The 47,473-nt window shown below is 63.4% G+C and carries 37 protein-coding genes and 2 pseudogenes; 22 read left to right on the top strand and 17 right to left on the bottom strand.

Features of this window, described 5'->3' with window-relative positions:
* Positions 1-276 (top strand): transposase (locus CRO75_RS29625; protein WP_143504246.1); only part of this gene is annotated, 276 nt, incomplete at its 5' end.
* 193 nt (positions 277-469) lie between these two features.
* Here CRO75_RS29625 and CRO75_RS29630 read toward each other — a convergent pair.
* From CRO75_RS29630 to CRO75_RS29640, 3 genes are all read right to left on the bottom strand, one after another.
* Positions 470-934 (bottom strand): hypothetical protein, encoded by a 465-nt coding sequence (locus tag CRO75_RS29630; RefSeq protein WP_081502420.1) that lies wholly within the window; start codon positions 932-934, stop codon positions 470-472.
* 62 nt (positions 935-996) lie between these two features.
* The gene (locus tag CRO75_RS29635) at positions 997-1,215 is read right to left on the bottom strand and encodes a hypothetical protein (protein ID WP_097140047.1); all 219 of its coding nucleotides are present in this window, start codon (positions 1,213-1,215) and stop codon (positions 997-999) included.
* Between the two features lie 640 nt (positions 1,216-1,855).
* Positions 1,856-14,884 carry a non-ribosomal peptide synthetase gene (locus CRO75_RS29640; protein ID WP_097140048.1) on the bottom strand — a complete coding sequence of 4,343 codons (13,029 nt, stop codon included), beginning with the start codon at positions 14,882-14,884 and terminating at the stop codon, positions 1,856-1,858.
* 375 nt (positions 14,885-15,259) lie between these two features.
* Here CRO75_RS29640 and CRO75_RS29645 point away from each other — a divergent pair, with 375 nt between their 5' ends.
* A complete protein-coding gene (locus CRO75_RS29645; protein WP_007922891.1) occupies positions 15,260-15,808 on the top strand; it encodes an RNA polymerase factor sigma-70 in 549 nt (182 codons plus the stop codon).
* 56 nt (positions 15,809-15,864) lie between these two features.
* Here the strand turns inward: CRO75_RS29645 and CRO75_RS29650 are convergent, their stop codons facing one another.
* From CRO75_RS29650 to CRO75_RS29660, 3 genes are all read right to left on the bottom strand, one after another.
* Entirely contained in the window at positions 15,865-16,302 is a 438-nt protein-coding gene (locus CRO75_RS29650; RefSeq protein WP_097140050.1) for a pyoverdine biosynthesis protein, read from the bottom strand.
* 83 nt (positions 16,303-16,385) lie between these two features.
* Positions 16,386-17,177 carry a transporter substrate-binding domain-containing protein gene (locus CRO75_RS29655; RefSeq protein WP_097140053.1) on the bottom strand — a complete coding sequence of 264 codons (792 nt, stop codon included), beginning with the start codon at positions 17,175-17,177 and terminating at the stop codon, positions 16,386-16,388.
* Positions 17,178-17,284: 107 nt separating this feature from the next.
* Positions 17,285-17,908, bottom strand: a complete 624-nt coding sequence (locus CRO75_RS29660; RefSeq protein ID WP_097140055.1) for a TetR/AcrR family transcriptional regulator — start codon at positions 17,906-17,908, stop codon at positions 17,285-17,287.
* A 210-nt stretch (positions 17,909-18,118) separates the two neighbouring features.
* Here CRO75_RS29660 and CRO75_RS29665 point away from each other — a divergent pair, with 210 nt between their 5' ends.
* From CRO75_RS29665 to CRO75_RS29700, 8 genes are all read left to right on the top strand, one after another.
* Complete coding sequence (locus tag CRO75_RS29665; protein WP_097140056.1) at positions 18,119-19,909, top strand: acyclic terpene utilization AtuA family protein; 1,791 nt, start codon at positions 18,119-18,121, stop codon at positions 19,907-19,909.
* A 12-nt stretch (positions 19,910-19,921) separates the two neighbouring features.
* Entirely contained in the window at positions 19,922-20,806 is an 885-nt protein-coding gene (locus CRO75_RS29670) for an SDR family oxidoreductase (protein ID WP_097140058.1), read from the top strand.
* Positions 20,807-20,809: 3 nt separating this feature from the next.
* Complete coding sequence (gene atuC, locus CRO75_RS29675) at positions 20,810-22,426, top strand: geranyl-CoA carboxylase subunit beta (RefSeq protein WP_097140060.1); 1,617 nt, start codon at positions 20,810-20,812, stop codon at positions 22,424-22,426.
* A 210-nt stretch (positions 22,427-22,636) separates the two neighbouring features.
* Entirely contained in the window at positions 22,637-23,794 is a 1,158-nt protein-coding gene (atuD, locus tag CRO75_RS29680) for a citronellyl-CoA dehydrogenase (protein ID WP_097140062.1), read from the top strand.
* Positions 23,791-24,588 (top strand): enoyl-CoA hydratase-related protein, encoded by a 798-nt coding sequence (locus CRO75_RS29685; protein WP_097140064.1) that lies wholly within the window; start codon positions 23,791-23,793, stop codon positions 24,586-24,588. The genes atuD and CRO75_RS29685 overlap by 4 nt, the downstream gene beginning before the upstream one ends.
* Before the next feature lie 43 nt (positions 24,589-24,631).
* Positions 24,632-26,590, top strand: a complete 1,959-nt coding sequence (locus CRO75_RS29690) for an acetyl/propionyl/methylcrotonyl-CoA carboxylase subunit alpha (protein ID WP_097140067.1) — start codon at positions 24,632-24,634, stop codon at positions 26,588-26,590.
* Between the two features lie 69 nt (positions 26,591-26,659).
* Positions 26,660-27,202 (top strand): exonuclease domain-containing protein, encoded by a 543-nt coding sequence (locus CRO75_RS29695; RefSeq protein ID WP_009044917.1) that lies wholly within the window; start codon positions 26,660-26,662, stop codon positions 27,200-27,202.
* An 81-nt stretch (positions 27,203-27,283) separates the two neighbouring features.
* Positions 27,284-27,568 carry a pyrimidine/purine nucleoside phosphorylase gene (locus CRO75_RS29700; RefSeq protein WP_007930001.1) on the top strand — a complete coding sequence of 95 codons (285 nt, stop codon included), beginning with the start codon at positions 27,284-27,286 and terminating at the stop codon, positions 27,566-27,568.
* Between the two features lie 79 nt (positions 27,569-27,647).
* Here CRO75_RS29700 and CRO75_RS29705 read toward each other — a convergent pair whose 3' ends face one another.
* Positions 27,648-28,451, bottom strand: a complete 804-nt coding sequence (locus CRO75_RS29705; RefSeq protein WP_062825103.1) for an MOSC domain-containing protein — start codon at positions 28,449-28,451, stop codon at positions 27,648-27,650.
* Between the two features lie 99 nt (positions 28,452-28,550).
* Positions 28,551-29,486 carry a chemotaxis protein CheV gene (locus CRO75_RS29710; RefSeq protein ID WP_009044919.1) on the bottom strand — a complete coding sequence of 312 codons (936 nt, stop codon included), beginning with the start codon at positions 29,484-29,486 and terminating at the stop codon, positions 28,551-28,553.
* 539 nt (positions 29,487-30,025) lie between these two features.
* On the opposite strand from CRO75_RS29710, the gene CRO75_RS29715 reads away from it, so the two are divergent.
* The 3 genes from CRO75_RS29715 to CRO75_RS29725 all read left to right on the top strand — a co-directional run bounded on the left by CRO75_RS29715 (position 30,026) and on the right by CRO75_RS29725 (position 32,550).
* Complete coding sequence (locus CRO75_RS29715; RefSeq protein ID WP_097140069.1) at positions 30,026-30,493, top strand: hypothetical protein; 468 nt, start codon at positions 30,026-30,028, stop codon at positions 30,491-30,493.
* A gap of 504 nt (positions 30,494-30,997) precedes the next feature.
* On the top strand, positions 30,998-31,894 hold the full coding sequence (locus CRO75_RS29720; RefSeq protein WP_097140071.1) for a sensor histidine kinase: 897 nt from the start codon (positions 30,998-31,000) through the stop codon (positions 31,892-31,894).
* Positions 31,891-32,550, top strand: a complete 660-nt coding sequence (locus CRO75_RS29725) for a response regulator transcription factor (RefSeq protein ID WP_009044922.1) — start codon at positions 31,891-31,893, stop codon at positions 32,548-32,550. Before CRO75_RS29720 ends, CRO75_RS29725 begins: the two co-directional genes overlap by 4 nt.
* Here CRO75_RS29725 and yegS read toward each other — a convergent pair.
* The gene (gene yegS, locus CRO75_RS29730; RefSeq protein WP_097140072.1) at positions 32,547-33,449 is read right to left on the bottom strand and encodes a lipid kinase YegS; all 903 of its coding nucleotides are present in this window, start codon (positions 33,447-33,449) and stop codon (positions 32,547-32,549) included. The two genes, CRO75_RS29725 and yegS, sit on opposite strands and share 4 nt — an antisense overlap.
* Positions 33,450-33,673: 224 nt before the next feature.
* Between yegS and CRO75_RS29735 the strand changes: the two genes are divergently transcribed.
* On the top strand, positions 33,674-33,937 hold the full coding sequence (locus tag CRO75_RS29735; protein WP_009044924.1) for a hypothetical protein: 264 nt from the start codon (positions 33,674-33,676) through the stop codon (positions 33,935-33,937).
* A gap of 58 nt (positions 33,938-33,995) precedes the next feature.
* Here CRO75_RS29735 and glp read toward each other — a convergent pair whose 3' ends face one another.
* On the bottom strand, positions 33,996-35,183 hold the full coding sequence (gene glp / locus CRO75_RS29740; protein ID WP_177409810.1) for a gephyrin-like molybdotransferase Glp: 1,188 nt from the start codon (positions 35,181-35,183) through the stop codon (positions 33,996-33,998).
* A 22-nt stretch (positions 35,184-35,205) separates the two neighbouring features.
* Complete coding sequence (gene moaB, locus CRO75_RS29745; protein ID WP_007923271.1) at positions 35,206-35,745, bottom strand: molybdenum cofactor biosynthesis protein B; 540 nt, start codon at positions 35,743-35,745, stop codon at positions 35,206-35,208.
* 79 nt (positions 35,746-35,824) lie between these two features.
* Here moaB and CRO75_RS29750 point away from each other — a divergent pair.
* A pseudogene (locus CRO75_RS29750) lies at positions 35,825-36,220 on the top strand (hypothetical protein).
* A gap of 71 nt (positions 36,221-36,291) precedes the next feature.
* Positions 36,292-36,513, top strand: coding sequence for a YgdI/YgdR family lipoprotein (locus CRO75_RS29755; protein WP_097140076.1), 222 nt, complete (start codon positions 36,292-36,294; stop codon positions 36,511-36,513).
* A gap of 81 nt (positions 36,514-36,594) precedes the next feature.
* On the opposite strand, the gene CRO75_RS29760 is transcribed toward CRO75_RS29755, so the two are convergent.
* The 4 genes from CRO75_RS29760 to CRO75_RS29775 all read right to left on the bottom strand — a co-directional run bounded on the left by CRO75_RS29760 (position 36,595) and on the right by CRO75_RS29775 (position 38,728).
* Positions 36,595-37,485, bottom strand: coding sequence for a pseudouridine synthase (locus tag CRO75_RS29760; RefSeq protein WP_097140078.1), 891 nt, complete (start codon positions 37,483-37,485; stop codon positions 36,595-36,597).
* A gap of 88 nt (positions 37,486-37,573) precedes the next feature.
* Positions 37,574-37,894 (bottom strand): hypothetical protein, encoded by a 321-nt coding sequence (locus CRO75_RS29765; RefSeq protein WP_007923266.1) that lies wholly within the window; start codon positions 37,892-37,894, stop codon positions 37,574-37,576.
* A gap of 56 nt (positions 37,895-37,950) precedes the next feature.
* Positions 37,951-38,379, bottom strand: a complete 429-nt coding sequence (locus CRO75_RS29770; protein ID WP_009044928.1) for a S24 family peptidase — start codon at positions 38,377-38,379, stop codon at positions 37,951-37,953.
* 112 nt (positions 38,380-38,491) lie between these two features.
* Positions 38,492-38,728, bottom strand: a complete 237-nt coding sequence (locus CRO75_RS29775) for a glutaredoxin family protein (protein WP_009044929.1) — start codon at positions 38,726-38,728, stop codon at positions 38,492-38,494.
* A gap of 214 nt (positions 38,729-38,942) precedes the next feature.
* On the opposite strand from CRO75_RS29775, the gene CRO75_RS29780 reads away from it, so the two are divergent.
* On the top strand, positions 38,943-40,901 hold the full coding sequence (locus tag CRO75_RS29780; RefSeq protein WP_097140085.1) for a monovalent cation:proton antiporter family protein: 1,959 nt from the start codon (positions 38,943-38,945) through the stop codon (positions 40,899-40,901).
* Positions 40,902-40,950: 49 nt separating this feature from the next.
* Here CRO75_RS29780 and CRO75_RS29785 read toward each other — a convergent pair whose 3' ends face one another.
* Positions 40,951-42,159, bottom strand: a complete 1,209-nt coding sequence (locus CRO75_RS29785) for an ammonium transporter (RefSeq protein WP_097140087.1) — start codon at positions 42,157-42,159, stop codon at positions 40,951-40,953.
* 332 nt (positions 42,160-42,491) lie between these two features.
* Here CRO75_RS29785 and CRO75_RS29790 point away from each other — a divergent pair, with 332 nt between their 5' ends.
* The 5 genes from CRO75_RS29790 (at position 42,492) to CRO75_RS29810 (ending at position 46,461) form a co-directional block, all read left to right on the top strand.
* Positions 42,492-42,806, top strand: a complete 315-nt coding sequence (locus CRO75_RS29790) for a YqjD family protein (protein ID WP_007923257.1) — start codon at positions 42,492-42,494, stop codon at positions 42,804-42,806.
* Between the two features lies 1 nt (position 42,807).
* Positions 42,808-43,194 carry a phage holin family protein gene (locus tag CRO75_RS29795; RefSeq protein ID WP_097140080.1) on the top strand — a complete coding sequence of 129 codons (387 nt, stop codon included), beginning with the start codon at positions 42,808-42,810 and terminating at the stop codon, positions 43,192-43,194.
* Complete coding sequence (locus CRO75_RS29800) at positions 43,191-43,532, top strand: hypothetical protein (protein ID WP_007923255.1); 342 nt, start codon at positions 43,191-43,193, stop codon at positions 43,530-43,532. The genes CRO75_RS29795 and CRO75_RS29800 overlap by 4 nt, the downstream gene beginning before the upstream one ends.
* 138 nt (positions 43,533-43,670) lie before the next feature.
* Positions 43,671-44,834, top strand: a complete 1,164-nt coding sequence (locus CRO75_RS29805; RefSeq protein WP_097140082.1) for an EAL domain-containing protein — start codon at positions 43,671-43,673, stop codon at positions 44,832-44,834.
* A gap of 295 nt (positions 44,835-45,129) precedes the next feature.
* Positions 45,130-46,461, top strand: a complete 1,332-nt coding sequence (locus CRO75_RS29810; RefSeq protein WP_007923253.1) for a deoxyguanosinetriphosphate triphosphohydrolase — start codon at positions 45,130-45,132, stop codon at positions 46,459-46,461.
* A gap of 892 nt (positions 46,462-47,353) precedes the next feature.
* Here the strand turns inward: CRO75_RS29810 and CRO75_RS29815 are convergent.
* Positions 47,354-47,473 (bottom strand): annotated as a pseudogene (locus CRO75_RS29815) (IS5/IS1182 family transposase); the annotation flags it as partial.

Consider the following 47,473-nt stretch of genomic DNA (forward strand, 5'->3'; position numbering starts at 1 on the left):
GATGCTGAACACCTTCGGCGCTATTGCGACCGCTACCGGATGCAGCCGGTGATTCCCTTGCGCACCATGAAGCGCAAGCCAAAGCCCGGCCTGCCCAGGCTGTTCGATAGGCCCAAGTACCGGCAGCGCAACATCATTGAGCGCATGTTCGGTTGGCTGAAAGAGAATCGACGGATCGGTACGCGCTACGACAAGCTGGCGAAAAGTTTTGCGGCGATGGTCTCACTGGCTTGCACCATGCGGTGTTTGCGACATTACTTTTCGTACACTGCCTAAGGGCCGTGCCAGCCTGGAGGTTTTTCGCGAGCAAACTCGCACCTACAAAGGATGATGAAATCCATATAGGCTGCTGAACGCCTGAGCGATGTATATAACTCCCCTCCAGAAGTGGTCAATAGACTCAAAGTTCATATCAGAAAGTGCACGTTGATCAGAGTTCTTTCATCTTCAACGAGACTCACACTTTGAACTATATCGGGGTTGCCGCAATAATGATCATCTCATCCTGGGAGAAACTGTTGGTTACAACTTGCGGACAGCGGAAACAGGCATCTGGCCCCTGTTCATTCCACCAACGACAAGAGGCTCTTATCGAGCAACGGGGAAGTTTGTCTGTGACCGTTTTTAATTTCTCTACGGTGCGCGATACAAGCTGGCAGCCTCCTTCCTTGTAATGCTGGCATCGCATTTCCGCACAGGGTGCGGAAATGCGAAACACCTCTGCCGGACTGACAGGGACTGTTGATTCAGCCAGCTCTTTCGTCATGGGTATTGCTTGTGAAAGGTAAGCTACTTCAGGAGCTGCCACCGTGCCATTCACCACCCCGAATATTTTCGCGCCTTCCCATTCCGGCTGAGCACTTGGGCACAGAAGCGCCTTATTTCGACCGTTCTCAATCAATCGGCGGGATTTTTCCAACGATTTGGGTGGCATTTTATTCCCTCCACCAGCATTCCTTCTGTCCCTATTGGCTTGACGAAAAAATGCCGAAAAACCTAGACCTTGCCAATATTGGCAACTTCCTTGAGTTCGCCTACCGCGCCTTGGGGGAGTACTTGAATGTTGAAGTCAATCCTTCCGCCATAAATAAGAATTTTATCGCGCAACGCTTCTCCACGAGCATCGAGCGCTCTTTGCAAACCGGTAGCGATTGCAGTGCTTATATCGGCAACAGACAGATTCGCTGTTACGCGGTCAAACTTTTCATTGGACATTTTAATTCTCCAAAACATAGCCGTTGAAATAACTGGAGGCGTGCAAGCAGAACATCAATGGCGTTTTGGTGTCTCGGGGGCTTGGTAATGGCTCGCTTCAAACAGCTCCATGTCCACAAAAACTCCAAAATAACGATCTGCCATTATTGCTGGCGCGGCAATGACTTTGACAGTCAACCCACTGTAAGAGCATAGCCACTAAAGTTAGCGTCAAAAGTCAAATTTGGAAGATGGATTAACTCGAATCACTATAAGTGAAAGACTGAATCGCCCTGGTCGCGGAGATACTTCAAAATTTCATTGCGAGCCCATGAGCAGTTCTGCGAAGGACTCTAATCTCGCACGGTGAGGGATGAATAGTTCGACCCGAAGGGCCTCGTTTTTTTAGAACAGCGACATCTGCCGCGTCGATGTTGTCGGCGCATTCGAAGCGGGAGCGGTAGCCGGCTTCAAAGATGGGCAGCGGATAACCGTGGATGTGGCGGTAGCACTCGGGCCAGCCGGAAGTGAGCAGGGCCTCGATGGTAAGGCCCTGCCAGGCGAAGGTGCAGAGTTGGGCGCATGGCGCCCGATTGGGGTGTCCCGGATTATCAGGCCAGTTCAGCTTGCTCGCGATAGGGCCAGCGCCGACAACCCTGGATTACAACCCCTCCAGCTCCGCCATCAGGTCGCTCAGGCGATCGACCTTCTCCTCGTTGATTTCACTGCTCGCCAGGCCGTCGATGTACTGCGCCAGCTCCTCCACCGTGCTGCACTCGAACATCGCACGCAGCGGCACGTTGCGTTGTAGGGTCTTCTGCACCCGCGAGGCGATCTGCGTGGCCAGCAGTGAATGCCCGCCCAGCTCGAAGAAGTTGTCCTGGACCCCGACCCGCTCGACCTTGAGCACCTCGGCCCAGATAGCGGCCAGGGTCTGCTCCAGTTCGCTGCGCGGTGCCAGGTAGTCCTGGCTGTGCAGCTGGCCGATCTCCAGGGCCGGCAGGGCCTTGCGGTCGAGCTTGCCGTTGGCGTTGAGCGGCAGGCGCTCCAGCCACAGCCAGTGCAGCGGCACCATGTATTCCGGCAGCTCGGCGCGCAGGCGTTGCTTGATGCGCTCCAGGCGTTCAGCCGGATTCAGCGCCGAGTCGCTGGCAACCAAGTACCCCACCAGATGCTTGCCGTTGACCCCTTCCTGCACCCCGACCGCCGCTTCACGGACTTCCGGCTGTTCGTGCAGGCGGGCTTCGATTTCCCCCAGCTCGATGCGGTAGCCACGGATCTTCACCTGATGGTCGATGCGCCCGACGTACTCCAGCACGCCATCGGCGCGGCGCCGTGCCAGGTCGCCGGTGCGGTACAGGCGCTCGCCCGGGGCACCGAACGGATGCGGCACGAACACCTGCGCGGTGCGCAGCGGATCGCTGACATAACCACGGCCGACCCCGGTACCGGCGACGCACAGCTCGCCCACCGCGCCCAGCGGTACCAGCTCCAGCGCGTCATTCATCAGGTACAGGCGGTTGTTGTCGGTCGGCGTACCGATCGGCAGGTAGCTGCCACGGGTCGAAGCCCTATCGACGCGGTAGAAGGCCACGTCATCCGAACACTCGGCCGGACCGTAGGCGTTGACCAGGCCGATCTGCGGGTAACGCAGCAACCATTGGTGCGCCAGCTCCGGCGGCATCGCCTCGCCGGTCGGCAGCATCCAGCGCAGGCCATCGAGGTCGATGGAGTCCTGGGCGAGCATGCCCTGGATCAGCGACGGCACGCTTTCCAGCACGCTGATGCCCTGCGCCTGCACATGGGCCAGCAAGCCTTGCGGGTCATGGGCGATGGCGTTCGGCACGATGTCCACCCGCGCGCCGAACAGCGGCGCGGCGAGGAACTGCCAGACCGAAATGTCGAAGCTCTGCGACGCGGTCTGGGCGATCACATCGGTTTCGCTCAATTGCAGGTACGGCACCTTGCTCAGCTGGTTGTTGAGCATGCCGCGCTGCTCGACCATCACGCCCTTGGGCAGGCCGGTGGAGCCCGAGGTGTAGATCACATAGGCCAGGTTGTCCGGGCCGCTGTAGATCCCCGGGTTGTCCTGCGAATGATCAGCCGCTTGCACCTCTTCCCACACCAGCAAACGTGGTCGGTTGGCGCAAGCGAATTCGTCGAGCAAGGCTCGCGCCTGTTCCTGGCAGGCCGCGGTGCACACCAGCAACGGCGTGCGGCTCAGCTCGATGATCCGCCCCAGGCGCTGGCCCGGCAGGCCCGGGTCCAGCGGCAGGTAGCCGGCGCCGGCCTTGAAGCTGCCGATGATCATGCCCAGCAGGTCCAGGCTGCGCTCGGCCAGCAAGGCCACCGGCTGGTCCAGGCCCACGCCGTTGGCGATCAGGGCGTGGCCCAGGCGGTTACTGCGCTGGTTCAGTTCGGCATAGCTGTATTGCAAGTCCTGGCAACTGGCGGCGATGCGTTGCGGATGCACCGCCACCTGGGCCTCGAACAGTTCGACGTAGCTGCGCTGCAGCGGGTACTCATGCTCGCTCTGATTGCAGCCGGCGAGCAGGAAGTCCTGCTCTGCTGCGCCCAGCAGCGGCAGCTCGGCCATGTCGCCATGGAAGCCCTGCACCAGCGCCAGCAGCAGGCGCTTGAACTCGCCGAGCATGCGCTCGATGGTCGCTTGCTCGAAGTAGCGCTGGTCGTAGGACAGGTGCAGCCCCAGGTCATCCCCCGGGTAGCACACCGCGGTCAGCGGGAAGTTGGTGTGGGTGCGGCCGGAATCCGAGGTGGCGTTCAGGCTTTGCGCGCGGTCCAGCACCGAGACTTCCACCGGTGCGTTCTCGAACACGAACAGGCTGTCGAACAGCGGCTGGCCCTTGGGCAGCTCGCTGTTTTCCTGGATCGCCACCAGCGGCAGGTATTCGTACTCGCGCAGCTCCATGTTGCGTTCCAGCAGGCTGCCGAGCCATTGACGCACGCTCAGGCGCTGGCCGTCTTCCGGTAGCTGCACCCGCAGCGCGATGCTGTTGATGAACAGGCCGACGGTGCGCTGCATCTCGGGCATTTGCACCGGACGCCCGGCCACGGTGACGCCGAACAGCACGTCTCTCTCGCCGCTCAGGCGTCGCAGGACCAGGGCCCAGGCCGCCTGGGCGAAGGTGTTGACGGTCAGCTGATGCTGCTGCGCCAACTCACGCAATTGCGCGCCGTCGCGGGCATCGAGACGGGTGTAGCAGTCACCGACGATCATGCCGCCGCTGTCGCCGGCGTGTTCGCGCAGGAACGGCCGGTCGCTCGGAATCGGCGTGGTGCGCTCGAAGCCTTGCAGGTTGTTTTTCCACCACTGGCGCGCCTCGGCCAGGCTCTGGCGTTGCAGCCAGCCGATGTAGTCGCGGTAGCGTGGCGGCACGCTGAGCTGGGCTTCGCGACCTTCGCCCAGGGCGGTGTAGATCTCGAAGAAGTCGTTCATCAACAGCGAACGGCACCAGGCATCGATCAGGATGTGGTGGTTGCTCATCATGAACCAGTAGCGCGCGGCCCCCACGCGGATCAGCCGCAGGTGGAACGGTGCCTGGCTGAGCAGATCGAAACCGGCCTCGCGCTCGCTTTTCAGCAGCGCCTGCAACTTCGGTTCCTGCTCGTCTTGCGCGACAGCGCTCCAGTCCAGGAACTCGATCGGCGTACTGCCCGGCTTGTGGATAACCTGCAGCATGTCTTCGCCGACGTTCCAGCAGAAGGACGCGCGCAAGGCTTCGTGACGGGCCACCACGGCCTGCCAGGCCTGGGCGAAACGCGCCGGGTCCAGCTCGCTGTCGATGCGGTAGCGGTCCTGCATGTAGTACAGGCCGGTGCCCGGCTCCAGCAGGGTGTGCAGCAGCATGCCCTCCTGCATCGGAGTCAGCGGGTAGACGTCCTCGATGGCGCTGGCCGGCACCGGCAGCGCGTCCAGTTGTGCCTGGGTCAGGCGCGCCAGGGGGAAGTCCGACGGCGTCAGGCCACCGGCATCGTCCTCCAGGCAATGGCCGATCAGGCTGTGCAGTTCGCCGAGGTAGGCCTGGGCCAGCGCGTCGATGTTCTGCACATAGAAACGCTCGCCGCTGAAGGTCCAGCGCAGCACCAGCTCGCCGGCGTAGACCTGGCTGTCGATGCTCAGCTCGTTGGGCAGCGGCGCGTCCGGCGAATGGGCGGCGCCCACCGGCTCGTCCAGCGGACGGAACAGCGCGTCGCTGGCAAAGCTCTGGTCGAACTGGCCCAGGTAGTTGAAGGTGACCGGCGCCTGCGGCAAGGCCGCCATGCCCTGCTGGATCGCCGCATCGGCCAGGTAGCGCAGCACGCCATAACCCAGGCCTTTATGCGGCACGGCGCGCAGCTGTTCCTTGATCGCCTTGATCGAGACGCCCTGCCCGGCCGCTGCTTCGATGGCCAGCGGGGTCAGGCGCAGCGGGTAAGCGCTGGTGAACCAGCCGACCGTGCGGGTCAGGTCGATCTCGTCGAACAGGGTTTCGCGGCCATGGCCTTCGAGCTGGATCAGCGACGAAGCCTCGCCGGTCCAGCGGCACAGCACGCGGGCCAGGGCCGTCAGCAGCAGGTCGTTGACCTGGGTGCGGTAGGCGCTCGGCACCTGTTGCAGCAGCTGCCGGGTGCGTTCGGCATCCAGCTTCACGCTGACGGTTTGCGCATGCTTGTTCTGCCGCCCGCCCTGGGCGTGCTGCACCGGCAGCGTCGCCGCCGGGCCAGCCAGTTGGTCCTGCCACCAGCTCAACTCTTCGCGCAGCGACTCGCTGCCGGCATAGGCCTGCAGGCGTGACGCCCAATCGCGCAAGGCGCTGGTTTTCGCCGGCAGGCGCGGCGTCTGCTGAGCTTCAAGCTGGCGGTAGAGGTTTTGCAGATCCTCCAGCAGCACCCGCCAGGACACGCCGTCGACCACCAGGTGGTGGATGGCGATAAACAGGCGTTGCTGCGCATCCGGACCGTCCACCAACAGCGCGCGCAACAGCGGTCCGTTGGCCAGGTCCAGGCTGCGCTGCACCTCGGCGAACAGCGCCGGGCATTGCTCCATGGAAGCCACGCGCAGCTGCATCAGCAGTGGCGCCTCGGACAGCGGCTGGTGCTCGGCCCGCCATTGGCCGTCGACCTGGGTGAAGCGCAGGCGCAGGGCGTCATGCTGGGCCAACACCGCGTGCAACGCTTGCTCCAGCAACTGCCCGTCGAGCACCTGGGTCGGCGCCAGCAGCAGCGCCTGGTTCCAGTGCTGACGCTCGGGGATCGCGCTGTCGAAGAACCAGTGCTGGATCGGCGTCAGGCCCGACTCGCCGCTGAGCAGGCCTTGCTCGGCGACGATCCGCTCGCTGCGGCTGGCCACCGCAGCCAGGGCCTGCACAGTCTGATGCTGGAACAGGTCCCGCGGGCTGAAATGAATGCCCAGCTGACGGGCGCGGCTGACCACCTGGATCGACAGGATCGAGTCGCCGCCCAGTTCAAAGAAGTTGTCGTGCAGGCCGACCTGCCGCAGGTTCAGCACGTCGCACCAGACCTGGGCCAGGGTTTGCTCCAGCTCGTTGCTCGGCGCCACGTACTGCTGGCGGTTGAGTTCCAGGTCCGGCGCCGGCAAGGCGCGGCGGTCGAGCTTGCCGTTGGCGGTCAGCGGCATGCTCGCCAGCAGGATCAGGTGGGTGGGCACCATGTAGTCCGGCAGGTGGATTTTCAGCTGCGCCTTGATCGCTTCGCGCAGGGCCGCCTGTTGCTCGTCGCCCTGCTCGGCAACGTCGCTGACTAGATAGCCGGCCAGCTGTTTGCCGCCCGGCATGTCCAGGGCCAGCACCACCGCTTCGCGTACCGCGTCATGTTCCAGCAGGCGGTTTTCGATTTCCCCCAGCTCGATACGGAAGCCACGAATCTTCACCTGATGGTCGACCCGGCCGATGTATTCCACCTGGCCGTTGGCGCACTGGCGCACCAGATCGCCGGTGCGATACAGGCGCCCGCCAGTGGTGCTAAACGGGTCGGCCACGAAGCGCTCGGCGCTCATACCCGGACGCTGGTGGTAACCCTGGGCCAGGCCGGCCCCGCCGATATACAGCTCACCGGTGGCGCCTTGCGGCAGCAGAGCCAGATCGGCGTCGAGGATGTAGGCCACTCGCTCACCCACCAGCGTGCCGATCGGTACGCTGCCAGCGCCCTCTTCCAGTTGTTCCGGCGCCAGGCTGGCCAGCGGCATGACCACGGTTTCGGTCGGGCCGTAGGCGTTGAAGAACAGGCTCGGCTTGAACGCCGCGCGGATGCGGCTCAGGTGTTCGCCGGTCAGCGCCTCGCCACCGGTGATGCACATACGCACCGGCAGGGTCTGGCCCTGGGTCGCCAGCCACTGCGCCAGCTGGCTGCCGTAGCTCGGGGTAAAGCCGAGGATGTTGATGCGGTGCTCACGGATCAGCTGGCAGATCTCTTGCGCGTCCCACTGCCCTTGCGCCCGCAGCACCACCTGGGCGCCGCTGAGCAGCGGCACCAGCAGGCGCTCGGTGGCGGCGTCGAAGTTGATGGAATAGAAGTGCAGCTCGCAGTCGTCCGCACGCATGCCAAAGCGCTCGATCACCGCGCGGCAGTGCATGGCGATCTCGCCATGGGACACCACCACGCCCTTGGGCTTGCCGGTGGAGCCCGAGGTGTAGATCAGGTACGCCTGGTGCTGCGGCAGGCTGATAAAGGGCAGCTCGCTGGCCGGGTAGTTGGCCAGTTGCGCGCTGTCCTCTTCCAGGCACCAGCGCGCCACGCTGGCTGGCAACTCACCCAAAGCCTGGAACATCGCCGCATCGCTGAGCAGCAGGCCGATGCCGCTGTCTTCGATCATGTAGTGCAGGCGGTCCAGCGGGTATTCCGGGTCCAGCGGCACGTAGGCGCCGCCGGCCTTGAGGATCGCCAGCAGGCCGACGACCATTTCCAGCGAGCGCTCCAGGGCCAGGCCGACCCGCACCTGCGGGCCGACGCCACGCTCACGGAGCATCCAGGCCAGGCGGTTGGCGCGGCTGTCGAGTTCGGCGTAGCTCAGGGTCTGCCCGGCGAATGTCAGGGCCGGCGCGTCCGGGTGCAGCAGCGCCTGCTCGCTGAACAAGTGGTGGATGCACTGGTCCAGGCGATGTTCGCCGGGCTCGACGCCCAGGCTGTCCAGCAGTTGCTGTTGCTCGACGCGGTCCAGCAGCGGCAATTCGCTCAGGCGCTGCTCGGGGCTCTCGATCAAGGCCGCGATCAAGGCCTCCAGCAGGTTGCGCCAGTGCGCCGCCATGCGCGCGATGCGCGGTTCGTCGAACAGGTCGGTGCTGTAGGTCAGGCAGCAACCCAGGCGATGGTCCAGGTCGGTGACTTCCAGGTTGAGGTCGAACTTGGTGGCCCGCGCATCGTTGGCCAGGTATTCCACGGTCATGCCGGCCATGCTGCGGCTCTGCTGGAATTCCCAGCGCTGGACATTGCACATCACCTGGAACAGCGGGTTATAGGCGGCGCTGCGCGGCGGTTGCAGGGCTTCCACCAGGTGGTCGAACGGCAGGTCCTGATGGGACTGGCCTTCGATCACGGTATGCCGCACCTGCTCGAACAGATCAAAGACGCTCATCTGCCCGTCGAGCTGGCAACGCAGCACCTGGGTGTTGAGGAAAGCGCCGATCAGCCCCTCGCTTTCCGGGCGGATGCGGTTGGCCACCGGCGCGCCGATGCGCAGGTCGGTCTGGCCGCTGTAGCGATAGAGCAGCACGGCCAGGGTCGCGGTCATGGTCATGAACAGGGTCAGGCCATGTTCGGCGTTGAAGCGCCGCACCCGTGCCGCCAGTTCGTCGCTCAGGTCGAAGCGGTACAACTCACCGCGGTGGCTCTGCACCGGCGGCCGCGGCCGGTCGCCCGGCAGTTCCAACAGCGGATGTTCGTTGCCCAGTTGCGCGGTCCAGTAATCCAGCTGGCGCTGACGCTCGCCGGACTCCAGCCACTGGCGCTGCCAGACGCTGTAATCCAGGTACTGCACCGGCAGCGGTTCCAGCGGCGAGTCGCGGTCATCGATAAAGGCTTCGTACAACGCGCTCAGCTCACGGGCGAAGATGTCCATCGCCCAGCCTTCGGTGACGATGTGGTGCAGGGTCAGCACGAAGTAGTGCTCATGCTCCGCCGCCTTGACCAGGCAGGCGCGCAGCAGCGGGCCGGTTTCCAGGTCGAACGGCCGGTGCGCCTCGCTGTCGGCCAGCTGTTGCAGGCGCTGTTCGCAGGCTGCTGCATCCAGGCTGGAGAAATCCTTCCAGGCCATGCGCACGCCGGTTTCCCCGTGCACCCGTTGCTGGGCCACGCCGTCGACGCTGGGGAACGTGGTGCGCAGGGTTTCATGCCGCAGGATCAGCGCCTGCAGCGCCGCCTCGAAACGCCCGACATCCAGCACGCCCGTAAAGCGCGCCATGCCGCCGACGTTGTAGGCCGGGCTGTCCGGCTCCATCTGCCAGAGGAACCACATGCGCTGCTGGGAATAGGACAGCGGTACAGGCGCGCTGCGGTCGACCTTGGCGATCGGCGGCTGCTGGTTGCGCTGGCCGGCTTCCTGGATCAGCCGCACCTGCTCGGCGAAGTCACCCAGCTCGCTGGCTTCGAACAAGGCCCGCAGCGGCAACTCGACGTCGCAGGCCTGGCGGGTTCGGGAAATGATCTGCGTGGCCAGCAGCGAGTGGCCGCCCAGGGCAAAGAAATCATCGCGCAAGCCAATGCGCTGCTGCCCCAGCACCTCGCGCCAGATCGCCGCGATCTGCTGTTGCAACTCGGTGACGGGTTCGACGTGTTCACGCACCTGCCATTGCGGTTCCGGCAAGGCGCGGCGGTCGAGCTTGCCGCTCGGGCTCAGGGGCATGGCCGAAAGAAGCATCAGTTGCGCCGGCACCATGTACTCCGGCAGCTCACTGGCCAGGGCGGTTTTCAGGCGCGCGGTCTGCGCTTCTTCCTCTTCCCCATCGGAGGTAGCGGTGTAATAACCGATCAGCTGCGCACCGGCCGCAGTCTCGCGCACCAGTACCGCGGCCTGGGCCACGCCCTCCTGGGCCAGCAGGCGCGCTTCGATTTCCTGGGGCTCGACGCGAAAGCCGCGCAGCTTGACCTGCTGGTCGAGACGCCCGAGGTATTCCAGCGCGCCATCGGCCGCCCAGCGCACCCGGTCGCCGGTGCGGTACAGGCGCGCGCCCTCGCTGCTCAGCGGGTCGACGACAAAACGTTCGGCGCTCAGCCCCGGCCGCCCGAGATAACCGCGGGCCAGGCCGATCCCGGCAATGCACAGTTCGCCCGGCACACCGGCCGGCACCGGGTTGAGGTCGGCGTCCAGCACCCGGCAGATCACGTTGCCCAGCGGACGGCCAATGGGCGAACGCTCGCCATCGCTGCTACGGCAATGCCAGTGGGTAACGTTGATCGCGGTTTCGGTCGGGCCGTAACGGTTATGCAGCTGGGTGTTCGGCAGTTGCTCCAGTACCCGGTCGCGTAATTCGGCCGGCAAGGCTTCGCCACCGGAGAACACCCGGCGCAGGCTGCTGCATCCGGCGCTCAACGGCTCATCGACGAACAGCTGCAACAGCGGCGGCACGAAGTGCAGCGTGGTCACGCCGTATTGCTGCACCAGCTGGGCGATGCGATGCGGGTCACGGTGTTCGCCCGGCGCGGCCAGCAGCAGGCGGCAGCCGGTGATCAGCGGCCAGAAGCACTCCCACACCGACACGTCGAAACTGATCGGCGCCTTTTGCATCAGCACATCGCTGGCGTCCAGGCGGTAAGTGTTCTGCATCCACTGCAAGCGTTCACTCAGGGCCGCGTGGGTGTTGCCCACGCCCTTGGGCTGGCCGGTGGAGCCGGAGGTGTAGATCACATAGGCCAGGTTGTCGCCGTGCAGGTGCAGGCCCGGCGCATGGCTCGGCCAGCTGTCGAGCTTGAGGCTGTCCATGGCGATGGCGCTGACGCCAGCGGCCTGGGGCAGGCGCTCGAGCAGGTGGGTCTGGGTCAGCAGCAGCTCGACGCCACTGTCGGCCAGCATGTAGGCCAGGCGCTCGGCCGGGTAGTCTGGGTCTAGCGGCACATAGGCGCCGCCGGCCTTGACGATCGCCAGCAGGCCGATCAACAGCTGCGGCGAGCGCTCGGCGGCGATGGCCACGCAGACATCCGGGCCGACTCCTTTGTCGCGCAGGTAATGGGCCAGGCGGTTGGCTTGGGCATGCAGCTCGGCAAAGCTCAGCTCGCCGCCCTGCCACACCAGTGCGGTGCGTTCCGGGGTCTGCTGCAGTTGTGCCTCGAGCAGCTCGGGCAGCCATTGGCTGGCCGCCGCGCACGGGGCTTCGCTCCACTGTTGCTGCTGCGCCTGCTCGCAGGGGTTGAGCAGCGGCAGGTCGGCGATGGCGGTCTGCGGACGCGCGCAGGCTTCGCGCAGCAGGCTGACGTAATGCTCGGCCAGGCGCTCGACGGTCGCGGCCTCGAACAGTTCGCTGGCGTAGTCGAACGACAGGCTCAGGCGGCCGTTACGGTCTTCTTCACTGTGCAGTTGCAGGTCGAACTTGGCCTCGCGGCTGTGCCACGGCAACTCCTCGGCCAGCAGCCCGGGCAGCCGGCGCAGGGCGCCGAGGTCGCGCTGCTGGTGGTTGAACATGACCTGGAACAGACCCTGTTCGCGGGCCTGGGGGAAGGCTTCGAGCAGTTGCTCGAACGGCAGGTCCTGATGGGCCTGGGCCTCCAGCGCGGCCTGGCGGGTCTGCGCCAACAGATCAACGAACGGCAGGCGCCCATCCACCTCGGCGCGCAGCACCAGGGTGTTGATGAAGAAGCCGATCAGGCCCTGGGTTTCCAGGCGCGGACGGTTGGCGTTGGGCACGCCGATGCGGATGTCGCGCTGGCCGCTGTAGCGATGCAGCAGGCTCTGGAAGGCCGTGAGCAACAGCATGAACGGCGTGGATTCATGGGCCTGGGCGGTCTGGCGAATGGCGTCGCTCAGGCTCGCGCCCAGGCGCAGGCTGTGCCGCGCGGCGCTGTGTTGCCGTTGCGCCGAACGTGGGTGATCGGTGGCCAGTCCCAGGCTCGGGTGCTCGTCGCCCAACTGCTGCTTCCAGTAGGCCAATTGCCGTTCGCCTTCGCCCTGGGCCAGCCACTGGCGCTGCCAGCTGCCGTAGTCGGCGTACTGCAACGGCAACGGCGCCAGGCTCGCCGCCTGGCCTTGCACGGCGGCGGCATAGAGGCGCGAGAACTCGTCGATCAGCACATTCAGCGACCAGCCGTCGGCGATGATGTGGTGCAGGGTCACCAGCAGTTGGTGCTCTTCGTCGTCGAGGCGCACCAGGGTCACCCGGAGCAGCGGACCTTGTTCCAGGTCGAACCGGGTACGGGCTTCCTCCTCGCGGATCTGTTGCGCCCGCGCTTCGCGCTCGGCCAGCGGCAGGTCGCTGAGGTCGATCACCTGCAGGTTGAATCTGCCGGCGGCTTCGACCTGTTGCAGCGCCTGGCCGTCGCGCTCGAAAAAGCGCGTGCGCAGGGATTCGTGGCGTTCGATCAGTTGCTGGAAACTGGCGCGCAGGGCGTCTTCGTCCAGCTCGCCACGCAGGCGCAGACCACCGGGAATGTTGTAGGCGCTGCTGTGCGGGTCAAGCTGCCAGGTGATCCACAGGCGGTTCTGCGCCAGGGATTGAGGCAGCGCCTCGGCACGCGACAAGGCATTGATCGCGCCCTGGGCCAGGCCGCCATCCTGTTGCAACTGGGCGACCTGCGCGGCGAACGCGCCGAGGGTCGGCGCTTCGAACAGCAGGCGCAGGTTCAGCTCCAGGCCGAGTGCTTCACGCAGGCGCGCGACGACCTGGGTCGCGGCGATGGAGTTGCCGCCCAGCAGGAAGAAGTGATCGTCGCTCGCCACTTGCTCGACTTGCAGCTGTTCGCGCCAGATGCGGCCGATCAGCTCTTGCAGTTCGCTGGTCGCTTCGCCGCTGGCCTCGCCGGCCATAGCCTGGCGACTAGGAAACTGGGCATAACTGTCGAGGCTGCCATCGGCCAGGCGGTTGCGGCAGGCCGAACGTTGCAGCTTGCCGCTGGATGTCTTGGGCAAGGCGCCGGGATTGAGCAGGACCACCACGCTCGGCGCTTGCTGACAGGCCTCGGCCACGGTCTGGCGAATCAGCTTGATCAGCGCATCCGGCGTGAGGATCTTCTGCACGCTGCGGCTGATTTCCGCGGCGATGCCGATGCCTTCCTCGCCCTGCTCGGTGACGGCGAACGCCGCGACCCGGCCCTTGCGCACCACCTCGACTTCACGCTCGATGGTCTGCTCGATGTCCTGTGGATAAAGGTTGTGCCCACGCACGATCAGCATGTCTTTCAAGCGGCCGGTAATGAACAGCTCGCCATCGCGCATGAAACCCAGATCGCCGGTGCGCAGCCAGGTCCGGCCGGCATGCTCGACGAAGGTCTTGGCCGTGGCCTCGGGGTTGCGCCAGTAACCATGGGCGATGCTCGGGCCGGCGGCCCAGACTTCGCCGACCCGGTTGTCTTCCAGCTCGGCCAGGATGTTCGGCTCGACGATCAGCACCGCGTGCTCGGGCTGGCTGGTGCCGCAGCTCATCATGGCGTTGCCGGTGCCCGGCTCGGCGCGGTTCTGCGCCAGGGCCTGCTCGTCCAGGCGCAGGGCCGGGATGCCCTGGCCACGGGTGCCACCGGCGACAAACAGGGTGGCTTCGGCCAGGCCATAAGACGCGAAGAAGTTTTTCGGGGTGAAACCGCAGGCGGCGAACTTCTCGGCGAAGCGCTCCAGGGTGTCCAGGCGGATCGGCTCGGACCCGGAATAGGCCACGCGCCAGCGGCTGAGGTCCAGGCGTTCCAGGGCCGACTCGCTGACCCGCTCGCTGCACAGGCGGTAGGCGAAGTCCGGGCCACCGCTGATGGTGCCGCCGTATTCGCTGATCGCCTCCAGCCAGCGCAACGGCCGGCCGAGGAAATACGCCGGCGACATCAATACGCAGGGCACGCCGCTGAAGATCGGTTGCAGCAGGCCGCCGATCAGGCCCATGTCGTGGTACAGCGGCAGCCAGCTGACGATCACGTCGTCGGGGTTGAGATCGATGCCGAAGCCGCGGCGGATCAGCAGTTCGTTGGCCACCAGGTTACCGTGGCTGACCTGCACGCCCTTGGGCAAGGCGGTGGAACCCGAGGTGTATTGCAGGAAGGCGATGTCGTCGCCGCGCAGTTCGGTGGCGGTCCAGCCTTCGGCCAGGCTCGCCGCCAGGCTATCCACGCAGAGCAGTTGCGGCGCGTCGACGCCTTGCAGTTCGTCCATCTGCGCCAGGGAGTCGCGCAGGCCGCTGCTGGTCAGCAGCAGCCGCGGCTCGGCGTCGGCGATGATCGAGATCAGCCGTTCCTGGTGATGACGTCGGCTCGACTCCGGCGGATAGGCCGGCACGGCGATAACCCCGGCATACAGGCAGCCGAAAAACGCCGCGACATAGTCCGGGCCGCTGGGGAACAGCAGCACCGCGCGATCGCCCAAGCCGGCATTGGCCTGCAGCGCCGCGGCGATGGTCCGGGCACGCAAATCCAGGTCGCGATAACTGAGGACCACGCTCTGATCCTGCTCTTCGGCAAGGAAGCGCAAGGCCACTTGATCGGGGGTCTGAGCCGCCCGGCGTTGAAGGGCTTGAGCCAGAGTGCTGGGGAGTTCGAACGCGTCCATCATGGGGTTTCCTGCGCGGATTGTGCTTGCACGTAGAGCCGCGGGAAAAAGCCGCGGCCGTTACATAAACCTTTGAAAAATAAAGGCTCCTGCCCTCGGAATGGGACATCTGGAGAGCGCTGTGGCGGGATGTTCCACCCGGAACCTTTCTCCAATGAGAACGGATGGCGTCTTGAAATAATTAGTCCGCACTCTGCCCTCGAACCCCTTCACAAAGTGCGACAACGAGCCGCAGTTCTCGCGCTGCACCAAAGATGCTCATTAATTCTCTTTCTCAATTGACAATCATTATCATTCAACATAATTTGTCGCTCGATGTGTAAGACGAATCTGAAATTTCTGTCGTCCTACTAACCCTTTTGCAGCAAGGTGATTTCCATGACGGAACAAGTATCCACAAGCAGGTGCGATTCACCGCTACTCCAGGCCTTCGTCGACAACCGCCTGATCCTGGTCAAGATCGCGGCGCGTATTACCGGCTGTCGTTCCCGTGCCGAAGACGTGGTGCAAGACGCGTTCTTCCGGCTGCAATCGGCGCCGCAGATCACCTCGTCGTTCAAGGCGCAGTTGAGCTATCTGTTCCAGATCGTGCGCAACCTGGCGATCGACCACTATCGCAAGCAGGCGCTGGAGCAGAAGTATTCGGGCACTGAAGAAGAGGGTCTGAATGTGGTCGTGCAGGGAGCGTCGCCGGAAACCTCACACATCAATTTCTCGACCCTGGAACACATTGCCGACGCGCTGACAGAGCTGCCCAGCCGCACCCGCTATGCGTTCGAGATGTATCGCCTGCATGGCGTGCCGCAAAAGGACATCGCCAAGGAACTCGGGGTCTCGCCGACGCTGGTGAATTTCATGATTCGCGATGCGCTGGTGCATTGCCGCAAAGTCTCGGGCAACCGCGCCGACACCTACGCCCGTCACTGATCCGCGCCGCACGCTATTCCCGCACCTGATCGCGATAGCCACCGTCAGCCACGGCGCTACCGCGAACAGGAACGCTCCCGCCAGATCTTCTCGACTGCCTGATGCCGTCCGACACCCCGCCCCTGCGCCAGAATCAGCAGGGCGGCGCGCTTGTGGGAAAAATCGAAGGCTCTCCCACAATGCAGGCAACGTTCCTGCTGCTCGAGCCTCTGGCCAGCGTCCTCGGCCAGCCATTCGCGCGGCCCGTGGTCGAGGCATAACGAATGCACCAGGGTCGATAACCAGCCGGCCATCCACTCGTCACGCCATCTTTCTTGCCCACGCAAGGCTTGCAGCACCTCGCTGCCCGCCGGTGGCAGTGGCGTGCCAGGCCCGCGACCGGCACCGCTGGTTTCAATACCGGCCAGGCGCAGCGGTTGCAGGCCAGCGGGATCGGCGGCGCAACGGCAGGGATCGGCAACGCTCACAGCGGACAGCGTATCGAGAGAGGACATGGCACGGACTCAGCGTCATCAGTGTTCAACCAAGTGACGTGAGCCGCACAGGGAAATTTAGGCAGGCCGCCTTGGGGGCGGCTTCATTTGGCCGGTGGCATGACCACGATGCGGTAGGGATCGAAGATTTTCAGCAATTCACCGCTGTCGCGCAGGCGCCCCAGCAACTTGGCGAAGTTTTCGCCGCTGATCGGCGCCATGGGGCGAATCAGCGCGTAGTGGTGGTAGACCTGATCGATCCGCTCGGAGGCGAACAATTGCTGCGCCGTGTCGGTATTGTGCGAAAGGAAATCACTGAGGTAGGAACGGGTCACCAGCGCAATGTCGGCACGACCGCGCAGCACCATCAGCAGGTTGCTGTCGTGGGAATAGGTCAGGGTCGCGTTGTAGGTGTCGGCCAGGTACTTGGGGTCGGCATTGAAGTTGGCGAACGCGTAGTGGTAACCGCTGAACAGGGCCAGGCGCTTGCCCTTGAGGTCGGCGAAATATTCCTGGCCGCGGCCGGGCTCGCGCTGGGCGGTGAAGATTTCGGCATCTTCCAGGCCCATGTCGACGCTGGTGTGGGGAATGTTCTGCCAGCCCCAGGCCGGATTCTCGAAAATCGCCATGTCGACGCGGCCTTGCTCAAAATCGCGAAAACGCCGGGGAATCGAGGTCGGCACCAGTACGAATTGGTAGTCGCTCTGCAGCGCGTTCAAGGCCTCCACCAGTTGCGGCAGCAGCCCGGTGTCGGCGCCCTGCTCGGGACGCACGGTATAAGGGGGAAAATGCGCCGCCCCCACGCGTACCAACTGCGCAGCGCAGGCCGGAAAAACCGTCAGGGTGGCCAGACCCCACACCAGCACTCGCAAAGCCGTCCGCATTGGCGAAGACATCAAGGCAACTCACCTCAAGATAAAGAAACAGGGCAATGCCATTAAAGCTAGGCGGTTTCCCTGGCTTCGACAACTTTCCACTGAATAATTAATTACTTGCAGGAGGCCTACGGCTCCTTGAGCACCAGGGTCAGCGCTTCCTCGGCCAGTTGCTCCAGGGTCATGCTGCCCTCGGCGCGGAACCAGGTGGTGGTCCAGGACAGCGCCCCGGTGAGAAAACGCCGGGTAATGAACACATCGCCCTTGATAAAGCCGGCCTCCTTGGCCTCGCCCAGCACCTGCAACCAGATCCGTTCATAAATGTCGCGCAGCGCCAGGACGTCGGCCTGGCCCTGGGCCGACAACGAGCGCCATTCGTAGACCAGCACCGCCATGGCCTCGCCGCTGCCGCCCATGATCGATTGCAGCTCGCAGCGGATCAGCGCCAGCACCCGCTCGCGCACGCTGTCGGCTTCGGCCAGTTCGGCGCGCATCAGGGCGGTGTTGTAGTGGATGGTTTCCTCCATCACCGCGCGCAGGATGTCGTCCTTGCTCTTGAAGTGATGAAAGATGCTGCCGGACTGGATGCCCACCGCGCCGGCCAGGTCGCGCACCGTGGTGCGCTCGTAGCCTTTGTTGCGAAACAGGTGAGCCGCGGTTTGCAGCAGCTTGCCGCGGGCGCTGTCCGGATCGGTCAGTTGCCCGTTGGCGACCAGCTGGCGCATCACCAGCAAGGCTTTTTGCTCGTCCACGGCCTCTCTCCTACATTCGCTCGATCGTTATGCGGCGCAGCCCCCTGAAACAGGGAGCTTGCGCGCGCAATTTAAGCCCGCGGGGACGACCAAGCAAGCGCTTGGGAATAAGATATTTCCGACATTTACAAACCAAGCGCTTGCTTGGTAGTCTCGATCCAGTTCTGTCATCGCGTCTTTTTATCGAGTCTTTTATCGAGAGCCCCAGCCATGACCAAGACCCTCCGCATCGGTTGTGCCAGCGCCTTCTGGGGCGACACCTCGAGCGCCGCCGCGCAACTGGTGCAGGGCGGCCGCCTGGATTACCTGGTGTTCGACTACCTGGCCGAGATCACTCTGTCGATCATGGCCGCAGCCCGGATGAAGGACCCTACTGCCGGCTACGCCACGGATTTCGTCGAGGTCTTGAGTCCGCTGCTGGGCGAGATCGCCCGGCAGGAGATCCGGGTCATCAGCAACGCCGGCGGGATCAACCCGCAAGCCTGCGCCGCGGCCCTGCAAGCGGCCTGCGACCAGGCCGGCGTGGCCCTGAAAGTCGCCGTGCTGCTGGGCGACGACCTGCAACCCCGCTTCAAGCAACTGAGCGGCAGCGGCATTCATGAAATGTTCAGCGGTGCGCCGCTGCCGCCGATGTGCGTGTCCACCAACGCCTACCTCGGCGCCCCCGGGATAGTCGAAGCCCTGAAACTGGGCGCCGACATCGTCATCACCGGCCGCGGGGTCGACAGCGCGGTGGTCAGCGCGGCGCTGGTGCATGAATTCGGCTGGTCCTGGCACGACTACGACAAACTGGCCCAGGCCGCCCTCGCCGGGCACATCATCGAATGCGGCGCGCAGTGCACCGGTGGCAACTTCACCGACTGGCGCGACGTGCCGGACTACGAACACATCGGCTTTCCCATCGTCGAAGTCAGCGCCGATGGCCAGTTCGTGGTCAGCAAGCCCGAAGGTTCCGGTGGCCTGGTCTCGCCGCTGACTGTCGGCGAACAACTGCTCTATGAGATCGGCGACCCACGGGCCTATCTGCTGCCGGACGTCGTCTGCGACTTCACCCAGGTCAAGCTGCGCCAACAGGGCAAGAATGCGGTCAGCGTGCATGGCGCCAAGGGCCTGCCGCCGACCGGCCAGTACAAGGTCAGCGCCACTTACCCGGACGGTTTCCGCTGCACCGCCAGTTGCCTGATCGCCGGTATCGACGCGGTGGCCAAGGCGCGCCGGGTCAGCCAGGCGATCATCGACAAGACCACGCAAATGTTCGGCCAACGCGGCTGGGCGCCCTACAGCGAAGTCAACATCGAACTGCTCGGCAGCGAAGCCACCTATGGCCCCCACGGCCAGCGCCAGGACAGCCGCGAAGTGGTGATCAAGCTCGCCGTGCGCCATCCGGACAAACGCGCGCTGGCACTGTTTTCCCGGGAGATCGCCCAGGCCGCCACCGGCATGGCCCCGGGCCTGACCGGCATCGTCGGCGGCCGGCCCACGGTCTATCCGCTGATCCGCCTGTTCTCGTTCCTGATCGACAAGAGCGCCTGCACCCTGGCAGTCGAAATGGCCGGCCAGCACCACCGGGTCGAGCTGCCCGAGCTCGACAGCCTCGACGCCAGCGCCCTGCCCGCGCCCCATGCCGTGGCCAGCCCCGTGGGCCGCGCCGATGCCAGCGTGGCGCTGGTCAAGCTGGCGGTGGCGCGCTCCGGCGACAAGGGCAACCACAGCAATATCGGGGTCATGGCCCGCGCGCCCGAATACTTGCCGTGGATCGCCGAGGCCCTGACACCCGCCGTCGTGGTGGACTGGATGAGCCATGTGCTGGACCCGGTGCATGGCCGGGTCCAGCGCTGGTACCTGCCGGGCACCCACAGCCTGAATTTCCTGCTGGAGAACGCCCTCGGTGGCGGCGGTGTCGCCAGCCTGCGCATCGACCCGCAAGGCAAGGCCTTCGCCCAGCAGTTGCTGGAAATCCAGATCCCGGTGCCGCAGAGCATCGCTGACGCCGTCAATTAGAGGATGCCTGCCGTGACTTACGACTCGATTTTCAAACCCGACCTGTTCGCCGGCCAAACCATTGTCGTCACCGGTGGCGGCAGCGGCATCGGGCGCTGCACCGCCCATGAACTGGCGGCCCTTGGCGCCCGTGTGCTGCTGGTGGGGCGCAAGGCGGACAAGCTGCACAAGGTGGCCGCGGAGATCGCCGAAGACGGCGGCCAGGCCAGCGGGCATGCCTGCGATATCCGCGACGAGGACGCGGTCAAGGCCCTGGTCAGCGAACTGATCCGTGACCACGGGCCGCTGCATGGCCTGGTCAACAACGCCGGCGGGCAGTACCCCTCGCCCCTGGCCTCGATCAACCAGAAGGGGTTTGAAACCGTGCTGCGCACCAACCTGGTGGGCGGTTTTCTCATGGCCCGGGAAGTCTTCAACCAGTCCATGAGCAAGCACGGCGGCAGCATCGTCAACATGCTCGCCGACATGTGGGGCGGCATGCCCGGCATGGGCCATTCCGGCGCCGCGCGTTCGGGAATGGACAATTTCACCAAGACCGCCGCGTTCGAATGGGGCCATGCCGGGGTGCGGGTCAACGCTGTGGCGCCGGGCTGGATCGCCTCCAGCGGCATGGACACCTACGAAGGCGCGTTCAAGGCGGTGATCCCGACCCTGCGCGAACACGTGCCGCTCAAGCGCATCGGCACCGAGTCGGAAGTCAGCGCCGCCATCGTCTTCCTACTCAGCCCGGCGGCGGCCTTCATCAGCGGCAGCACCTTGCGCATCGACGGCGCCGCCAGCCTCGGCAGCCGCGCCTGGCCGCTGCACAAGGCGTCCCACAGCGAGTCCTATAACGGCTTCCACCGCGCCTACCTGCCAGATGTGCTCAAGGACAAGCCACTCAAGGACGGGAAATAAGCCATGCCAGTCATACAGTCCCAGCTCGATCCCCACGGCCCGCAGTTCCAGCAGAACCGCGAAGCGATGCTGGCCGGCATCGCGCAGATCCGCCAGCTGGAACAGAACCTGCTGGCCAAGGCCGCCGAGGCCAAGGCGAAATTCGAAAAGCGCGGGCAACTGCTGCCCCGCGAACGCCTCAATCTGCTGCTCGACCCCGGCGCGCCTTTTCTCGAACTGGCGAGCCTGGCCGGCTACAAGCTGCACGACGACAAGGACGGCAGCCAGGCCGGGGGCGGGTTGATCGCCGGCATCGGCTACGTCAGTGGCGTGCGGGTGCTGGTGGTGGCCAATAACAGTGCGATCAAGGGCGGCACCATCTCCCCCAGCGGCCTGAAAAAATCCCTGCGCCTGCAGCAGATCGCCATGGAAAACAAACTGCCGGTGGTGACCCTGGCCGAAAGCGGCGGCGCCAATCTCAATTACGCGGCGGAGATTTTCGTCGAAGGCGCGCGCAGTTTCGCCAACCAGGCGCGCATGTCGGCCATGGGCCTGCCGCAGATCACCGTGGTCCACGGCTCGGCCACCGCCGGCGGGGCCTACCAGCCGGGGCTGTCGGATTACGTGGTGGTGGTGCGCGGCAAGGCCAAGCTGTTTCTCGCCGGCCCGCCATTGCTCAAGGCCGCCACCGGCGAGGTGGCCACCGATGAAGAACTGGGCGGCGCCGAGATGCATGCGCAGGTGGCCGGCACCGCCGAATACCTGGCGGAAAACGACGGCGACGGCGTGCGCATTGTGCGGGAAATCCTCGCAGCCCTGCCGTGGAATGCCCGGCTGCCGCTGCAGCCACCCCGGCCTTATGCGGAGCCGCTGTACCCGATCGACGAGCTGCTGGGGCTGATTCCCGACGACCCGAAAAAGCCTTACGACGCCCGGGAAATCATCGCGCGCATCGCCGACGGCTCGAACTTCCTCGAGTTCAAGGGCGAGTTCGACCAGCAGACCCTCTGCGGCCATTTGCAGATCCAGGGACGCCCTTGCGGTTTTATCGGCAATAACGGGCCGATCACCCCGAAAGGCGCGAGCAAGGCCGCGCAGTTCATTCAGTTGTGCGACCAGAGCGGCACCCCGCTGCTGTTTTTCCACAACACCACCGGTTTCATGGTCGGCACCGAGTCGGAGCAGCAAGGCGTGATCAAGCACGGCTCCAAGCTGATCCAGGCGGTGGCCAATGCCCGGGTGCCGAAGCTGACCATCGTGGTCGGCGGCTCCTACGGCGCCGGCAATTACGCCATGTGCGGTCGCGGCCTGGACCCGCGCTTCATCTTCGCCTGGCCCAACAGCCGCACCGCGGTGATGGGCGGTGCCCAGGCCGGCAAGGTGCTGCGCATCGTCACCGAGGCCAAGCACGCCAAGCAGGGCCAGGCGGCCGATCCGCAAATGCTGGATATGCTGGAACAGGTCACGGCGCAGAAACTCGACAGCCAGTCCACGGCCTTGTACGGCAGCGCCAACCTGTGGGACGACGGGCTGATCGACCCGCGGGACACCCGCACCCTGCTGGGTTATCTGCTGGATATCTGCCACGAGGCGCAGGTTCGCCCATTGCAGCCCAACAGCTTCGGCGTCGCACGGTTCTGACCTGTAGCCGCTGCCGCAGGCTGCGATAAGGCCCGAAGGGTCTTCGAGGGCCTCAAGGGCACGTCCCCTGCGGGGCCGATCGCAGCCTGCGGCAGCGGCTACAGGGACAGCGAGCAGTTCCGCAACGACGGTGTTTTCGGCCTGCGGCAGCGGCTACAGGGGTAACAAGGTTCAGGGATTGCGTCACTCAACTTGAGGAGAACAATAAAAATGATCTTCACCCAGGAACATGAAGAACTGCGGCGCACGGTGCGCAATTTTGTCGAGCGCGAGATCAACCCGCATGTCGAGGAATGGGAAAAGGCCGGGCGCTTTCCTATCCACGAGATTTTCCGCAAGGCCGGCGAACTGGGCCTGCTGGGTATCTCCAAGCCGGAGAAGTTCGGTGGCATGGGCCTGGACTACAGCTACTCGATCGTCGCCGCCGAAGAATTCGGCACCATCCATTGCGGCGGCATCCCGATGTCCATCGGCGTGCAGACCGACATGTGCACCCCGGCCCTGGCGCGCTTCGGCTCCGACGAGTTGCGCGAGGAGTTCCTGCGCCCGGCCATCAGCGGGGAAATGGTCGGCTGCATCGGTGTCTCCGAAGTCGGTGCCGGTTCCGACGTGGCCGGACTCAAGACCACCGCGCGCAAGGACGGCGACGACTATGTGATCAACGGCAGCAAGATGTGGATCACCAACTCTCCCAGCGCCGACTTCATCTGCCTGCTGGCCAACACCTCGGACGACAAGCCCCACGTCAACAAGTCGCTGATCATGGTGCCGATGAACAGCCCCGGCATCAGCCTCAGCCCGCACCTGGACAAGCTCGGCATGCGCAGCTCGGAAACCGCCCAGGTGTTTTTCGACAACGTGCGCGTGCCCCAGCACTATCGCATCGGCCACGAAGGCGCGGGTTTCATGATGCAGATGCTGCAATTCCAGGAAGAGCGGCTGTTCGGCGCGGCCAACATGATCAAGGGCCTGGAGTACTGCGTCGACAGCACCATCGAGTACTGCAAGGAGCGCAAGACCTTCGGCAGCGCGCTGATCGACAATCAGGTGATCCACTTCCGCCTGGCTGAGCTGTCCACCGAAATCGAATGCCTGCGAGCCCTGGTGTACCAGGCCACCGAGCAATACGTGCGCGGCCAGGACGTCACCCGCCTGGCGTCCATGGCCAAGCTCAAGGCCGGGCGCCTGGGCCGCGAAGTCAGCGACAGTTGCCTGCAATACTGGGGCGGCATGGGCTTCATGTGGGACAACCCGGTGGCCCGCGCCTACCGCGACGTGCGCCTGGTTTCGATCGGCGGCGGCGCCGACGAAATCATGCTGGGCATCATCTGCAAACTCATGGGCATCCTGCCGGGGAAAAGAAAATGAGCCGCCTGCCCGCCTGCGAAACCCTGCTGCTGGCGCCCCGTGGCGGCGTCCTGCACATCACCCTCGATCGCCCGGACAGCCGTAACGCCATGAGCCTGCACATGGTCGCCGAACTGCGCGCGGTGCTGGCGGCGGTACGCGATGACCGCGGCATTCGCGCCCTGGTCCTGAGGGGCGCCGGCGGGCATTTCTGCGCCGGCGGCGACCTGAAAGACATGGCCAGTGCCCGTGCCCAGGGCGCCAGCGCCTATCAGGAACTGAACCGGGCGTTCGGCACACTGCTCGAAGAAGCCCAGCACACCCCGCAGGTGCTGATCGTGCTGCTGCAGGGCGCGGTGTTGGGTGGCGGCTTCGGCCTGGCCTGTGTCAGCGATATCGCCATCGCCGATCATCAGGCGCAGTTCGGCATGCCGGAAACCAGCCTCGGCCTGCTGCCGGCGCAGATCGCGCCGTTTGTGGTCAAGCGCATCGGCCTGACCCAGGCCCGTCGGCTGGCCCTGACCGCCGCGCGCTTTGATGGCAACGAAGCCGAGCGGCTGGGCCTGGTGCATTTTGTCGAAGACGGCCCAGAGGCCCTGGCCGAACGCCTCGATGAGGTGCTGGCCCATGTGCTGTGCTGCGCGCCCGAGGCCAACGCCGCGACCAAGGCCCTGTTGCTGGCCAGCGCTGAAGAACCGCTGGCGCCGCTGCTCGATCGCGCGGCGGAACAGTTCGGCGCCGCCGTCACCGGGGCCGAAGGCATCGAGGGAACCATGGCCTTCGTGCAGAAACGCAAACCGGCGTGGGCCTCATGAGCCCCATCGCGAGCCAACACCACCGATCTCAGGAAACCACCTCATGCCCGCCTTCAGCAAAATCCTGATCGCCAATCGCGGTGAAATCGCCTGCCGCATCCAGCGCACCGCCCAAGCCTTGGGTTATCGCACCGTGGCGGTGTTCAGCGATGCCGACGCCGATGCGCTACATGTGCGGATGGCCGACGAAGCGGTGCGCATCGGCCCAGCGGCGGTCCAGCAGTCCTACCTGAACAGCCAGGCGATCCTCGACGCGGCGCGGCGCACGGGCGCCGACGCGCTGCATCCCGGCTACGGCTTTCTGTCGGAGAACGCCGAGTTCGCCAGCGCCTGCGAGGCAGCCGGCATCACCTTTATCGGCCCCAGTGCCGAGGCCATCGAACTGATGGGCAGCAAGCGCCTGTCCAAGCTGGCGATGCTCGCGGCGGGCGTCCCCTGCATCGCCGGTTATCAGGGCGCGGAACAGGACGATGCGACCCTGCAACGCGAAGCCGAACGCATCGGCTACCCGCTGATGATCAAGGCCAGCGCCGGTGGCGGCGGACGCGGCATGCGCCTGGTGCAGCGAGCCGATGAGCTGCTGGCCCAGGTGCGTACCGCGCGCTCCGAGGCGCTGCACGCCTTCGGCAGCGACGAGCTGATTCTGGAGCAGGCGCTGATCGAACCGCGGCATGTGGAAATCCAGGTGTTCGGCGACCGCCACGGCCAATTGATTTACCTCGGCGAGCGCGATTGCTCGATCCAGCGCCGTCATCAGAAAGTCGTCGAGGAAGCGCCCTGCCCGGTGATGACCGCCGAGCTGCGCCAGGCCATGGGCGAGGCCGCCCTCAAGGCCGGCCGGGCGGTGAATTATGTCGGCGCCGGCACCGTGGAATTTCTCCTCGATGCGCGGGGCCGGTTCTACTTTCTGGAAATGAACACCCGCCTGCAGGTCGAACACCCGGTCACCGAAATGATCACCGGCCTGGACCTGGTGGCCCTGCAGCTGCAGGTGGCGGCCGGTCAACCGCTGCCACTGCGCCAGGAGCAGGTCGAACTCAAGGGCCATGCCATCGAAGTGCGGCTGTATGCCGAGGACCCGGCGCAGGATTTCCTGCCGCAAACCGGGCAGGTACGGCGCTGGGAACCGGCGCTGGGTGCCGATGTGCGTATCGATCACGGCCTGCTGGAAGGCCAGAGCATCAGCCCGTTCTATGACCCGATGCTGGGCAAGCTCATCGCCCACGGCACCACCCGCGAAGAAGCGCGCCGCAAGCTGCTGCGCGCGGTCGAGGACACGGTGCTGACCGGCGTGGCGAGCAACCAGAAACTGCTGGCGAACCTGCTTCGCCACCCCGGTTTTGCCAGCGGCGAATTCAGCACCGCCTTTATCGCCGAACATTTCGCCGACGATCCAAGCCTGCGCCCGCAACCGCCAAGCGGCGCCGAACTGGCCCTGGCCGCGGCACTGTTTTATCAGCACGCGGCCCAGCGTCACGGCGCGGCGCTGGCCGGCTGGCGCAACAACGCCAGTGTGCCGCTGCACTATCGCCTGGGCTCGGGTGAAGCCGTATGGAACCTTGAACTGAATAACCAGGCCGGGACGCTGCAGATTCAACACGCCGACCAAGGCTTCGAGGTACAGCTGCTGGAAGCGGATGGTCGCTGGGCCTGCGCGACCATCGACGGTATCCGCCGCCGCTACGCCTACACCCTGGAAGCCGGGCAGCTCTGGCTGTTCACCCGTCCTGGCAGCCTGCACCTTCAAGACCTGAGCCACGCGCCGGTCGCCAGCCAGGCCGGCATCCACAGCGGCATGCTCAAGGCGCCCATGGACGGCGCCATAGTCGACGTATTGGTCAGCGAGGGCGCGACCGTCAGCAAGGGGCAACTGCTGCTGGTGCTGGAGGCGATGAAAATGGAGCATCCGCTGAAGGCCGGGATCGATGGCGTGATCAAGCGGCTGCAGGTCAACCTCGGCGATCAGGTGAAAAACCGCCAGATTCTGCTGGAGGTGGAATAAGCCGCTAGGCGCAGACGTCGGGTTTGGCTACGCTCAAGCCTCATCGGGATGTTGAAGCTGGAGCCTGTGATGCCCCACTGGTTGGTAATTGATCTGGAAGCCACCACGGACGAAGGAGGCTGGCCGGTGACCGACATGGAAATCATCGAGATCGGCGCCACCCTGGTGAACCGCGAAGGGCGTGAACTGGACCATTTCCAACGCTTCGTGCGCCCGCTGCGGCGGCCTATGCTGACGCCGTTCTGCCGCGAACTGACCCACATTACCCAGGCCCAGATCGACGGCGCCCAGCCGTTGAGCGAAGTCTGGCCGCTGTTCGAACGCTGGCTGGGCCAGCATCACACACGCCTGGAGGGCTGGGCCAGCTGGGGCGACTACGATCGCAAGCAGCTGCTGCAGGAGTGGCAACGCTCGCAACTGCACAGCGCCCTCGCCCAACTGCCGCACATGAACCTCAAGCAACGCTTCGCCAAGGCCCGTCGCCTCGAACGACCGCTGGGCCTGAACGGCGCGCTGCAACTGGCCGGACTGCAGTTCACCGGCCAGCAGCATCGCGCCCTGGAAGATGCCCGCAATACGGCGCGTTTATTGCCTCTGATTCTTCCCGGCTGATCCGTCCGCGCAACAGGTGACGCATCTGAAGGCCTTGTGCATACTGGCCGGCCTTTTTGACCCCTTTTTGAGGAATCGCCCATGTTTAAAGTCAACGAGTACTTCGACGGCACCGTCAAGTCGATTGCCTTCGGCACGGCCGAAGGTCCCGCCACCATCGGCGTCATGGCTCCGGGCGAATACGAGTTCGGCACGGCTCAACGGGAAATCATGCACGTGGTTTCCGGCGCCCTGACCGTCAAGCTGCCTGACAGCAACGACTGGGAAACCTTTGCCGCCGGCAGCCAGTTCAACGTACCAGCCAACAGCAAGTTCCAGCTGAAAGTGGCCGTCGACACCGCCTACCTGTGCGAATACCGCGGCTGATCCCTCCGGGAGCTGATCCTCGGCGATAAAAAATGCCCGTATCTGGCGATACGGGCATTTTTCGTTTCTACGTCACCGACTATTCCAGCACGGTGACCGGCATACCGACCTCCAGCCGGCCGATGCCATCGTTCACCAGGTTCTGCCCGAACATCGCCCCGCCTTCTTGCGCCCGGTACTGCTGCAGCGTGGCCAGCGGTTCACGGTCGGCGCTGCGCTCGCCAGTCTGCGGATCGATGGTGGTGAGGATGCAACGCGCACAAGGCTTGACCACCCGAAACTCGATATCGCCAATGCGGATGCGTTTCCAGCCATCTTCGGCGAAGGCCGGACAGCCCTCGATCACCAGGTTCGGGCGAAAGCGCAGCATTTCCAGGGGACGGCCGACACGACTGGACAGGTCTTCCCGGGAGGACTCGCCAATCAGCAACAGCGGAAAACCGTCGGCAAAGGCCACCTGATCGTCATCCTTGCCGTAACCGGCCTGAGTGGTGCGCGCACGCTCCGGGGGGACCTGTACCAGGCGGGTCGGCTTGCCGATGAAGTCGCTCAGCCAGGCATGGGCTTCGTCGCCGGCATCCGGTACGCGCAGGGTATCGCGCCAGATGGTCACGCCACGTAACGGGGCATCCGCACCAGGCAGTGGCACATCGAGGGATGGGTAGCCGGGAGCACTGAGGGTCAGCCCTCCCTCGGCGTTCCAGAGCGCCGAAAGCTGGCTCATGTGCGGGACAGCACGTTGGGTCAGGAAGCGTCCGCTGGGTTCATCGACCAGCATCCAGCGTCGATCTCCCTCCAGCCCCAGCCTGTCCAGCGCGACCTGTTGCAGGGACTCGCCCTTGCCGGATTTCAAGGGGTATCGATAAAGCGCGCTGAGACGCATGGCCAGCTCCCGGGTGACAAAAAAAGCAACCTTATACGAGCCGGCCCGCGAATCAAAGAAGCAGCTGCCGCGCAGGCGTCGCTCCGGCTATTGCTCCCGTCAGGCGGGAACTTCGTCCAGCATCAGGCGCTGACGCACCACGTCGACCAGTTTGTCCGGCTGGAACTTGGACAGGAAGTTGTCGCAACCGACCTTCTTCACCATCGACTCGTTGAAGCTGCCGGACAGGGAGGTATGCAGCACCACATAAAGGCCGCGCAGACGAGGATCGTTGCGGATTTCGGTGGTCAGGCGATAGCCGTCCATTTCCGGCATTTCGGCGTCGGTGAACACCATCAGCAGCTTGTCGGTCATGTCGACCCCGGTATCGGCCCAGGCCTTGAGCATCTTCAGGGCCTTCAGGCCGTCGCTGGCAATGTGCATCTTCACCCCCAACTGGCCCAGGGTGTCGCGCAATTGCGACAGCGCCACGTTGGAGTCGTCCACCAACAGCACTTCACGGCCGCGGGCACGCTCGAGCACCGGATCGTCGAGCTTGTCGCGCGAGACCTTGGCGTTGTAGGGAACGATTTCGGCCAGGACCTTTTCCACGTCGATGATCTCGACCAATTGATCGTCGACCTTGCTGATCGCCGTCAGGTAATGCTGGCGCCCGGCACTGGTCGGCGGCGGCAGGATGGCTTCCCAGTTCATGTTGACGATGCGGTCGACGCCTCCCACCAAGAAGGCCTGCACCGAGCGGTTGTACTCGGTGACGATGATGGTGCTGTTGGGACCCGGCACCAGTGGCCGCATGCCGATCGCCTGGGACAGGTCGATGACCGGCAGCGTCTGCCCCCGCAGGTTGACCACGCCACAGACGAACGGATGGCGCTGGGGCATCAGCGTCAGCTTCGGCAATTGCAGGACTTCCTGCACCTTGAACACGTTGATCGCGAACAACTGTCGCCCGGCCAGACGAAACATGAGGATTTCCAGGCGATTCTCACCCACCAGTTGCGTGCGTTGATCTACCGTGTCGAGAATGCCGGCCATGTAATGACTCCTGGGCTTGTTCTGATGAATTCACTAACGCGGGTTATCGGCGCGATTCACCGAATCTTGACCCGCGTACAAAATGCCATGCAAAGGCATTGATGTCACATTAACATCATGCTTTACTGGCTTCGCGATTTCATCCGCCCAAGCTCCCGCCGCGACCTCGTTTTCAACACTTGGTTCCCCTTTATAAGGGAATCCCCTACCGGCAATCAGGACCAACCTGATATTCGCAATATCCAATAGCCATTAATGTGACGCCATTCTCATTGCATGAATGGAGTCAGGCTTTTGTTTGTGATCGCAGGAAGATGGGCTGGTGCCCCTTCGAGCCCCCCCGCCTCCGCTGTCCAAGCGTGGCCGACACACCGTGCTCGGCAGTCTGTCGCCTGCAGACTAAACACCAGCACAGCGTCTTCGTCCATTGAGAACCAATCAGATTCGTCCTATATCCCACGGCATAACCGACGTAATACCTTACAGCCGCTCACAAAACGGACCATTCCATCATCTGACGTGGCGTCGTGGAGACAAGCATGCTGATCGACAATAAAGAGTGGCACCAGTCACCCGACTTTCTGCTTGAGGCAGAAGCACTATTGGCCAAGTCTGTTGAATGCCTGAACCATCTCAACCTGATCAGGAACGATCAGGACGCCATCGATTGCATGTTGTCCACTCTGCTCAAACTTGCCGAGAAAACCGACGCGCTGGCGCTGCGCAGCACCGCCGAATTCTCGCGCCAGGTTCATGCGTTGCTGGATCACTCCCATCCTCATCCGGACATGAACGAGCAGATCCTCGACACTCTCGGGGAGTGCTTCAGCCTGATGGCCTGGCAGCTTGAACTCGTCGATCCAGTGACCGGGCAACTGAACCTCGATGGCAACGAACAGGCCACTCTCATCGAATCCCTCGCCGTGCAAATCGACCCTTTGCCCGCCCCCCTGTCCTGTCACCAAAGTTCGTTCAAAGTTTTTTCGATCGCCAAGAGAAACGCATAGACCCTGTCGTTAATACCTAACTTCAGTCGTTAGATATGTCGTGACATTGACCAGCATCATGTCGTTATCCAATATTTCATGCCTGTTAACGACAGAACCAACTAACACAACTAAATAAAACCAATCCCGAGACTTCAAGTGCTCTGAATCTCGCCTACCCGTTCGCCCAAGGCCAGATACAGTCACTGTTTGAGCGGAGCCAGTTAAAACACGCGAATCGGAACATACGTCCCAAAAGGCAATATTCCTGACCCGATGGACATATATAGAGGCGCGACCAACGGTAGCTAAGCTGATACTATGCCAGCCACTAAACGACCCCCTTAATGGCACTGTGACTTCAGATTGATCTTGTTACACACCTGATCAGTGCAAGGCTTGCTCCCAACGAATAGACCGCGTTAATTGAAGCCGCATACTCAAACAACACCGTTTTCCAAACCGGGGCCCGTCAGTCGACTTGACCGGTCTCCCCGCAGCGAACATTCATTGGCTCCATCCGCTATGTACGCCAGCCTCAAGTCAACTGTCACCAGGCTTCTCTCTCGAATAAACCTGCGCTGCTGGCTCAACCTGTTGCTGTGCTCATGCTCGGCACTTGGAAGTCTGGCCGTCTATTGCCTGTCGACGACCTTTCCCCTCAGCCTGCTGATCCTGAATCTGGCGGCCCTGGCCAGTGTCTGGGCCTATTACGGCGATTCACGCAAATCGATCAAGTTCCAGCCTCAGGAACTGGCGGATCGCTTGCTGGAAGTCCAGGAAAATGAGCGCCATCGCCTCAGTCGTGAATTGCATGATGATATTGGTCAGCTGTTGACTGCCGCCAAGCTGCAAAGCGAATGGCTCAAGCGCCGCCTGCCCGAAGACCTGCAACAACATTGCACGACGCTTCAAAGCACATTGGAAGAAACCCTGGCCAAGGTGCGCGATGTATCGGCCATTCTCAATCCCCGGCAATTGGCCAGCCTTGGCCTGGAAGCCAGCCTGCGGGCACACTTGCTGAAGACCTTGGAAAACACTTCCGTGCACTGGAGCCTGGAATGCAAGCAACGCCTGGCAGGCATCCCCGAGGAGATGGCGGTGGCCGCCTTTCGCATCACTCAGGAAGCCGTCACCAACATGCTGCGTCACGCCCAGGCGGATAACCTGCTGGTACGCCTGCAACGCCTGCCCGAGGGCCTTTCGCTGTTTATCAGCGATGATGGCCGTGGCTTTTCCCCGGCGACCAATCCAGGCGCGCAAGGACAACGCGGCATGGCGGGCATGGCGGAAAGAATCGCGCAACTGGGTGGCACCCTGAAGGTTTCCAGCCAGCCCGACCAGGGCACACAAATCGAAGCACTCTTCCCCTGGGCGCCTCGCGCACTCGAACGGGCCAGTACGAATAAGGTTTTACATTGACCTGCAATTTACTTCTGGTGGATGACCACTCGCTCATCAGGGCTGGCGTGCGTGCCCTGGTCATGGACATTCCTGGCTATGCCGTGATCGGTGAAGCCAACGATGGCGCACAAGTACTGGAAATGGTCGAGAGGCTGTCGCCGGACATTATCCTGCTGGATATTTCCATGAAGGATATCGGCGGCCTTGAAGCCCTGAAGAGACTCAAGGTGGTGCATCCGCAGAGCAAAGTACTGATTCTCTCGATGCACACCGATCCGGCGCTGATCATGCAGGCCCTGGAATCCGGTGCTCATGGTTATCTGCTCAAGGACACCACCGCCAACGAGCTCGAGCACGCGCTCGACGCCTTGCGCAACAACGAGCGTTATCTCAGCCCGGCCATTGCCCACACGGTGATCAACCAGGCGCTGATCCGCGTGCAGAAGCCCCATCCGGAACCCGTTGAAACCCATAACCTGACCGCACGCCAGCTGGAGATCCTGCGCCTGATCGTTCGCGGCAAATCGACCCGCGAAATCGCTCATGGGCTTGGCCTGAGCATCAAGACCGTGGAAACCCACCGCTCGCAGATCATGAAACGCCTGCAGATCTATGATGTGGCCGGCCTGGTCCTGTTTGCCGTCCGCGAACAGATCATCAGCCTCGACGATTAAGACGCCGAAGCCGCCAACAGCGGGGAGTCTTCCGGCAAATGCACCCGCAATGCCCCTGGGAGCGCGCGAAAACGCAGGTTTTCGCCTTGCAGGGGCTCACCGTCGAGATTGATATCCAGCCCCTCGGACACCTTGATTTCAACCCAGGGCAGGCGCGTGCGCACAAACAGGTTGTCGATCCCCCAGCCGCCGGCCAGCAGGTCCTTCAAGGTGCCCACCAACTCCTGGGGGGCCGGCAGGATACTGACATCCAGCAACCCGTCATCGGCCATCGCCTCAGGGCACAGCAGATGACCACCACCGGCCTGGCGCCCGTTGCCGATCCCCAGAGCCAGCAACTCGCCGCGCCAATGGAAATCCGGCCCCTGCAGTTCACCGTATGCCGCATGCAGTTCGTTGAAACGGGACAAACCAGTGAACAGATAGGCCGCGCCCCCCAGAATCTTTTTCAGGTCCTCGGAGGTATTGGCCGTCACCTGGCTGCCGAACCCGCCCGTGGCCATGTTGAGAAATACCTGGCCACCGACGTCGCCGAGGTCGATCGCCCGTGCCGGCACGTCGAGCAGGTTCAATGCCTCATGGGGCAGCAACGACACGCCAGCCGCCCGCGCAAAATCATTGGCCGTGCCCAGCGGCAGCAACACCAGGCTGGCATCGTTGGCCTGCGCCGCCATGGCCTCGGCGATATCACGCAAGGTGCCATCACCGCCTCCCGCGATCAGGCGGGTGTAACCGGCCGCGAGGGCTTCATCCACCAGGCGCTGGGCGTCGCCCGCTTCCCAGGTCAGGCGGACCGCCAGCTCCCAACCCTCTTCACGCTTGCGCTCGACAGCCTCGCGGACCTCTTCGTTGAGGGCCTGCTTGCCGTGCAGTATCAGCATCGCCTTGCGTTCGCTCATCGCTCATCACTCCTGTCATTCGAGGGTCATTGAAGGATGTTGACCCTCAGCCCATGAGAAAAAGTCCGATCGGGTTGTAATCAACTTGTCCCCGTCAGGTCGTCTGCTGGCTAACCGGTAACTTTTCTGACCGCAGATTGAGAATCACCTGAATTGACCCGAAACAGACAATCGGAGAATGTTCATGGCAGGCGAACGACGCCTCAAACAGGGAAGCGAAACACATGGATGACAAGAAATGCTTTGAACGCTCGAACTCCGCGCTCACTCGACTGGAAGGGAGCATCCTGCTCAGTACAGGCAAACACCCGGAACTGAGTGTCCATCAAGTACATACCCGTGACCCCGAGCATAAGCCCGACAGCAAGCTTCATGCCTTGCTCAAGAAGCTCGCGTGGGTGTTGGCCTATGCCGGATTTATATCGGCACTACTGTCCTGGGGACTGAACAGCCGTTTTGGCTTGCTGATCCTTTTACTCCTGCGTTGATAGGTGGGGCTCTGGAGGATGGACCCGGCGCTGCCGACCAGGTCCGCCTCCCCTGGAGTCAGCCCAGGACTTCACTCAATGGGATGAAGTTGACCCAATCGCCCTCAACCAGCGTTCGCTCCTCCAGTACCTCAACCAGCCCCTCGGCCCAGGCGGCACTGCGCAAAACCCCGGAACTCTGGTTCCGGTAGATGATTGCCCTGCCCTGCTCCAGACGCCCACGCAGATATTCTCGGCGGTTCCCCGGCTTCGACCAGGCAAACCCGGCTGGAACCTGGAACTGCAAGGGCTGCAGCTGCTTCACTCCCTGGCGCCGCAAAATATAGGGGCGGGCCAGCAAGGCAAAGGTCACCAGTGTCGAGGCCGGATTACCGGGCAGGCCGATCACCGGCACACCGCGGAAATGCCCGAAGGTCAACGGTTTGCCCGGCTTGATCGCCAGCTTCCAGAGCGCCAGCTCGCCCTCTTCTCTTAAGGCGATACCCAGGAAATCCGCCTCGCCCACCGATACACCACCAGTGGACAGGATCAGGTCCACATCCGCCAGTTCGGCAAGACGCCGTCGGGTCGTGGGCAGATCGTCCGGCAGGATCCCGCCGTCGATCACCTCACAGCCCAACCGCTGCAACCAACTGCACAGCAGGACACGGTTGCTGTTGTAGATCTGCCCGGGACCCAGCGCTTGCCCGGGCTCTACCAGCTCGTCGCCGGTGGAGAGCACAGCGACCCGCACTCGACGCACCACCTCCAGCTCCGCGCACCCCAAGGAAGCAGCGAGCCCCAGCTCGATCGGCCCCAGCTGCGCTCCGGCCACCAATACACACTCGCCGACCGTGGTTTCCTGGCCTTGGGGACGAATGTTCTGCCCGGCGCTGAGCGGCTCGGTAAAGAACACCCGTCCATCGGCCTGAACCTCGGCGTTCTCCTGCATTTCCACGCAGTCGGCTCCCGCCGGGACCGGCGCCCCGGTGAAGATACGTGCGCAGGTACCGGGCGCCAAAGGCTCGGGCGCCTGGCCAGCGAAAATACGCTGGCTGACCACAAGGGCCTCACCACTCCAATCCGCGGCACGCAAGGCGTAACCGTCCATGGCGCTGTTGGGCCAGGGCGGAAGATCCAGGGTGGAAACCAAATCGTCGGCCAAGACCCGGCCTTGAGCCGTCGCCAGCGGCAGCCGCTCGCGCTCGAGAATGGGAGTAGCCTCGGCCATTTCCAGCAAACGGGCCAATGCGACCTCGACCGGCATCAAGGCACCGGTCTTGCCCGGCTTACCCACGGGATTCACAAGGCGCCGCCTGTTTCAGATGGGTGACGAAATTGCACGGCCGGTGCCGCGAATCCAGCTGCTCGGCGAGGATGCCGTCCCAACCGGTACGCACCGCGTTGGTCGAGCCCGGCAGGCAGCACACCAGCGTGCCGTTGGCCAGCCCGGCCAGGGCCCGCGACTGCACGGTGGAAGTACCGATATCGGCCACCGAGATCTGACGGAACAACTCGCCAAAGCCGTCGACCTGTTTGTCGAGCAGGCAAGACACAGCTTCCGGGGTGCTGTCGCGGCCGGTAAAACCGGTGCCGCCGGTGATCAGCACCACCTGGACCAGATCGTCGGCGATCCAGGTCGCCACTTGTGCGCGAATCTTGTAGAGATCGTCCTTGAGCAGGACGCGCGCGGCCAGGTTATGGCCAGCAGCGCTCAGACGATCGACGAAGACCTGGCCGGAGGTATCGGTCTCCAGGGTCCGGGTATCACTGACAGTCAGCACCGCGATATTCAAGGGTGCAAAAGGTACATCAGCCTTGGCTTTCATAGGCTCGATCCAGTTGTAGGAGAAACAGCCCGGTGTTATATCACAGCGCTCTCTTTGACCGCCCCTGTGGAGACGTGCCATGACCCCGCGCACAGATTTGCCACCCTGCTCCATTCTGCTCCTGGCCGGTGGACGCGGCCAACGCATGGGCGGAAGGAACAAGGGGTTGCCCTGCGACGTGCCGCGCATCGATGCGCAACTGATCGACGCCATGCGACAAAGCGCCGCCCTGCATCCGGACAAACCGCTGATGCTGCGCCATGGCGAGCACTAGGAACCCTTGCTGTGTATCATTCCGCGCACGCTGCTCGGCACCTTCGACGGAGTCTGGCAGAACGGTGAGCGCAGCCCCGGACGTATCATGCGCGGGCTGGATGCTCAGGCCCTGCAATGTCCGGCAAACGGTCCCCGATTGGCTAATCTGAATACACCAGAGCTGTTAAGCCAGCAGCACGGCGTGTCAGAATGCCCTTAACTCAAGGAACTTGCAGGCGTTGTATACGTCTCAAGCACAGCAACTAAAAGTATTCATCTCGGAGACACATAATGATTCAGCGGACTCTCGCCACTCTCATGCTCGCACTGGGCCTTGCCACTCTCGCCGGTTGCGCATCGCCTACTGTGATCACCCTGAATGACGGTCGCGAAATCCAGGCCGTCGATACGCCGAAATACGATGAGGATTCCGGTTTCTACGAGTTCGAACAACTGGACGGCAAACACACCCGCATCAACAAGGATCAGGTTCGTACGGTAAAAGAGCTGTAATCCATACCGTTACCGCCTCGAACGATAAAGCCCGCTTGCGCGGGCTTTATCGTTTCTGGCAGCAGCAAGCAGTTGCCTGGATTACCACTGCAAGGTGATCCGACTCTCGAACTCGCGCTCCTCCCCTGTCAGCGGGTCGGTAAAACGCAGCCCCTGGGCCAGCAGCTTGAGCGGCTTGGCGTAATCGTCCTCCACATCCTTGAGCGCATCGGGATAAAACGGGTCGTTGCAGATCGCCGCCCCCAGCGCACTCATGTGCACCCGCAACTGGTGCTTTTTGCCGGTCACCGGATACAGCCCATAACGCCAGAGGTCGCCGTTCTTTTCCCGGACCTCCAGTGCCGTTTCCGTATTAGGCGTACCAGGCCCTTCCTGCATGCGGAAAAAGGGCTCGCCATCGACCAGGCGGCTTTTATGCACCCGCGGGAACTCAAGACCGGGCAAGGCCGGTGCGATGGCCTCGTAGCGCTTGTCGATCCTGCGCGTCGGGAACAGCGACTGATAGGCCGAGCGACTTCGCGGGTTGGCCGAAAACAACACCAGGCCCGCCGTATGCCGGTCAATGCGATGCAGAGGCACCAGGTGGGGATTGTCCAGGCTGCGGATCAGGCGGCGCAGCAAGGTTTGCTCGACATATTCCCCCGCCGGGGTGACCGGCAGGAAATGCGGCTTGTCCGCCACCACCAGGTGCTCATCGACATAGAGGATCGACTCCTGCACCGGGATGACCTTTTCGTCGGGCACTTCACGGAAATAATGGATGCGCAGGCCTTCGCGGTACGCCAGGTCGACACCGATCGGTAGTCCCTGTCCATCGAGCACCCGGCCGCGGGCGATCCGGCTCAGCCACTGCTCGCGGCTGATGGTGCTGAAATGGTCACACAGGCAATCCAGCACGGTTGGCCATGAACCGGGGGGCAGGTACAGGGTGCTGGCCTGATGCTGTGCGGCAAAAAAAGGTACGGAAGACATACAAAAGCTCGAGCGGACAATGCAGAGCGACATTATCCAACATGGGTCCCGGGGAGCCTAGGAGAGTTTCCCCCTCCGGAACCTGCGACTAAGCCCGGGCCACGCCGGCTTGCGCGGCGGCATCGGTGAACTCCTTCAGCCAGCGCAGCACATCGACCGCCTCCCAGCGGGCCGGGTCATACAGCGCATACAACAACCCCTGATACCCCACCACGTCCAGTTGCCGGTGATAACCCGCACGCTGGAACAGGGCTTCGATTTCGGCGAAGCAGGTATTGAAATGCAGCTTGTTGAACGGTGTCTTGCCTTCCGTGACCAGGCCGTCCAGGCGCAGCTCGAGTACCGCTTCGCGCACCACATCGGCGGACATTCGGTTCACACTGCTCTTCAATTGTTCGACATTGACCATCATCAGTCCTTCTACCCTCTCATTCATCCACTGAGCACACGCCCTGCGCCTCGATATCAGCCACGGCCGACATAACTGACCACCCACAACACCACGCCCCAGATTTGCGCCGAGTCCCGATCGTCCAGGGGAATCGGTGCAACCGAAGGTCGCGCCGCCTTGAGCAGCAGCCCACCCTTGGGATCGGGCGCCAGCAGGCGCACGCCATAGGCGTCTTCGCCATCGAGATGGGCCACCACGTACTGATCCACCGCCGGGGCCGCCGAACGATCGACGATCAGCCGGTCGCCGGGATAGATCCCAAAGCCCAGCAGGCTGTCGTCATCCACCAGCACCGCGCGGATCTGCGGCGCTCCGAGCCCCACGGTACGATCCAGGGAAAAACCGCCTTCGAACGTGAGCCCGGCGGCAAACCCGTCGTGCCCTGCATGCTCGGGCGACAGGTGTTGCAAACGCTCGGCGCGGGCGAGGATTGTGAGAGACATGACGAACCATCCCGATAACTGTACGCATATACAGTAACCGAATAATCGGGATCCCGCCAAGGGATTGCAGCGCAGGCGACAAACGGAAAGGGTCGTGCCAGCGACAGCCAGCTCAGCGCAGGAAGGCCACCACCTGCTCGGCATCGAACGGCCAGCCCAGCTCGGCGCCGTTGTCCACCCGGCGCAGGACCGGGATACGCAGGCCATACGCCTCGAACAGAGTTTCGTTTTCCGCGATATCCACCAGCTCGACCATCAGCCCGTGCTCCACCAGCGGCATCAACTCCGCCTCGGCGAGTTCGCACAGGTGGCAGCCCAGGGTGCCGAACAGCTGACATTCAGGAGGCATGACAGACAGACCGAAAAGAGACAGGCGCTTATTCTAGGCCCGCGGGAAAAAGCCGTCGACCGATGAACGCAGCACCCTGCGGCCAACAATGGCCATCGTCGAGCATTCTGCCAAACAGCTGATGCAGGTCAGCGCCGCCAACTTGCGATTGAGCGACCCTCGCGGCTTTTTTTGCCTCTACGCTCTGTACTCCAACCCGCCGCCGGAGATGTCTGTGTTCGCCAATCTGTTGATCATCCTTGCTTCATCCCTGGTGGTGATTGCCCTGTTCCGCCACCTGCGCCTGCCGCCCGTTCTGGGCTACCTGTGCGTGGGCCTGCTGGTGGGGCCGACCGCCTTCGGCTGGGTCAACGACAACGAAAACCTGCCTGACCTGGCGGAGTTGGGGGTGGTATTCCTGCTGTTTTCCCTGGGACTGGAGTTTTCCGTATCGAAAATGCTGGCCCTGCGCCAGGTGGTATTCGGCCTGGGCAGCCTGCAAGTGCTGTGCAGCGGCGCCGTCCTTGGCGGCCTGCTGATCCTCGCCGGCGTACCGCTGATCCCGGCGCTGCTGCTCGGTGCGGGCCTGGCGCTGTCCTCCACCGCCATCGTCAGCAAGGAGCTGGGCAGCCTCGGGGAAATCTTCAGCAGCCACGGGCAGAATGCGATCGGCGTATTGCTGTTCCAGGACGTGGTGGCCGTGCTGTTGCTGACCCTGGTGCCGGTATTCGCCGGCGACACCGAACAGGCCTGGTACTGGGCCCTGCCCCTGACGCTGGGCAAGACCGCCCTGCTGTTCATCGGCCTGGCGCTGGCCAGCCGCTGGCTGCTGCCACGGCTGTTCCACGAGGTGGCCGCCTCCCATTCCGCCGAGCTGTTCGTGTGGTTGGCCCTGGTCATCGTCCTGCTGACCGCCTGGCTGACCCACCTGCTCGGCCTGTCCCCCGCCCTTGGTGCATTCCTCGCCGGCATGCTGCTGGGGGAAAGCCGTTACCGACACCAGATCGAGGCCGATATCCGGCCGTTCCGCGACATTCTGCTGGGGCTGTTTTTCGTCAGCATCGGCATGCTGATCGACCTGCAATTGTTCGCCAGCCATGCCCTGTTGGTCTTCGGCCTGACCCTGGCCCTGATGCTGATCAAGGGCGCCGTGGTGGCACTGTTGCTCAAGCTGCGCGGCAGCGACGGCGAGACGGCCTGGCGCAGTGGCCTGGCCTTGGCCCAGGGCGGCGAGTTCTGTTTTGCGCTGATGGCGCAGATGCAGCAGAGCCAGTTGATGCCGGCCGAACTGAGCGGCCTGCTGTTGGCCGCGACCTTCTGTTCGATGCTGCTGACCCCCTTGCTGCTGCGCGCCGCCCCGGGCATTGCCGCGCGCCTGCACCGCAAACCGAACCAGGAGGCCCACCTGGAAGAAATCAGCGCCCTCAACGCTGCATTGCAGGACCATGTGGTGATCTGTGGATATGGCCGCGTCGGCCAGTCGATCGGCCGTTTCCTGCGCCGCGAACAGCAGCGTTTCATTGCCCTGGACGACGACCCGGTGCGGGTCCAGGAAGCCGCGGCCGGCGAAAGCTGCGTGCATTACGGCGACTCCCGCCGCGCCGAGCTGCTGGCGGCGGTCGGCCTCGAACGCGCGCGGCTGCTGGTGATTGCCGTGGACAAGACCGACATCGCCCTCAACGTGCTGAAAAGCGCGCGCCGGATCAACAGCGACGTGCCGATCCTGGTGCGCACCCGGGACGACAGCCAACTGGCCGAACTGAAAGCCGCCGGCGCCAGCGAAGTGGTGCCGGAGCTGCTGGAGTCGAGCCTGATGCTGGCGTCCCATGCGCTGGTGATGCTCGGGCTACCGGAACACCAGGTACAGATCAAGGTCGATGAGGTCCGCCACAACCGCTATCGCCTGCTGCATGGTTTCTATCATGGCGCGCAGACCGACCTGCTGGACAATCGCGGCCAGCCGCGGGTGCTGATGCATGCGGTCAATCTTGGCAGCGCGGCCCACGCCTGCGACCTGGCCCTCGGCGAGCTGGCGCTGGAGCAATTGGGCGTGGATGTGCAAGGCGTGCAGCGCGATGGCCGCGACCTGGAGCTGGCCGCCGGCACCCTGCTGCAAGCCGGCGATACGGTGTTGATGTCCGGCCCGCTGGCGGCCATCGAGGCCTCGGAGGCGCGCCTGCTCGGCGGCCAATGATCAGCGGCAAGCAGCCCTGGCCGGGGACTCCAGCCAGGGCCGCATGGGCTCAGTCCAGGCTGACCGCGCCGATCTTGTGCAGCGACAGGTCGGCGCCGTAATACTCCTGCTCCTGGGTCAGGCGCAGGCCGCAGAGCGCCTTGATCGCGCCGTACACCATAAAGCCGCCGACCAGCGCCACCAGCACGCCCAGGCCGGTACCGATCAACTGGCTGACCAGGCTGACGCCGCCCAGGCCGCCCAAGGCGCTCTGACCGAAGATCCCACAGGCGATACCGCCCCACACGCCGCACAGCCCGTGCAGTGGCCAGACACCCAGCACATCGTCGAGCTTCCAACGGGTCTGGGTGGCGATAAAGCACCAGACGAACAGCGCGCCGGCAATCGCCCCGGTGATCAGCGCGCCCACCGGATGCATCAGGTCGGAGCCGGCGCAGATCGCCACCAGCCCGGCCAGCGGGCCGTTGTGCAGGAAGCCCGGGTCGTTGCGCCCGACGATCAACGCCGCCACCGTGCCGCCCACCATGGCCATCAGCGAATTCACCGCCACCAGCCCGCTGACCGCCTGCAGGGTCTGCGCGCTCATCACGTTGAAGCCGAACCAGCCGACAATCAGGATCCACGACCCCAAGGCCAGGAACGGGATGCTCGAAGGCGCGAAAGCCACCAGCTTGCCGTCGCGATAACGACCGTTGCGCGGCCCGAGCAACAGCACCGCGGCCAGCGCCAGCCAGCCGCCCATGGCATGCACCACCACCGAGCCGGCGAAATCATGGAAGCCCGCGCCGAAGCTCGCCAGCAACCAAGCTTGCAGGCCATAGTTGCCGTTCCACACCAGGCCTTCGAAGAAGGGATAGATAAAGGCCACGATCAGCGCCGTGGCGCAGAGCTGCGGGACGAACCGCGCACGCTCGGCGATGCCGCCGGAAATGATCGCCGGGATGGCCGCGGCGAACGTCAGCAGGAAGAAGAACTTCACCAGCCCGTAGCCGTGATCGGCGCTGATCACCGCCGCTGGTTGCAGGAAGCTGACGCCGTAGGAGATCCAATAGCCTATAAAGAAATAGGCCAGGGTCGAGACCGCAAAGTCGCTGAGGATCTTCGACAAGGCGTTGACCTGGTTTTTCTGGCGCACCGTGCCCACCTCGAGAAAGGCGAAGCCGGCATGCATGGCCAGGACCATGACCGCACCGATGAGAATGAACAGGGTATTGGAACCATGGACCAGAGTGTCCACAGCGCTTTGCAGATTTTCCATGGAATGGGCAGACCTGATATTCAGGAAAAAGCCGCGAGCCGCTCGAACGCTTTTTTGCACCAACTTGGCACCGAAGGTCCTTTCGACCCAGGTATTACGACCCATTTTGGCGCGACGCTTTTGCGAGAGGGATGTATCGCTCGGGGTGTTTCCATAAGTGTTGATTTTTTAGGGTAAGGTTTTAGCTGCCAGGCACCGCATCCTGCGCGCATTCGGCGCAACCACCCGTGTTTACGCACCAGGACAAAGCAAAAGCTGTACCAGACAATTGCACTGAACCTTCGCGCAAGGCTCATACTCGAACCCTTCAGAACGCCACTACGGAGATAACCATGGCCAGCAAAACCACCAAGACAGCTCAAGAAACACTGATGGCGGACTTTCAGGCACTGGTCAGTGACACGGAACGTCTGCTGGAACACACCGCCACCCTGGCTGGCGACCAGGCAGACCAATTACGCACGCAGATTCACGACAGCCTGCTGCGCGCCCGCGAGACCCTGCAACTGACCGAACAATCGCTGCGCGAACGCGGCCAGGCGGCGGTCACCGCCACCGAAGACTATGTGCAGAGCAACCCCTGGCAAGCAGTGGGCATCGCGGCGGGCGTGGGCTTCCTGATCGGCCTGCTGGCGACCCGGCGCTGATATGGCTATCGGTGAATCCGGCTCCACGGCGGGCCAAGGCTCTTCAACGCGGCGCCTGGGCGCTGCTTTCCTGGGTTTGTTGCACAGCCACGTCGAACTGTTCGGCATCGAGTTGCAGGAACAGAAAGCCAGAACCGTCAGCCTGCTGCTGTTCGCCGGGCTGGCTCTGGTGTTCGCCCTGCTGTTGTTGATAGGCCTGTCGGCGCTGGTGCTGATCCTGTTCTGGGACACCTATCGCCTGCCCGCCATCATCGGGCTGTGCGTCTTCTATACGCTGGCGGCGCTGTTCTGCGCCCTGCGCCTGAAGGCGGCGATTTTCGACGAGTCCTCGCCCTTCCACGCCACCCTTGAAGAGCTGGCCAACGACAGGGAGCGCCTGCTGCCATGAGCCTGCCTGACATCCCGCAAACCAACTCCCGGCGCGAGATGCGCAAGGCGCTGATCCGCCTGCGAATGGAAATGCACCGCCAGGAAATCCGCCACGAATCCCAACAGTTGCTGCAACCCTTGCAGCGGGTCCGGGGCCTTGGCCAGAGCTGGCAACAGGGCTTGGGCATCAAGCACGCGCCGTTGTGGGGCGTGGCTGCCGTGACCCTGTTGGGGTTTCTCACCGGCAAAGGCGCCAAGAGCGGCAGCGTCAGAAGCTTCGCCCGGCTGGTGCGGCTCAGCGCCGGCCTGTTGCCGCTGATCAAGCTGGTCATGCAAGGTTCTTCGAACAAGCACTGAGCCGGCGCCATCTGGCTGCATTCTTGCAATCATTCCCGCAATAGCTGCGCACCCGGCCTCTCCCACGAGAGGTCGGGTCGTGCCTGCCTGTTGCGTCGGCGCAGCGCCAGGATCAATAAGATCAACCAAGGAGGCCCCGTGATCGACGGGCAACCGCTTGCCTGCTTTCAACCCTTCATCGACACCGCCACCGGCCGTATTGCCGGTGTCGAAGCCCTGGGCCGCCTGCGCCAACCGAACGGCCAACTGCTGTCGGTCGGCCCATTGTTCAACGATCCCCGGACCTCCTCGAGCGCCCTGCGGCGGCTCGACCGGCTGATTCGCGCCGACGCCCTGAGCCGCCTGCATGAAGCGCCCGCCGACTGGTTCCTGAGCATCAACATCTCGCCCCGCTGGATCAGCCGCCTGCGCGCCGGCCAGCCCTTGCCGAGCCTCAGGCAATTGCAGCAACAGGGCGTCGATCCGCGGCGCGTGGTCTTCGAAATCACCGAACTGAGCGGTAACAGCCAGCGCTTGAGCGAAGTGGTGGCGCGCTACCGCGAAGCCGGCGTGCGGATCGCCATCGACGACTTCGGCGCCGGTTACTCCCAGCTCGACCGGGTGCTGGCCCTGCAACCGGACATTCTCAAGCTCGACATGCGCCTGTTCCAGGCCGCGGCCCGTGGCGGGCCCAGCAGCGACGTGGTCAAGGCCCTGGCGCAGATGGCCGAGAAAACCGGCTGCTGGATTATCGCCGAGGGGGTCGAGAGCGAAACCGAACTCAACTTCGCCCTGGAATGCGGCTCGCGCTATGTCCAGGGCTTCCTGTTTGCCCGGGCCGAGCAGGCATTCTTCGCCAGCGATGCTTTCGTTGCGCCTTTTGCCCGGGTACGCCAGCGCTATGTGCAACAGAAACTGGCCGAGCGCGGACGCCTGATGCAGATGCGCCAACAACTCGTGGAGCTGATGGCCCTGCTGCAGGACTGGGCCCAAGCCCGGGCCCCAATCGAACGGTTGCCCCAGCTGGATGCCTTTCCCTGGTTGCTGCGCTTCTATCAATGCGATCGCCACGGCACCCAGCTCACGCCGAACCTGGAATGGCGCCACGACCGCTGGCAGGCCGACCACAGCTACGTCGGCCACAACTGGTCGTGGCGCCCGTACTTCTATCATCTGCTGGCCGAAGGCTGGGACGAGCGACGGCTGACCCTGTCGAACACCTACCGCGACGCCACCAGCAACCAGTACTGCCTGACCGCCGGGCAGTTCTTCGACAATGGCCAGCGCCTGCTGTTGATCGATATCGATGCCGCGGGGCTTTAGGGTCTGTACGAAAAGTCGGCGAGCGAAGGTCAGGCAAGGCAAAAACAGGCGAGGAACGGCCGGGGTCGCGTTCGACTTTAGGGGCCTAAATGAGCATTCCGATCGGACTCGCGCACGAGCCTGTTTTTAACGCAGCATGGCCTGCGTAGCGCCGAAGGCGCCCAGCGCGCAGCCACTTTTCGTACAGAGCCTAGTGGCGTGCGTGGTCGGCCCCGTTATTCAACCTGTTCCCCTTGCAGGCGCTGGCGCGAACCGGGAAGCTAACCCATCAGTCATTCGACGGAGAGACCCCGCCTTGGATTGGCATACCCTGCTTACCCGCGAACGCCTCGGAAAGCCGCTGCACAGCCCTGAAGAACTGGGCCGCAGCCCCTTCCACAAGGACCACGACCGCATCATCTTCTCCGGTGCCTTCCGCCGCCTGGGCCGCAAGACCCAGGTGCACCCGGTGTCCAGCAACGACCACATCCACACGCGCCTGACCCATTCCCTGGAAGTCAGTTGTGTCGGTCGCTCCCTGGGCATGCGGGTCGGCGAGACCATTCGCGACGCCCTGCCCGAGTGGTGCGAACCCAGCGACCTGGGGATGGTGGTGCAATCGGCCTGCCTGGCCCACGACATCGGCAACCCGCCGTTCGGCCACTCCGGCGAAGACGCGATCCGCCACTGGTTCCAGCAGGCCGCCGGGCGCGGCTGGCTGGACGCCATGCACGAAAACGAGCGCAACGACTTCCTCAACTTCGAAGGCAATGCCCAGGGGTTCCGGGTACTGACCCAACTGGAATACCACCAGTTCGACGGCGGCACGCGGCTGACCTACGCCACCCTCGGCACCTACCTGAAGTACCCCTGGACCGCGCGCCACGCCGACTCCCTGGGCTACAAGAAGCACAAGTTCGGCTGCTACCAGAGCGAGTTGCCGTTGCTCGAACAGATCGCCACCAAGCTCGGCCTGCCGCAACTCGAGGAGCAACGTTGGGCCCGCCATCCGCTGGTGTACCTGATGGAAGCCGCCGATGACATCTGCTATGCCCTGATCGACCTCGAGGACGGGCTGGAGATGGAGCTGCTCGACTATGCCGAAGTCGAGTCGCTGCTGCTCGGGCTGGTGGGCGACGACCTGCCGGAAACCTATCGCCAGCTCGGCCCGCGGGACTCGCGCCGGCGCAAGCTGGCGATCCTGCGCGGCAAGGCCATCGAGCACCTGACCAACGCCGCCGCCCGGGCCTTCGTCGAACAGCAGGACGCCCTGCTCAGCGGCACCCTGCCGGGCGATCTGGTGGAGCACATGCACGGCCCGGCCAAGCGTTGCGTGCTCAATGCCAAGGACATCGCGCGCAAGAAGATCTTCCAGGACAAGCGCAAGACCCTGCACGAGATCGGTGCCTACACCACCCTGGAAATCCTCCTCAATTCGTTCTGCGGCGCCGCGCTGGAACAGCACGGCGGACGCACGCCGTCGTTCAAGAACCGGCGGATTCTCGACCTGCTGGGCAACAACGCGCCGGATCCGAACGGCTCGCTGCATGCCTCCTTCCTACGCATGATCGACTTCATCGCCGGCATGACCGACAGCTACGCCAGCGAAATGGCCCGGGAAATGACCGGGCGTTCCAGCCCGCAATGACTCGCCGTCGAGCGGCTATCTCGCGTTATCGAGGTGGCCGTTCGAGCGGTTTCTCGTGAGTCGACAACTAAGGAATTCCCCTGGTCTCTTCTCAGACAGTAACCGGCCACCGCCGTTACTTCAACTTTTAAATCCCGGCCACTTCACACTGTATTGAGAGTGCCGTTCACTTCCAGCAAGTTCGCCAGACGCCATCCAGATCGACAATATTCCACGCACCCGCCCCACCTAGAGCACTTGCTCTATAACTAGCGATATTGACCGATACATGCCGCCCGATAAGCAAGCCAACTAGGCTGAATTAAACAGATCGTTAACGACACAACCAAACATCCTACCTTTACCTTTCGATACATCTGCCTAGCCTTCAGGCAGAAACCCTTGCAGCACAAGGCCCCTACGGATGCCCCACGATTACAAATTCCGTACAAATCAACTTTATCGTTTCCGCTAGTCTCGACCCCTAATGGGTTAACCAGGATTAATTTCACTCCGCGACAGATCGTTCCCCTTTCATGACCCTGCCCGAATGATCGGTGCAAAAAACAAATAGCAAGCGAACTAAGTACCCACATTAAAACTTCGGCTTCACCTGTTAGTTCAGCAGGCATTTGCAAAATAGTTTCACCCCCCGCTGTAACAAAGAGCGCGCTCAGGACTCAAGCGTCAAAATGGAAGTGAGTACACGGAATGAATCCGTGTCGATAAGTTGTTCCCGCACTTCCTCATCCGTTTTCCACTATTCAAGGATGGTCTGAAGTAGCCCAATATTTACTGGCTAATTCTTCATCCTCGATGCCAAAAGCGGCAGCAGGTCAAGATGCGATCAGATCTGCTGTCTATTTCATATTTTTTCGCCGTTGCGAGCACCTCGTAGCAACCATTTCGCGTACTACAGATGCACCTCTCCTGTCTTCGATAGCAAATGCCGACGAGCCATCCACAGGTTCGATAGCGCGAACAGCATCACCATCTGCGCGGTGTTCTTGACCAAGCCTCGGAACCGCACCTT

The sequence above is a fragment of the Pseudomonas sp. LAMO17WK12:I10 genome (genome assembly GCF_900215185.1).
GTDB classification, from domain to species: domain Bacteria; phylum Pseudomonadota; class Gammaproteobacteria; order Pseudomonadales; family Pseudomonadaceae; genus Aquipseudomonas; species Aquipseudomonas chlororaphis.

Coding starts and splice junctions, on each gene's coding strand:
- CRO75_RS29630 (WP_081502420.1), bottom strand. CDS start 934: ATGCCACCCAAATCGTTGGAAAAATCCCGCCGATTGATTGAGAACGGT.
- CRO75_RS29635 (WP_097140047.1), bottom strand. CDS start 1,215: ATGTCCAATGAAAAGTTTGACCGCGTAACAGCGAATCTGTCTGTTGCC.
- CRO75_RS29640 (WP_097140048.1), bottom strand. CDS start 14,884: ATGATGGACGCGTTCGAACTCCCCAGCACTCTGGCTCAAGCCCTTCAA.
- CRO75_RS29645 (WP_007922891.1), top strand. CDS start 15,260: ATGACGGAACAAGTATCCACAAGCAGGTGCGATTCACCGCTACTCCAG.
- CRO75_RS29650 (WP_097140050.1), bottom strand. CDS start 16,302: ATGTCCTCTCTCGATACGCTGTCCGCTGTGAGCGTTGCCGATCCCTGC.
- CRO75_RS29655 (WP_097140053.1), bottom strand. CDS start 17,177: ATGTCTTCGCCAATGCGGACGGCTTTGCGAGTGCTGGTGTGGGGTCTG.
- CRO75_RS29665 (WP_097140056.1), top strand. CDS start 18,119: ATGACCAAGACCCTCCGCATCGGTTGTGCCAGCGCCTTCTGGGGCGAC.
- atuC (WP_097140060.1), top strand. CDS start 20,810: ATGCCAGTCATACAGTCCCAGCTCGATCCCCACGGCCCGCAGTTCCAG.
- atuD (WP_097140062.1), top strand. CDS start 22,637: ATGATCTTCACCCAGGAACATGAAGAACTGCGGCGCACGGTGCGCAAT.
- CRO75_RS29685 (WP_097140064.1), top strand. CDS start 23,791: ATGAGCCGCCTGCCCGCCTGCGAAACCCTGCTGCTGGCGCCCCGTGGC.
- CRO75_RS29690 (WP_097140067.1), top strand. CDS start 24,632: ATGCCCGCCTTCAGCAAAATCCTGATCGCCAATCGCGGTGAAATCGCC.
- CRO75_RS29695 (WP_009044917.1), top strand. CDS start 26,660: ATGCCCCACTGGTTGGTAATTGATCTGGAAGCCACCACGGACGAAGGA.
- CRO75_RS29700 (WP_007930001.1), top strand. CDS start 27,284: ATGTTTAAAGTCAACGAGTACTTCGACGGCACCGTCAAGTCGATTGCC.
- CRO75_RS29705 (WP_062825103.1), bottom strand. CDS start 28,451: ATGCGTCTCAGCGCGCTTTATCGATACCCCTTGAAATCCGGCAAGGGC.
- CRO75_RS29710 (WP_009044919.1), bottom strand. CDS start 29,486: ATGGCCGGCATTCTCGACACGGTAGATCAACGCACGCAACTGGTGGGT.
- CRO75_RS29715 (WP_097140069.1), top strand. CDS start 30,026: ATGCTGATCGACAATAAAGAGTGGCACCAGTCACCCGACTTTCTGCTT.
- CRO75_RS29720 (WP_097140071.1), top strand. CDS start 30,998: ATGTACGCCAGCCTCAAGTCAACTGTCACCAGGCTTCTCTCTCGAATA.
- yegS (WP_097140072.1), bottom strand. CDS start 33,449: ATGAGCGAACGCAAGGCGATGCTGATACTGCACGGCAAGCAGGCCCTC.
- CRO75_RS29735 (WP_009044924.1), top strand. CDS start 33,674: ATGGATGACAAGAAATGCTTTGAACGCTCGAACTCCGCGCTCACTCGA.
- glp (WP_177409810.1), bottom strand. CDS start 35,183: ATGCCGGTCGAGGTCGCATTGGCCCGTTTGCTGGAAATGGCCGAGGCT.
- moaB (WP_007923271.1), bottom strand. CDS start 35,745: ATGAAAGCCAAGGCTGATGTACCTTTTGCACCCTTGAATATCGCGGTG.
- CRO75_RS29755 (WP_097140076.1), top strand. CDS start 36,292: ATGATTCAGCGGACTCTCGCCACTCTCATGCTCGCACTGGGCCTTGCC.
- CRO75_RS29760 (WP_097140078.1), bottom strand. CDS start 37,485: ATGTCTTCCGTACCTTTTTTTGCCGCACAGCATCAGGCCAGCACCCTG.
- CRO75_RS29765 (WP_007923266.1), bottom strand. CDS start 37,894: ATGGTCAATGTCGAACAATTGAAGAGCAGTGTGAACCGAATGTCCGCC.
- CRO75_RS29770 (WP_009044928.1), bottom strand. CDS start 38,379: ATGTCTCTCACAATCCTCGCCCGCGCCGAGCGTTTGCAACACCTGTCG.
- CRO75_RS29775 (WP_009044929.1), bottom strand. CDS start 38,728: ATGCCTCCTGAATGTCAGCTGTTCGGCACCCTGGGCTGCCACCTGTGC.
- CRO75_RS29785 (WP_097140087.1), bottom strand. CDS start 42,159: ATGGAAAATCTGCAAAGCGCTGTGGACACTCTGGTCCATGGTTCCAAT.
- CRO75_RS29790 (WP_007923257.1), top strand. CDS start 42,492: ATGGCCAGCAAAACCACCAAGACAGCTCAAGAAACACTGATGGCGGAC.
- CRO75_RS29795 (WP_097140080.1), top strand. CDS start 42,808: ATGGCTATCGGTGAATCCGGCTCCACGGCGGGCCAAGGCTCTTCAACG.
- CRO75_RS29800 (WP_007923255.1), top strand. CDS start 43,191: ATGAGCCTGCCTGACATCCCGCAAACCAACTCCCGGCGCGAGATGCGC.